The 55,000-nt window shown below is 66.3% G+C and carries 59 protein-coding genes (1 of these 59 cut by a window edge); 30 read left to right on the top strand and 29 right to left on the bottom strand.

From position 1 onward, the window contains the following. Positions 1–212: the 5' portion of a ribbon-helix-helix domain-containing protein gene (locus tag A9W99_RS20465; RefSeq protein WP_067382467.1), read on the bottom strand. Its footprint begins 46 nt before the window's first position; 212 of the gene's 258 nt are visible here — the first part of the coding sequence; it begins with the start codon at positions 210–212; its stop codon lies beyond the left edge, outside the window. A 103-nt stretch (positions 213–315) separates the two neighbouring features. Further along, positions 316–1,617: a competence/damage-inducible protein A gene (locus tag A9W99_RS20460; protein ID WP_067382385.1), complete on the bottom strand. Its 1,302-nt coding sequence runs from the start codon at positions 1,615–1,617 to the stop codon at positions 316–318. A gap of 65 nt (positions 1,618–1,682) precedes the next feature. Between A9W99_RS20460 and A9W99_RS20455 the strand changes: the two genes are divergently transcribed. Then, a complete protein-coding gene (locus A9W99_RS20455; protein ID WP_067382382.1) occupies positions 1,683–2,174 on the top strand; it encodes a macro domain-containing protein in 492 nt (163 codons plus the stop codon). A gap of 66 nt (positions 2,175–2,240) precedes the next feature. On the opposite strand, the gene A9W99_RS20450 is transcribed toward A9W99_RS20455, so the two are convergent. Further along, on the bottom strand, positions 2,241–2,540 hold the full coding sequence (locus tag A9W99_RS20450) for an MTH1187 family thiamine-binding protein (RefSeq protein WP_067382379.1): 300 nt from the start codon (positions 2,538–2,540) through the stop codon (positions 2,241–2,243). A 57-nt stretch (positions 2,541–2,597) separates the two neighbouring features. On the opposite strand from A9W99_RS20450, the gene dtd reads away from it, so the two are divergent. Together dtd and A9W99_RS20440 are read left to right on the top strand one after the other, a co-directional pair. After that, complete coding sequence (gene dtd / locus A9W99_RS20445) at positions 2,598–3,029, top strand: D-aminoacyl-tRNA deacylase (protein WP_067382377.1); 432 nt, start codon at positions 2,598–2,600, stop codon at positions 3,027–3,029. Positions 3,030–3,087: 58 nt separating this feature from the next. Next, positions 3,088–3,996, top strand: a complete 909-nt coding sequence (locus tag A9W99_RS20440) for a class I SAM-dependent methyltransferase (RefSeq protein ID WP_067382374.1) — start codon at positions 3,088–3,090, stop codon at positions 3,994–3,996. Here A9W99_RS20440 and A9W99_RS20435 read toward each other — a convergent pair. The 3 genes from A9W99_RS20435 to A9W99_RS20425 all read right to left on the bottom strand — a co-directional run bounded on the left by A9W99_RS20435 (position 3,993) and on the right by A9W99_RS20425 (position 8,145). Further along, positions 3,993–5,018, bottom strand: coding sequence for a zinc-binding dehydrogenase (locus tag A9W99_RS20435; protein ID WP_067382371.1), 1,026 nt, complete (start codon positions 5,016–5,018; stop codon positions 3,993–3,995). The two genes, A9W99_RS20440 and A9W99_RS20435, sit on opposite strands and share 4 nt — an antisense overlap. 9 nt (positions 5,019–5,027) lie before the next feature. Continuing rightward, positions 5,028–6,968: an NAD(P)/FAD-dependent oxidoreductase gene (locus A9W99_RS20430; protein WP_067382369.1), complete on the bottom strand. Its 1,941-nt coding sequence runs from the start codon at positions 6,966–6,968 to the stop codon at positions 5,028–5,030. 124 nt (positions 6,969–7,092) lie between these two features. Beyond that, entirely contained in the window at positions 7,093–8,145 is a 1,053-nt protein-coding gene (locus tag A9W99_RS20425; RefSeq protein WP_067382367.1) for an NAD(P)-dependent oxidoreductase, read from the bottom strand. A 123-nt stretch (positions 8,146–8,268) separates the two neighbouring features. Between A9W99_RS20425 and A9W99_RS20420 the strand changes: the two genes are divergently transcribed. Further along, positions 8,269–8,730, top strand: coding sequence for a hypothetical protein (locus A9W99_RS20420; RefSeq protein ID WP_067382464.1), 462 nt, complete (start codon positions 8,269–8,271; stop codon positions 8,728–8,730). Between the two features lie 114 nt (positions 8,731–8,844). After that, entirely contained in the window at positions 8,845–9,975 is a 1,131-nt protein-coding gene (locus tag A9W99_RS20415; RefSeq protein ID WP_067382364.1) for a nitronate monooxygenase, read from the top strand. Between the two features lie 36 nt (positions 9,976–10,011). Here the strand turns inward: A9W99_RS20415 and A9W99_RS20410 are convergent, their stop codons facing one another. Genes A9W99_RS20410 through A9W99_RS20400 form a run of 3 tightly spaced genes read right to left on the bottom strand, consistent with a single transcriptional unit; the run spans position 10,012 to position 10,980 of the window. Beyond that, a complete protein-coding gene (locus tag A9W99_RS20410; protein WP_067382361.1) occupies positions 10,012–10,242 on the bottom strand; it encodes a hypothetical protein in 231 nt (76 codons plus the stop codon). Between the two features lie 46 nt (positions 10,243–10,288). Continuing rightward, the gene (locus A9W99_RS20405; RefSeq protein ID WP_067382358.1) at positions 10,289–10,576 is read right to left on the bottom strand and encodes a hypothetical protein; all 288 of its coding nucleotides are present in this window, start codon (positions 10,574–10,576) and stop codon (positions 10,289–10,291) included. After that, positions 10,573–10,980 (bottom strand): hypothetical protein, encoded by a 408-nt coding sequence (locus tag A9W99_RS20400; RefSeq protein ID WP_067382355.1) that lies wholly within the window; start codon positions 10,978–10,980, stop codon positions 10,573–10,575. Before A9W99_RS20400 ends, A9W99_RS20405 begins: the two co-directional genes overlap by 4 nt. Before the next feature lie 350 nt (positions 10,981–11,330). Between A9W99_RS20400 and A9W99_RS20395 the strand changes: the two genes are divergently transcribed. Genes A9W99_RS20395 through A9W99_RS20385 form a run of 3 tightly spaced genes read left to right on the top strand, consistent with a single transcriptional unit; the run spans position 11,331 to position 14,195 of the window. Further along, complete coding sequence (locus tag A9W99_RS20395; RefSeq protein ID WP_067382352.1) at positions 11,331–12,605, top strand: cytochrome P450; 1,275 nt, start codon at positions 11,331–11,333, stop codon at positions 12,603–12,605. Between the two features lie 19 nt (positions 12,606–12,624). After that, the gene (locus A9W99_RS20390) at positions 12,625–13,638 is read left to right on the top strand and encodes an alcohol dehydrogenase catalytic domain-containing protein (RefSeq protein ID WP_067382349.1); all 1,014 of its coding nucleotides are present in this window, start codon (positions 12,625–12,627) and stop codon (positions 13,636–13,638) included. Next, a complete protein-coding gene (locus A9W99_RS20385) occupies positions 13,635–14,195 on the top strand; it encodes a YceI family protein (protein ID WP_067382346.1) in 561 nt (186 codons plus the stop codon). The genes A9W99_RS20390 and A9W99_RS20385 overlap by 4 nt, the downstream gene beginning before the upstream one ends. Here the strand turns inward: A9W99_RS20385 and A9W99_RS20380 are convergent. Then, on the bottom strand, positions 14,192–15,277 hold the full coding sequence (locus A9W99_RS20380; protein ID WP_082930128.1) for a hypothetical protein: 1,086 nt from the start codon (positions 15,275–15,277) through the stop codon (positions 14,192–14,194). The two genes, A9W99_RS20385 and A9W99_RS20380, sit on opposite strands and share 4 nt — an antisense overlap. Positions 15,278–15,866: 589 nt before the next feature. On the opposite strand from A9W99_RS20380, the gene ag85B reads away from it, so the two are divergent. Next, positions 15,867–16,847: a diacylglycerol acyltransferase/mycolyltransferase Ag85B gene (ag85B, locus tag A9W99_RS20375; protein WP_067382343.1), complete on the top strand. Its 981-nt coding sequence runs from the start codon at positions 15,867–15,869 to the stop codon at positions 16,845–16,847. 183 nt (positions 16,848–17,030) lie between these two features. Here the strand turns inward: ag85B and A9W99_RS20370 are convergent, their stop codons facing one another. Then, on the bottom strand, positions 17,031–17,615 hold the full coding sequence (locus A9W99_RS20370; protein ID WP_216639747.1) for a hypothetical protein: 585 nt from the start codon (positions 17,613–17,615) through the stop codon (positions 17,031–17,033). 258 nt (positions 17,616–17,873) lie between these two features. Between A9W99_RS20370 and rpfC the strand changes: the two genes are divergently transcribed. The 7 genes from rpfC to A9W99_RS20335 all read left to right on the top strand — a co-directional run bounded on the left by rpfC (position 17,874) and on the right by A9W99_RS20335 (position 23,481). After that, positions 17,874–18,287 (top strand): resuscitation-promoting factor RpfC, encoded by a 414-nt coding sequence (gene rpfC, locus A9W99_RS20365; protein WP_067382340.1) that lies wholly within the window; start codon positions 17,874–17,876, stop codon positions 18,285–18,287. Between the two features lie 45 nt (positions 18,288–18,332). Further along, on the top strand, positions 18,333–18,806 hold the full coding sequence (locus A9W99_RS20360; RefSeq protein ID WP_156623208.1) for an SRPBCC family protein: 474 nt from the start codon (positions 18,333–18,335) through the stop codon (positions 18,804–18,806). 32 nt (positions 18,807–18,838) lie between these two features. Further along, on the top strand, positions 18,839–19,678 hold the full coding sequence (locus A9W99_RS20355; protein ID WP_067382335.1) for an SDR family oxidoreductase: 840 nt from the start codon (positions 18,839–18,841) through the stop codon (positions 19,676–19,678). Positions 19,679–19,720: 42 nt separating this feature from the next. Next, a complete protein-coding gene (locus A9W99_RS20350) occupies positions 19,721–20,143 on the top strand; it encodes a lipoprotein LpqH (RefSeq protein ID WP_067382332.1) in 423 nt (140 codons plus the stop codon). 72 nt (positions 20,144–20,215) lie between these two features. After that, the gene (locus A9W99_RS20345) at positions 20,216–21,559 is read left to right on the top strand and encodes a cytochrome P450 (protein ID WP_067382329.1); all 1,344 of its coding nucleotides are present in this window, start codon (positions 20,216–20,218) and stop codon (positions 21,557–21,559) included. Between the two features lie 93 nt (positions 21,560–21,652). Continuing rightward, complete coding sequence (locus tag A9W99_RS20340) at positions 21,653–22,114, top strand: nuclear transport factor 2 family protein (RefSeq protein ID WP_067382326.1); 462 nt, start codon at positions 21,653–21,655, stop codon at positions 22,112–22,114. A gap of 41 nt (positions 22,115–22,155) precedes the next feature. Then, entirely contained in the window at positions 22,156–23,481 is a 1,326-nt protein-coding gene (locus A9W99_RS20335) for a phenylacetate--CoA ligase family protein (protein WP_253870111.1), read from the top strand. Here A9W99_RS20335 and A9W99_RS20330 read toward each other — a convergent pair. The 7 genes from A9W99_RS20330 to bfrA form a co-directional block, all read right to left on the bottom strand. Further along, positions 23,478–23,912 (bottom strand): SRPBCC family protein, encoded by a 435-nt coding sequence (locus A9W99_RS20330; protein WP_067382323.1) that lies wholly within the window; start codon positions 23,910–23,912, stop codon positions 23,478–23,480. The genes A9W99_RS20335 and A9W99_RS20330 overlap by 4 nt on opposite strands. Further along, complete coding sequence (locus tag A9W99_RS20325) at positions 23,912–24,745, bottom strand: lysophospholipid acyltransferase family protein (RefSeq protein ID WP_067382452.1); 834 nt, start codon at positions 24,743–24,745, stop codon at positions 23,912–23,914. The genes A9W99_RS20330 and A9W99_RS20325 overlap by 1 nt, the downstream gene beginning before the upstream one ends. A 30-nt stretch (positions 24,746–24,775) precedes the next feature. Beyond that, a complete protein-coding gene (locus tag A9W99_RS20320) occupies positions 24,776–25,870 on the bottom strand; it encodes an amidohydrolase family protein (protein ID WP_253870108.1) in 1,095 nt (364 codons plus the stop codon). Beyond that, the gene (locus tag A9W99_RS20315) at positions 25,867–27,231 is read right to left on the bottom strand and encodes a glutamine synthetase family protein (RefSeq protein ID WP_067382317.1); all 1,365 of its coding nucleotides are present in this window, start codon (positions 27,229–27,231) and stop codon (positions 25,867–25,869) included. Before A9W99_RS20315 ends, A9W99_RS20320 begins: the two co-directional genes overlap by 4 nt. 40 nt (positions 27,232–27,271) lie before the next feature. Continuing rightward, complete coding sequence (locus A9W99_RS20310; protein WP_067382314.1) at positions 27,272–27,766, bottom strand: carboxymuconolactone decarboxylase family protein; 495 nt, start codon at positions 27,764–27,766, stop codon at positions 27,272–27,274. Continuing rightward, a complete protein-coding gene (locus tag A9W99_RS20305; RefSeq protein ID WP_067382312.1) occupies positions 27,741–29,870 on the bottom strand; it encodes an MDR family MFS transporter in 2,130 nt (709 codons plus the stop codon). Before A9W99_RS20305 ends, A9W99_RS20310 begins: the two co-directional genes overlap by 26 nt. A gap of 67 nt (positions 29,871–29,937) precedes the next feature. Continuing rightward, entirely contained in the window at positions 29,938–30,417 is a 480-nt protein-coding gene (gene bfrA / locus A9W99_RS20300) for a bacterioferritin BfrA (RefSeq protein WP_067382450.1), read from the bottom strand. Positions 30,418–30,693: 276 nt separating this feature from the next. Here bfrA and A9W99_RS20295 point away from each other — a divergent pair, with 276 nt between their 5' ends. Further along, positions 30,694–30,873, top strand: coding sequence for a bacterioferritin-associated ferredoxin (locus A9W99_RS20295; RefSeq protein ID WP_067241322.1), 180 nt, complete (start codon positions 30,694–30,696; stop codon positions 30,871–30,873). A 50-nt stretch (positions 30,874–30,923) separates the two neighbouring features. Here A9W99_RS20295 and A9W99_RS20290 read toward each other — a convergent pair whose 3' ends face one another. Genes A9W99_RS20290 through A9W99_RS20280 form a run of 3 tightly spaced genes read right to left on the bottom strand, consistent with a single transcriptional unit; the run spans position 30,924 to position 32,895 of the window. Then, positions 30,924–31,709 carry an enoyl-CoA hydratase/isomerase family protein gene (locus A9W99_RS20290; protein ID WP_067382310.1) on the bottom strand — a complete coding sequence of 262 codons (786 nt, stop codon included), beginning with the start codon at positions 31,707–31,709 and terminating at the stop codon, positions 30,924–30,926. 31 nt (positions 31,710–31,740) lie between these two features. Next, positions 31,741–32,184 (bottom strand): PPOX class F420-dependent oxidoreductase, encoded by a 444-nt coding sequence (locus A9W99_RS20285; protein ID WP_067382308.1) that lies wholly within the window; start codon positions 32,182–32,184, stop codon positions 31,741–31,743. 9 nt (positions 32,185–32,193) lie between these two features. Beyond that, a complete protein-coding gene (locus tag A9W99_RS20280; RefSeq protein WP_067382305.1) occupies positions 32,194–32,895 on the bottom strand; it encodes an EthD domain-containing protein in 702 nt (233 codons plus the stop codon). A gap of 39 nt (positions 32,896–32,934) precedes the next feature. On the opposite strand from A9W99_RS20280, the gene A9W99_RS20275 reads away from it, so the two are divergent. Further along, positions 32,935–34,239: an alpha-amylase family protein gene (locus A9W99_RS20275; RefSeq protein WP_067382302.1), complete on the top strand. Its 1,305-nt coding sequence runs from the start codon at positions 32,935–32,937 to the stop codon at positions 34,237–34,239. Here the strand turns inward: A9W99_RS20275 and A9W99_RS20270 are convergent. Next, entirely contained in the window at positions 34,232–34,669 is a 438-nt protein-coding gene (locus tag A9W99_RS20270; RefSeq protein ID WP_067382299.1) for a DUF1810 domain-containing protein, read from the bottom strand. The genes A9W99_RS20275 and A9W99_RS20270 overlap by 8 nt on opposite strands. Before the next feature lie 19 nt (positions 34,670–34,688). Between A9W99_RS20270 and A9W99_RS20265 the strand changes: the two genes are divergently transcribed. Then, the gene (locus A9W99_RS20265; RefSeq protein ID WP_067382448.1) at positions 34,689–35,921 is read left to right on the top strand and encodes an alpha-hydroxy acid oxidase; all 1,233 of its coding nucleotides are present in this window, start codon (positions 34,689–34,691) and stop codon (positions 35,919–35,921) included. Positions 35,922–35,937: 16 nt separating this feature from the next. On the opposite strand, the gene A9W99_RS20260 is transcribed toward A9W99_RS20265, so the two are convergent. Continuing rightward, positions 35,938–36,660: a hypothetical protein gene (locus A9W99_RS20260; RefSeq protein WP_216639746.1), complete on the bottom strand. Its 723-nt coding sequence runs from the start codon at positions 36,658–36,660 to the stop codon at positions 35,938–35,940. 312 nt (positions 36,661–36,972) lie between these two features. On the opposite strand from A9W99_RS20260, the gene A9W99_RS20255 reads away from it, so the two are divergent. From A9W99_RS20255 to A9W99_RS20225, 7 genes are all read left to right on the top strand, one after another. Continuing rightward, a complete protein-coding gene (locus A9W99_RS20255; RefSeq protein ID WP_067382442.1) occupies positions 36,973–37,521 on the top strand; it encodes an ABATE domain-containing protein in 549 nt (182 codons plus the stop codon). A 137-nt stretch (positions 37,522–37,658) separates the two neighbouring features. Further along, positions 37,659–39,980, top strand: coding sequence for an endopeptidase La (gene lon / locus A9W99_RS20250; RefSeq protein WP_067382296.1), 2,322 nt, complete (start codon positions 37,659–37,661; stop codon positions 39,978–39,980). A 15-nt stretch (positions 39,981–39,995) separates the two neighbouring features. Further along, positions 39,996–40,382, top strand: a complete 387-nt coding sequence (locus A9W99_RS20245) for a nitroreductase/quinone reductase family protein (RefSeq protein ID WP_067382293.1) — start codon at positions 39,996–39,998, stop codon at positions 40,380–40,382. Further along, positions 40,382–40,714: a TfoX/Sxy family protein gene (locus A9W99_RS20240; RefSeq protein WP_067382291.1), complete on the top strand. Its 333-nt coding sequence runs from the start codon at positions 40,382–40,384 to the stop codon at positions 40,712–40,714. The genes A9W99_RS20245 and A9W99_RS20240 overlap by 1 nt, the downstream gene beginning before the upstream one ends. Before the next feature lie 123 nt (positions 40,715–40,837). Then, positions 40,838–41,464, top strand: a complete 627-nt coding sequence (locus A9W99_RS20235) for an endonuclease (RefSeq protein WP_067382289.1) — start codon at positions 40,838–40,840, stop codon at positions 41,462–41,464. A gap of 7 nt (positions 41,465–41,471) precedes the next feature. Further along, positions 41,472–42,197 carry a DUF72 domain-containing protein gene (locus tag A9W99_RS20230; protein WP_067382286.1) on the top strand — a complete coding sequence of 242 codons (726 nt, stop codon included), beginning with the start codon at positions 41,472–41,474 and terminating at the stop codon, positions 42,195–42,197. 49 nt (positions 42,198–42,246) lie between these two features. Then, complete coding sequence (locus tag A9W99_RS20225; protein ID WP_067382283.1) at positions 42,247–43,479, top strand: NAD(P)/FAD-dependent oxidoreductase; 1,233 nt, start codon at positions 42,247–42,249, stop codon at positions 43,477–43,479. Between the two features lies 1 nt (position 43,480). Here A9W99_RS20225 and A9W99_RS20220 read toward each other — a convergent pair whose 3' ends face one another. After that, entirely contained in the window at positions 43,481–45,586 is a 2,106-nt protein-coding gene (locus tag A9W99_RS20220; protein ID WP_067382280.1) for an NAD-dependent epimerase/dehydratase family protein, read from the bottom strand. Between the two features lie 142 nt (positions 45,587–45,728). Then, positions 45,729–47,210 carry an acetyl-CoA acetyltransferase gene (locus A9W99_RS20215; RefSeq protein ID WP_067382277.1) on the bottom strand — a complete coding sequence of 494 codons (1,482 nt, stop codon included), beginning with the start codon at positions 47,208–47,210 and terminating at the stop codon, positions 45,729–45,731. A gap of 196 nt (positions 47,211–47,406) precedes the next feature. Here A9W99_RS20215 and A9W99_RS20210 point away from each other — a divergent pair, with 196 nt between their 5' ends. The 4 genes from A9W99_RS20210 to A9W99_RS20195 are packed head-to-tail and all read left to right on the top strand — an operon-like array spanning position 47,407 to position 52,133. Continuing rightward, positions 47,407–48,255, top strand: coding sequence for an SDR family oxidoreductase (locus A9W99_RS20210; protein WP_067382269.1), 849 nt, complete (start codon positions 47,407–47,409; stop codon positions 48,253–48,255). A gap of 46 nt (positions 48,256–48,301) precedes the next feature. Then, positions 48,302–50,674, top strand: coding sequence for a phosphoketolase (locus A9W99_RS20205; protein ID WP_067382268.1), 2,373 nt, complete (start codon positions 48,302–48,304; stop codon positions 50,672–50,674). 11 nt (positions 50,675–50,685) lie between these two features. Then, the gene (locus A9W99_RS20200; RefSeq protein ID WP_067382440.1) at positions 50,686–51,351 is read left to right on the top strand and encodes an MOSC domain-containing protein; all 666 of its coding nucleotides are present in this window, start codon (positions 50,686–50,688) and stop codon (positions 51,349–51,351) included. Between the two features lie 32 nt (positions 51,352–51,383). Further along, on the top strand, positions 51,384–52,133 hold the full coding sequence (locus A9W99_RS20195) for a CPBP family intramembrane glutamic endopeptidase (RefSeq protein ID WP_067382266.1): 750 nt from the start codon (positions 51,384–51,386) through the stop codon (positions 52,131–52,133). A gap of 8 nt (positions 52,134–52,141) precedes the next feature. Here A9W99_RS20195 and A9W99_RS20190 read toward each other — a convergent pair whose 3' ends face one another. The 4 genes from A9W99_RS20190 to A9W99_RS20175 form a co-directional block, all read right to left on the bottom strand. Next, positions 52,142–53,143 carry a zinc-binding alcohol dehydrogenase family protein gene (locus A9W99_RS20190; RefSeq protein WP_067382436.1) on the bottom strand — a complete coding sequence of 334 codons (1,002 nt, stop codon included), beginning with the start codon at positions 53,141–53,143 and terminating at the stop codon, positions 52,142–52,144. 80 nt (positions 53,144–53,223) lie between these two features. Further along, entirely contained in the window at positions 53,224–53,523 is a 300-nt protein-coding gene (locus A9W99_RS20185; protein ID WP_067382263.1) for a GlsB/YeaQ/YmgE family stress response membrane protein, read from the bottom strand. A gap of 124 nt (positions 53,524–53,647) precedes the next feature. After that, positions 53,648–53,926, bottom strand: coding sequence for a GlsB/YeaQ/YmgE family stress response membrane protein (locus A9W99_RS20180; RefSeq protein WP_067382261.1), 279 nt, complete (start codon positions 53,924–53,926; stop codon positions 53,648–53,650). 131 nt (positions 53,927–54,057) lie between these two features. Then, positions 54,058–55,000 (bottom strand): APA family fibronectin-binding glycoprotein (locus tag A9W99_RS20175; protein WP_156623207.1); only part of this gene is annotated, 943 nt, incomplete at its 5' end.

Raw genomic sequence — 55,000 nt, 5'->3', positions numbered from 1 at the left:
ACAGCGGCGTTGGACGTGAGATCCACCCCCGGGCGAAGTCCTCCCTTGCCCGTCGATGGCACCACGTAACGGGCACCACTGCGCTCCCCTGGCGGGTTGAGACCACGCCGCACCGCGTCTTCGAGAACAGCTGCCACCGTGCGCCCCGAACGAGCCGCCTGCGTCTTCACCTTGCGGTAGAGCTCGTCGTCGATTCTGATCGTTGTCCGCATTTCTGACATCTTAGCATCTGTGTGAGGCATCAAGATGCCAGACAAACGGTCATCGTCGACCGCGCGCATTGAAGGGCTTATGCCACAACGTAACTCGGGTGATCTAGCCGGATTCGGTGCCTATGAGGGCCCGCCGCAGCAGGTGCATCGCCACCGTCGTCGAGCGCTCACGGACGTCGGAGCGGTTCCCAGGCAGCCTTAACGTTCGCGTGTCCGTCGTGCCCTCGGCCAGCGCCACGGTGAAACAGACCGTTCCGACCGGCTTTTCCGGCGTACCCCCGCCGGGTCCGGCGATTCCGGTGATCGCGACGGCGGTGTCGGCGCCGAAGTGGTGCAGCGCGCCGGTGGCCATCGCCTCGGCCACTGGCTCGGACACCGCACCATGCTCGGCGATCAGCGTCGGGTCCACCCCGAGCAGCTCGGCTTTCGCCTCGTTGGAGTAACTGACCACGCCGCCCATCACGTACTCCGACGAGCCGGCCCGGTCGGTGAGCCGCGCCGCCAGCAGCCCCGCCGTGCAGGATTCCGCGGTGGCGATCCGCCGGCCGACCAGCAATCGCGCCACCAGATCGTCGACGTGCGAACCATCTTCGGAGTAGAGCTGGTGTCCGTGCTTGTCCCGCAGCAGCTGCGTCAGCTGGGCGTACGTGTCGGCGGCGTCGGGTTCGTAGCGGGTCACCATCTCGATCTCCCCGCGCCGCAGACAAGTGGTGATCTCCAGCCGTCCGAACCCGGGGACGGCATGTTCGGCAGCGCGCAGTGTCTCAGCCAGGCCCGACTCGGGCAGCCCGAACATGCGCAGGGTTTCCTGCCGGTAGACGGTCCGGCCTTCGATGGCCTCCTGTGCGGCCGGTGTTTCGATGGCCTGGTGCCACATGGGCTGTAGCTCGCGCGGCGGCCCCGGCAGCACTATCACGGCGGGCTTTCCGGGCACCACCACACCGGGCGCGGTGCCCACCGGGTCAATGACCACCGCCCCGGCGGGGATCATGGCCTGCTTGCGGTTGGCGGCGCGGACCGACTCGAAAGTGCCGGGGTCCAAAGCGGATTGGAAGGCGGGGTTACGCGCCATCAGTCTCTTCAGAATATCGGCGATCTTGTTCTCAACCTCTTCGTCGAGCACCAGCTCGCGCCCACAAAAGCGGGTCACCACCTCGACAGTCATGTCGTCGGCCGTCGGGCCCAGACCGCCGCTGGTGACGATCAGGTCCACGCCCTGGTCGGCCATGAACCGCAGCTGCGCCTCGATGTCGGTAGGGCGGTCGCCGCAGATGGTGATGTGCGCCAGTTCGACGCCGAGCTCCAGCAGTCGATCGGCGATCCAGGGACCATTTCTGTCTTGGACCCGTCCGGTGAGGACTTCGGTTCCGGTGACCACGATGCCCGCGCGTGCACTCACCGGCATGAGCCTACGCATCGACCATCTCCCACGTTCGGCCAGTCAGGCGAGCCCTGCGCCACAATGTGTAGATGATCGAGTTAGAGGTATTGCAGGCTGACGTGACCAAACTCGAGGTCGACGCGATCGCCAACGCGGCCAATACCCAGTTACGGCACGGCGGTGGTGTGGCTGCGGCGATCGCTCGGGCCGGTGGTCCCGACCTGCAGCGTGAATCGAACGAGAAGGCGCCTATCGGGTTGGGTAAGGCGGTCGAGACCACCGCCGGCGACATGCCGGCGCGTTACGTGATCCACGCGGCGACGATGGAACTCGGCGGCCCGACTTCGGCGGAGATCATCAGCAGCGCCACCGCGGCCACCCTGCGCAAGGCCGACGATCTCGGTTGCCGGTCCCTCGCGCTGGTTGCTTTCGGCACCGGCGTCGGCGGCTTCCCGCTCGAGGAGGCGGCGTCGCTGATGGTCGACGCCGTACGGCGGCATCAGGCAAGTTCGCTGGAGCGGGTCGTCTTCGCCGTGCACGGCGATGAGGCCGAGCAAGCGTTCCGGGCGGCCGTGCAGTAGTTGTGGCGAGCAGACGCAAAATTACCCGACACGCCGAGAATCCAGGCGATTTTGCGTCTGCTCGCGCTATTGAAGGTGACGCTCGACGGATTCCACCTTGTGCGTCATCGCGTCGACGGCCCCGGCTCGCCAGTCCGCCTTGATCACCGTGCTGACCCGGGGTGCACGAGCGGCGACCGCCTCCACCGCGCGCTGCACGACCGCCATCACCTCTGACCAGGTATCACCTTCGATGACCGTGAACATCGAATCCGTCTTGTTGGGCAGCCCCGAATTGCGAACCACCCGAACCGCTTCGGCGACTATCTCCCCTACGCCTTCGCCCACGCCCATCGGCGTGACGGAAAACGCGACCAGCACAGACATCCACGCAGCTTACCCAGAACGAGACAGTTCAAGGCCGGCCTGGCAGCATCGAGCCCCATGCGGGTTCTGGTGCAACGGGTCTGCTCCGCGTCGGTGTCGGTGGACGGCGAGGTGGTCGGCGCCATCCGGCCCGACCGTCAGGGCTTGCTGGCATTCGTCGGTGTCACGCACAGCGACGACACCGATAAGGCCCGTCGTCTTGCCGAAAAGCTCTGGCAGTTAAGGATTCTCGCCGAAGAACAGTCTGCGGCCACGGTCAGCGCCCCGATTCTGGTGATCAGCCAGTTCACGCTCTACGCCGACACCGCGAAGGGTCGCCGGCCGTCGTGGAATGCCGCGGCTCCGGCGGCCGTCGCCGAGCCGCTGGTGACGGCGTTCGCCGAGGCGTTGCGTGCGTTGGGCGCGCAGGTGGAAACCGGTGTGTTCGGCGCGAACATGCAGGTCGAACTGGTCAATGACGGGCCGGTAACGGTGCTGCTCGAGCTTTGAGGATGCTGCTGCGGGTAGTTTGGCGCCATGGCCGTGACGGAAGAAGGTGCCCTGCCCGATGACGCCTGAATTCGGATCGCTTCGATCCGACGACGACAACTGGGACATTGTCAGTGGCGTGGGCTACACCGCGTTACTGGTGGCGGGGTGGCGCGCATTGCACGCGGTGAGTAATCAACCGCTGGTGCGCGACGAGTACGCGAGGTATTTCATCGAGGCTTCGCACGACCCATTCTTGTTGGGCGTTCTTGCCAATCCCGGATCCTCTGAAGACGAGACCGCCTTCCCCCGTCTGTACGGTGTGCAAACCAGGTTCTTCGACGACTTCTTCTCCGCCGCGGGCACGGCGGGTATTCGACAGGCGGTGATCGTCGCCGCCGGACTTGACTCTCGCGCTTACCGGCTTGAATGGCCGGAGGCGACAACGGTTTTCGAAATCGACCTGCCGAAAGTCCTGGAATTCAAAGCCCGGGTGCTGGACGAGCAGGGCGCCACTCCCAAAGCTCGCAGGCGAGAGGTCGCGGCCGATTTGCGCGCCGACTGGCCAACGACGTTGAAAGCCGCAGGGTTCGACCCGCACCAACCGAGCGCCTGGTCGGTGGAGGGAGTGCTGCCGTACCTGACCGACGAGGCGCAGACATCGCTGTTCACTCGGATAGGCGAACTGTGCGCGCCGGGCAGCCGAATCGCTTTGGGGGCGTTGGGATCACGGTTGGACCGCGATCAGCTTGCCGCGCTGGAGACCGACCATCCCGGGGTCAACATGTCGGGCGACGTGGATTTCTCTGCGCTGACCTACGAGCCGAAGATCGACCCGGCGGAATGGCTGGCCGCGCACGGATGGACGGTTGAACCCGTAAGAAACACGCTGGATTTGCAGGCCGGCTATGGAATGACGCCGCCGGACGTCGACGTGAAGATCGACAGTTTCATGCGGTCGCAGTACATCACCGCAACCCGGCTTTAGGGTTTCAAAAGTACCTTCACGCTGTCGCCCGATCGTGACCCCGCCGTCGCGTATCCCTTAGCCGCCTCGTCCAACGGCAGCGTGGTGGTGAAGACGCCATCGACGTCCAGTCGCCCGGACTGCAGTAGCGGTATCAACTCAGGCCAGGTACGCGGCACGGGCGCCAGTGTCATGCGCAGGGTGATACTGCGCAGCAGGCTTGCCAGCGCCGGGAATGGGAATGGGTGCAGATCGTGCACACCGACAACCGAGACGGTTCCGCCGGGCCGCACCGCGTTGAGCGCATCGGTCATCGAGGCATCGGTACCGACGGCGTCAATCACCGAGTCGGCGCCCCGGCCGCCCGTTGCGGCCAGAATGGCCTCCGCGGCAGGCGTTTTGACCGGCGTGGCACCCCACTGAGCGGCCCGCTCCAAGCGTCCGGTGACCCGGTCGACGGCGAAAACCTGTGCGGCGCCTTGCGCAAATGCGCTGCGCAGCGCGCACAGGCCCACCGCTCCCAGGCCGATCACCGCGGCCGTGCCGCCAAACGGCAGGTCGGCGCGCTTGGCCGCGCTCCAGCCCGTGGCGAGGTTGTCGGTCAAAAGCAGCGCTTGTTCGGTACTGATCCCCTCGGGGATCTTGAGCACCAGGAAGTCCGCGGCGGGCACGGCGAGCAGGTCGGCCTGCGCGCCGCCCAGCACCCCGCCGCCGAAGATCTGCACGCCCGAAGAGCACATGACCGGGTCACGGGTGGCGCAGCCTGGACAAGCGCCGCAGCCAGCCACGGCCGACACCATGACCAGGTCGCCGACCCGGACGCTGCGCACCCGCGGGCCGGCGTCGACGACGGTCCCGATCGCTTCATGTCCGAGCGCCACCGGCTCGCCGAAGGGATACTCGCCTTCGTAGAAGTGCAGATCGGAGCCGCAGATCGCGGATGCGGTGACCGCGACGATCACCCCGTCGGGACCGGGAAGTTGGGGGTCGGGCCGCGTTTCGACCCGAACCGCGCCGGGCCCATCGATGACAACCGTGCGCATACGGCGTGCTCACTTCCTTTGTCGCGCAATGAATTGTGACCAGTCAGGCTCGCGGACGGCGGCCCAGTACTCGTTGAGGCGCCATGGGCTGACGGTGTGGATCTCCCCGTCGGCGTTCTTGAAGTAGGAGTGTTTGACGGCGGGATGTGACCACACCATCTTCTTGATTTCGGTCTGGGTCCGTTGATGCCACGCGGTTGCGGCCTCTGCGGTGGGGTCCAGCGAATGCAGATTTTCGTTCGCGAGACGCTTGAGACACTGGTCGATGTAGCGCATCTGGAGTTCGGACTGGAAGATCAGGCTGCCGCCATGCGCGAGATGCGTTCCGGGCCCGTAGATGAGGAAGAGGTTGGGGAATCCAGGGACGGTGATGCCCAGATAAGCGTACGGACGCGATCCCCAACTGCTCCGCAGGTCGATTCCGTTGCGGCCGACGACTCTCAGCGGCCACAGCACATCGGTGTGTCGGAATCCGGTGGCGTACACGATGACATCGACGTCGTGTGTCATGCCGTCTTCGGTCACGATGCTGCCGGGCGTTATCCGCTGGATCGGTGTGCGCACCAGTTCGACGTTGTCCCGCTGCAGGGTTCGCAGCCAGCTGCCGTTGTCCTGCAGTGTGCGTTTGCCGGTGGCGGGATAGTCGGGCATCACCTTGGCCAACAGCTCATCTGAGTCCGGGCCGTCGGTCACCTGGCTGCTGATCCACTGGGTGAACATCATTCGCGCGGCGGCGTTGATGTCGCTGACCGCGTATTGCTGGTCGGTGTAGTCCGGGTCGGCGCGCGCGGCGTCCAGCCCTTTGTCGGCTCCGGGCCAGAGCAACAAGAATCGGTACCACCTGCCGTAGTACGGCAGATGGCGCATCGCCCAGCGCACGCCGTCGCCGACTTCGTCGTGATACATCGGATTCGGGAACATCCACTGGGCGGTGCGCTGGAACACCGTCAGTTGCGCGACGTCCTCGGCAATCGCGGGCGCGATCTGGAAGCCGCTGGCTCCGGCTCCGACGAGGGCTACCCGCTTGCCGGCCAAGTCCACGGAGTGATCCCACGCGGCGGAGTGAAACGACGGACCCTGGAACGTGTCCGCGCCCTCGAATTCGGGTATGTGCGGGCGGTTCAGCTGACCGACCGCGGTGATGACCGCCCGCGCGCGCAGCGTGCTCGTCTTACCGTCGGCGCGGCGCACGGACACACTCCAGATGCCTTCGCGGTCGTCCCACTCGGCCGCAAGCACCTCGGTGTTCCACTGCACCCGCTCGAGCAGGTCGTGCTTGTTCATCACCGCGGTGAAGTAGTCCTGTAGCTCACGCTGCTCGGCGAAGAAATGCGTCCAGTCGTTGTTGGGTTCGAAGCTGTAGCAATAGAAATGGTTTGCCACGTCGACCCGGGCACCGGGATAGCTGTTCTCCCACCACGTTCCGCCGGGGCCGGCGTTCTTCTCCACGATGGTGAACGGGATGTTGGCTTGTTTGAGCCGGATTCCGGCCAAGATGCCGGATTCGCCGCACCCGATCACGACCACCGGGATATCCGCCGCTAGGTCGACGGGCAGGGCGACCGGTCGGCGGGGGTCGGCCCCGGCGAGGTCCATCTCCTCGATGACCATTGGTAGGTAGTCGTCGGCGACGTGCTCACACGCGGCCCAGTCCAGCATTTCCCTGATGAGTTCGGTGCTCAGCGGTGCTGGTTCGGGGCAGCCACGGTCGCGGTAATCCGCGAGTACCGGGAGGGCCTCGGCGCGCGCACGGGCCTTGTCCTCCTCGGACATGAATCCCTGGACTTCGTTGAGGAACAGACCCATTTGCTTGAAGTCACGGATGAAGCGGGGATCGCCGGTGATGTGCACCAGGGACAGCAGCAGGGTCGGGATGCTGACGTCTTCCAGCGCGGCGGCGATCTTTGGTGTGGACGTGGTGAAGGGCAGGCCGGCGTACAGGCTGCGCATCGAACCGAATCCTTATCCGTCGGGGAAGGCAATTACGCTACCCATCGTTTCGTAATTGCCGACACAACGCTACTCGCGGGACCGCCCTCGATCAAGGGTTCCTGTGCGGCCACTCCCATGTCGGCTAGGCGATATCAAGCGTTGTCTCGCCGAATCTGACCCGAAGGGCTGTCCGCACGTCGGCGTACTGGCCGGGAGCGTTGCGATACGCTGCTTGGCGTTTGATGAACTGACGCGCCAATGGTGCGACGAGCCGCAGCGGGTGGCGCTTCCAGCCGCTCTGAGCGCGCACCTCTGCCAGCATGTCGGGCCACGAGTGATGCTGGAATTTCAGTAGCTGCTGCGCGCGGCTGACGTTCATCCAGTCGTTGAGATACCAATCCTCGTCGTCGGCGTCCGGGTTGCCGGGGCGACCCTCCGGAATCAGGCCGGGCAGGCCCTGAGCGGCGGCCATGGCGGGTCCAATCTCCCCCAAGCGGAGCAGGAGCGAGTCGTCGCCGGCGACCAACAGGATCTCTCCGACGACGTCCGCCTTGGCCGCCGCCGCGAAAGCCGTTGCGACGTCCCGGGTATCGATGCAGTGCACTCGGATGTCTCTCGGCTGCGCACTGCTGAAGTACAACATGTCGGAGTTGAACGACGCGGCCGATGGGTCGACGCTGAGCACGCCGCCGAGGCGCAAGACCACCCAGTCCAGACTCGAAGCCCGTACAAGTTCCTCCGCTTCGAGTTTGAGGGCACCGTAGAGTTCGGTTGGCCGGGGTGGCGTGTCCACCGAGAGCCGCTCGGGGTAGCGATGTGGATTGCGCCCGCCGTACACGGCCGCGCTCGACGCATGGACGAAGCGTGGTGGATTCGGTTGGGCCTCGGCGGCACGGACCAACGCGGCCGTCGCGTCGACGTTTACCCTGCGCGCGAGTTTGGCGTCACGGTAGACCAAGGGCGGGATGACGGCGGCCAGGTGGACGATCGCCACGGGTGACACCTCGGACACCAAGCGGTCGACCTGAGCGGGGTCTGTCAGGTCAGCCCACCGGGTTTCGACACCAGCGGGAAATTCTTCGTCGGCATTGCGGTGAGCCGTGGCAACCACATGCCAACCGTCGGCGGCGAATCGCCGAACCGTCTCCGGTCCGACCAAACCGAAAGCGCCAGTCACCAGCACAGTCTTCGACATCGCTGTCCCCGATCCAGCAAACATCACCCTGCTTCAGCGACCGTAGCCCAGTCGCTGAAGATTGGTGCACGTTTGGTGTGCAATCAGGGTGTCGCAAGTGACTTCGGAACCGGAGGTGAAAGGTTGGCTCCGCTACTCACCGCCTGCAGCGGATTCCTACTGGCCGTCCTGTGGTTGGACCTCATCTTCGATGTCCAGGTCTGGAAGCACCGAGAAGCCGCCGAATTGCCCGAGCCGGTGCTGGCATCGGTCGCGAACTACTACCACCGCGCCACCACCACGTCGCGCCCCATGGGCCGCCTGATTGCTCTGGTGATGGTTATCCTGTTGGGCACCTTGGCTTTTCAGGCCGCCCGAGGCAATTGCGCCGGCTGGCTGCTGTTTGCCTCGGCGGTTCTCGCCGGTGTCCCGGTGCTGCTGGCCCTGACACACACCGTCCCCTATGCGGTACGGCTGGGAAAGCGGGGCGACAATACATCGCACCAGAGCCGGCTGGCGCGGTCGATCTTGCGGGATCACCTGATCTGCGCCGCCTGCATGCTTGCGCTTCTGGTCGTGTGGCTTACCCAAAGCCTGGTGATCTGAGCGGCGCATGCGACGGGTCGTAGTTTCGGCTTGCGATACCTGGCTGGCCACAGCCGCGGCCTCCGTACTAAACTAGAACACGTTTCAATTCGGCGGACGGTCCCAGGAGTAGGCATGCACACCGCGTTATGCGACCAACTCGGCATCGAGTTTCCCATCTTCGCCTTCACCCACTGCCGCGATGTCGTGGTCGCCGTCAGCAAGGCGGGCGGCTTCGGGGTACTGGGCGCGGTCGGCTTCACGCCTGAGCAGCTCGAGGTCGAACTCAACTGGATCGACGAGCACATCGGTGACCACCCGTACGGCGTCGACATCGTCATCCCGAACAAGTACGAAGGCATGGACTCGCATCTGTCGGCGGAGGAGCTCGCCGAGACGCTGCGCAAGATGGTGCCCCAGGAGCACCTGGACTTCGCCAAGAAGATCCTGGCCGACCACGGAGTCCCGGTCGAGAACGCCGACGAGGACACTTTGCAGCTGCTCGGGTGGACCGAGGCGACCGCTACGCCGCAGGTCGAACTGGCGCTGCAGCACCCGAAGGTGACCATGATCGCCAACGCGCTCGGCACCCCGCCGGCCGACATGATCAAGCACATTCACGACGCCGGACGCAAGGTAGCAGCGTTGTGCGGTTCGCCCTCGCAGGCCCGCAAGCACGCCGACGCGGGCGTCGACATCATCATCGCCCAGGGCGGCGAGGCCGGCGGGCACTGCGGCGAGGTGGGCTCAATTGTGTTGTGGCCCCAGGTCGTCAGGGAGGTGGCGCCGGTGCCGGTCCTTGCCGCCGGCGGTATCGGCAGCGGCCAGCAGATCGCGGCGGCGCTGGCGCTGGGAGCGCAGGGTGCCTGGACCGGTTCGCAGTGGCTGATGGTCGAAGAGGCCTCGAACACCCCCGTTCAGCAAGCCGCATACGCCAAGGCGAGCAGCCGCGACACGGTCCGCAGCCGCTCGTTCACCGGCAAGCCGGCCCGGATGCTGCGCAACGACTGGACCGAGGCGTGGGAGCAGCCCGACAACCCGAAGCCGCTCGGAATGCCGCTGCAGTACATGGTCTCCGGCATGGCGGTGCGCGCCACCAACAAGTACCCGAACGAGACCGTCGACGTCGCGTTCAACCCGGTCGGGCAGGTCGTCGGCCAATTCACCAAGGTGGAGAAGACGTCTGCGGTCATCGAGCGCTGGGTGCAGGAGTACCTGGAGGCGACGACCCGGCTGGACGAACTGAACGCCGCCGCCAGCGTCTGACGGCTCCAGCCTTCCGAAGACGCCGAACTAGCCGAATTAATCGAGGTCCAGGTCGTCTTCGCCCCGACGGCCCTTGATGACGTCGATCGCCGTTTCCGCCGCGTAAGTGGCGATATCGATCGAGTCGCGGACGATACCGCTGACGCCGCCGGCGACGTCACCGCGGATCACGTGGCTGGCGTTATCGACTATGTCCGACGCTTTTTCGACGGCGTGGGTAGCCACGTCCCGGACCGCGTCGACTGCATCTCTGGGAGTGATGGCCATGGAAGTCTCCTATCGTTGCCCGAAACCTGGGTATGAATCTAGACCGTCAGTAGTTGACCAGCGTGCGCCAGTAATCCTCGGGTATCTCGGTGCCAGAGCGCAAAACCCGCGCCAGGCCGGCGGCCATCGCGATTCCCAGCAGTCCAAGCCACAAGCCCGCCAGCGCGATCACCCACCAGAGCACGGTGGTGACCAGCGGCCACGGTGACAACACGGCCAGCACGGGTGCGAAGAAGAAGCCGACACCGACGTACCACGCCGAGCCGGCCCGATCGGATGCCATCACGCAACGCAGCCAGCGCGGGACCGGTGAGGTGGCTTGGGGGCCGGTCATGGCTCCGGCGGGAAGAACCCTGCCCCGGTGAACCATCCCTCTTGCCATCCCTGAGCACCCAGGCAAAGCATCGGCAGCCCCGCCGCCGACTGTGCCGCGGCCTGCGGGCCCGGGCACTTCGCGCCGGCCTGCTGTACCCCGTACAGCGGGTAGGAGATCACCCAGTACCCGGTGGTGGCCGCCGGGAACTGGTTCGGCGGCGGGAAGTGGCAGGCTTCGGCCTGCCCACTGGGTCCGCGCCCGAAGATGAACCGCTCGTAGTTGTCGCACGGCGCACCCAACGATGCGTCGTAGTTCATGCCGGGCACGTCGCCGGGCCAGCGCCCATTGTCGGCGACGGCGCACGGCGCCAAGCCGATAGTGGCACCCGTGATCGCCGCGGCGGCAAGTAGTTCGCGAATCATGTTCCACCCTCGGTGTCTCTCGTTCCCGGGCCCCCAAAGTACCGCCGGTGACCTGCACCAAAGCATAACGATTGTGCCCAGCGTCACAAGATCGTTTTCCCGACTTGGCCAGGGTCGGCCTGAGAGACCGCACCACCCGTAGAGAGTTTTTTCGATTACTCGGTTGCCCCGTTGAGCCTGTTCGGGAGTGCGTGTCGAGGGCATCTCCGAAACTCATCGGCACTGAACACGTTGCAGTTCTCCTCCCGGATCGGGCGTTAGTCCTTCACAACCGTGGTGTGGCAGTGGTTTATTTGGCTCTAGAAAACTAGAAGACTTCGTGTCGTTTCGTCTTGGAGGAGCGGGTCCCCATGCCATCCCAGCCAACACCCAATCTGCCTCCCGGGTTCGACTTCACCGACCCAGACATCCACGCCGAGCGGCTGCCGGTAGAAGAGCTGGCCGAATTGCGCCGAACCGCACCGATCTGGTGGAACGAACAGCCGATCGGGGTTGGCGGGTTCGACGACGGCGGTTTCTGGGTGGTGTCGAAGCATAAGGACGTCAAGGAGATATCGCTGCGCAGCGACGTGTTCTCCAGCCTGCAAAAGACCGCCCTGCCCCGCTACAAAGACGGCACTGTCGGCGAACAGATCGAAAGGGGCAAATTCGTCCTACTCAACCAGGACGCCCCACACCACACTCGTCTGCGCAAGATCATCTCCCGTGGCTTCACCCCGCGGGCCGTCGAGCGCCTGCGCGACGACCTCAACGAGCGGGCCCGCCGGATCGTCGAAACCGCTGCGGGGCAAGGTTCCGGCGACTTCGTCGAACAGGTGTCCTGCGAGCTGCCGCTGCAGGCCATCGCCGGTCTGCTCGGTGTGCCTCAGGAAGACCGCATGAAGTTATTCCACTGGTCCAACCAGATGGTCGGGGATCAGGATCCCGAATTCGCCGCCAATGACGCCATCGCCGCCTCGGTCGAACTCATCATGTATGCCATGCAGATGGCGGCCGACCGGGCCAAGAACCCCGGCGACGACATCGTCACCAAGCTGATCGAGGCCGACGTCGACGGCCACAAGCTCTCCGAGGACGAGTTCGGCTTCTTCGTCATCCTGCTGGCGGTCGCGGGCAACGAGACCACCCGCAACTCCATCACGCAGGGCATGATGGCTTTCACCGACTTCCCCGACCAGTGGGAGTTGTACAAGCGCGAGCGCCCCCCCACCACCGCCGACGAGATCGTCCGCTGGGCCACCCCCGTCACTTCGTTCCAGCGCACCGCGCTGGAGGATTACGAGCTGTCCGGTGTGCAGATCAAGAAAGGACAGCGGGTGGTGATGGTCTACCGCTCGGCCAATTTCGACGAGGACGTTTTCGACGATCCGTTCACCTTCAACATCCTGCGTAATCCCAACCCGCACGTGGGTTTTGGTGGCACCGGGGCGCACTACTGCATCGGAGCGAACCTGGCGCGGATGACCATCGACCTGATGTTCAACGCGATCGCCGACGCCGTGCCCGACCTGGAGCCGATCGGCAAGCCCGAGCGGCTACGATCGGGCTGGCTCAACGGCATCAAGCACTGGCAGGTCGACTATCACGCCGCCAACGGCGCTGCTAAATGCCCTGTCGCGCACTGACACACCTGGGGGGAAGCGCATGTCAACGCATAAAGCTGTCCACGTACAGTCCGCGGGCGCGCCCCTGGAGCTAGTCGAAGTCGAGACGACGCCGCCGGGTCCGGGCGAGGTACGCCTCACGGTCACCGCCTGCGGCGTGTGCGGCACTGACCGCCACTTCGTCAACGGCGGCTTCCCGGGCATGTCGTGGCCGCTGACCCCGGGACACGAAATTGCCGGCAGCATAGCCGAACTCGGCTCCGGCGTCGACGAATTCGCCGTCGGCGATCGCGTCGCAGTCGGCTGGTTCGGCGGATGCTGTTATCACTGCGACCCCTGCCGCAAAGGCATCTTCATCCACTGCGCGAACGGGAAGATCCCGAGTTGGCACTACCCCGGCGGGTATGCGCAATCGGTCACGGTGCCGGCCAGTGCGCTGGCCCGGATCCCGTCCGGGCTGTCCGACGTCGAAGCCGCCCCGATGGGTTGCGCGGGCGTCACGACCTACAACGCGCTGCGCCACACCAAGGCCTTACCCGGTGACCGGGTGGCGGTCCTCGGTGTTGGCGGCCTCGGCCACCTCGGGGTGCAGTTCGCCCGGGCGATGGGTTTCGAGACCATTGCGATCGCCCGCGGCACTGCAAAAGCCGATGACGCCCGGAAGTTGGGCGCCCATCACTACGTCGACTCCACCAGCGGTGACGTCGCCGAAGCGCTGCGAGTACTCGGTGGCGCGGCGGTCGTGCTGGCCACAGCGGGCAACTCCGCAGCCATGGCTGACACCGTCGGAGGCTTATTACCCCAGGGTGAACTGATCACCATAGGGGTGACTCCGGACCCGCTGCCGATCAGCCCCGTGCAGTTGATAAACCCCGGGCTCAGCATTGTCGGCCATCCATCCGGCACGGCGAAAGACGTTGAAGAGACAATGCATTTCGCCATACTGTCGGGCGTGCGAGCATGGATCGAGGAGCTTCCGCTGGCGCAGGCTGCCGACGGGTACGCAGCGATGGAACAGGGACGGTCGCACTACCGCACCGTCTTGACCATGTGACCGACACGGTATGGGCCCTCGACGCATCCGAGGGTGAATTGTCAATACACACAGGCGTTTGCGGCCGGGCCGCGCGAATGGGTCATCGCCTCACCATCGCGATGAAGCGCTGGCAAGCCGCGGTGCACTGGGACGATGCCGAGCCCGTCGCCGTCGAGCTGGGCATCGAGGTCGATTCCTTCGAGGTGGTGCGCGGCGAGGGCGGGGTGAAGGCACTTTCCGGGCCGGAGCGGGCCCTGGTCAAGTCGAACGCGTTGAAGTCGTTGGGCGCCAACCGCTATCCGCAGATCCGTTTCGAAGCCGACAGGATCGAGCGGACCGAAGACGGGTACCGCCTCAACGGGACTCTGCGGATCCGGGGAAGGTCGCGCCCGCACGTAATCGAGCTGCGCACGGAGGATCTCGGTGACTCGTGGCGAATGTCTACCGAATCCGTGGTGCGCCAATCCGATTACGGCGTCAAGCCGTACTCGATGCTGCTGGGCTCGATGCAGGTGAGCGACGAGGTGACGGTGACCTTCAGCGCCGTGCACCTAAAAGAGGACTTGAGCTGTTAAGGCTGAGGTGGGTGCTGTATCGGCGCGTCGTAAGCACCGGGTATGTGCTCGAGCACTCTCCGAGAGGGGGGCCGCCCATCCGGGTCACTGGCGCCCGGTTGGCCCGCCGTGATGCGCTGGGGACGGGAGGCCTGCGGTTCAACCTCGGGCGGCGGCGGCAATGTCGGCGTGACGGCCTCGGCGACCTGCGGCGTCGACGTGCGCATGACCGGTCCCGAGGTTCCGGCGTGCTGGTCGGGCGCCAGCTGCAGGCCCACCGCGAGCGACAGCGACGCGACGAAGGTCACCGCGCCCGCGGCCAGGGCGGTGGCGGCTCCGGCGTAGGACAGCCGCCGCGAACGAGATGGGTCGGCTGCAACCGGGTCAGTGGCGACGCTGACGCTGTCCACCAGCTGGTCGTCGGTGAACTCGGTGCTTTGCGCCGCCGCCAGCGCCGCGCCCCGCGCGATCGTCACCTGGGCCATGCTTTGCCCGAAAACCGGTACCGGCAAAGCCTTTTCGAGCTGGCACGAGAACGCATCGATGCCACCGCCGGACCCGACGACCACTACTCCGGCGGGGCGCCATGCGTTGCGGTCGAACATTCCGGTCAGCCACGAAGTCAGCCCGTCCAAGCCGCCGCGCACATTCTTCACGGCGGTCTGGGTCTGGCCGTCGTGGGTGTCGACCATGACGACGGTGGCCCATTCCTGTTCCAGGATGCACACGGCGGTCTGTTCATAGCCGATGACCGGAGCGATTGCCTGCGCGAGTGTCTCGACGGCCTCGAGCATGCGGATCGGCACAACGTTGTCGAAACCCGCGTCCGTCAATGATTCCAACAGCAGCGCAGCCTGAGCCGAAGCGTCGTCGTTCCACGTCACGCCGATGACACGCAGCCGGTGATCGCTGGCGGCCGCGGCCGCATTCACCCGCAAGACCTCTTCAGTCACCTGCTCTGCGGTACCGACCGCGCGCACGCCCGGACCGCCCCGAAGTGTCAGCTCTCGATGGTCCAAGATGGTGCCGTCGGCGCCATGCCCCTCGGCGAGGACCCACCCAACGGTCGTCGGTGTCACTGACAGCCCAAGTACCGCGTCCAAAGTCTGCATCCTCAATCATCCCTGGGCCTCCGACGCCCCCAAGCCGCCCTATCGTCGCGCACCATCGATACGTGGGTCCTTGAGAGCCGGAATGGACCGGGACAGTGGTCTCCATCGGCTTGCTCCGAGAGAGCCTACGCGCTCGACGCAAGTCGGATCGCCTGGGTGCCGAACCACTAGCGGCGTCCCCGCTCTCGCCAATGGTCCGGCGCGTCATTATTTGTCGGACTTGTGCGGCCTGACCGCCTGCGTCCGTCTCGCGCCACCGACAGACACATTGCGTCACACGCGGCGACTTGTCGAAAACGGCCCCGCCATTTTGATTAGATCAGCTTTGTACAGTGCGCCCAGCCGCGTTCGGCTCGTCCGTCGTCGGCGTGTGCTACCGCTATTTCGGCTGGTGGTGTGGTTCTATAACCGTCATGCGGAAGCAGCGGTGGCCTTTGCCGCACGTATATCACAGTTGCTGTATTGGTGGCGGTAATCGATACAAAACTGAGATTGCTTCGCATCCAGATCGACATTCGGGCTATACGCACGGTAAATTCTGCCGGGAACGCGCGGCGACAGAAGGATAAGGGGCGCAGGTATGACAGATGTGAGCGAGAAGATCCGGGCCTGGGGGCGCCGGCTTTTGGTCGGTGCGGCGGCGGCGGTGACGCTGCCGGGTCTGATCGGTCTTGCCGGCGGAGCGGCGACCGCGGGGGCGTTCTCGCGGCCGGGTCTGCCCGTCGAGTACCTGCAGGTGCCGTCGGCGGCCATGGGCCGCAATATCAAGGTCCAGTTCCAGAGCGGCGGTAACGGCTCTCCGGCTTTGTACCTGCTGGACGGCCTGCGCGCGCAGGACGACTACAACGGTTGGGACATCAACACCCCTGCCTTCGAGTGGTACTACCAGTCGGGCTTGTCGGTCGTCATGCCCGTCGGTGGGCAGTCCAGCTTCTACAGCGACTGGTACAACCCGGCCTGCGGTAAGGCCGGCTGCAGCACGTACAAGTGGGAGACGTTCCTGACCAGTGAGCTGCCGCAATACCTGTCGTCTCAAAAGAGCGTCAAGCCCACGGGTAGCGCGGCGGTCGGCATCTCGATGGCCGGATCGTCGGCGCTGATTCTGGCCGCCTACCATCCGGACCAGTTCATCTATGCCGGTTCGTTGTCGGCCCTGATGGACCCGTCGCAGGGCATGGGCCCGTCACTGATCGGCCTGGCGATGGGTGACGCCGGTGGCTACAAGGCCTCGGACATGTGGGGCCCCTCCAGCGACCCCGCCTGGCAGCGCAACGATCCGACTATTCAAATCCCGCGGCTGGTCTCCAACAACACCCGGCTGTGGATCTACTGCGGTAACGGCAAGCCCACGGAACTCGGTGGCGCCAACATGCCCGCCGAATTCCTGGAGAACTTCGTGCGCAGCAGCAACATCAAGTTCCAGGACGCCTACAACGCGGCCGGCGGACACAACGCGGTCTTCAACTTCCAGGCCGACGGCACGCACAGCTGGGAGTACTGGGGAGCGCAGCTCAACGCCATGAAGGGTGACCTGCAGGGCGCGCTGGGCGCTCACGGATAACCGAACCGGCATCACGACAACGCCTACTGCGCCTGACGAGAAATGCGTCAGGCGCAGTACGCGTTTCGTGGCGATCGCAAGCGCGGCGTAGCCGGGCGCGGCGGGTCGCCACCGTCTGGTTTCGTGGCGATCGCAAGCGCGGCGTAGCCGGGCGCGGCGGGTCGCCACCATCCCCGTCTAGGCCTATCGCTGCGCGGTGAGTTGGGCGGCGACATCGGTCCACCCGTCGTGGCGATGGTCATTCATGTTCCGGCACTCGCCATACAGACGCAGGACTCCCAGGCGCGGGTCGTCGCTGTCGCGATAGACGATCGCGGTGACGGCGTCCTTCGACACCATCCTGCCGTCGGTGCGGCCGTTGGGCTGCGGGCCTTCGAGCCAGCCGTGGCTCACCAGCGTCGTGGCGATAGCCGGAAAGTACTTCTCGGGTGCGACGTCGGCGGGTACCGCGAAGGTCAGATAGATCGCGCCCTGATAGGGCGGGTCCTTGCGGTCCTTGCATGACATCGGCAGGTAACCCGCCGACGTCGTCCGCAGCCCGGCGAGGGTGACGATTTGGTGGGCCGCGTCGAGCACCTGGGCCCTGCTCTGATCATCGGTGACCGGATTGGCCGGATGCTCGAGAACCTCGGCGGGCGACGGCCGCAACTGGCTCACCACCACAAACGCCCCACCCAGCGTGAGGGAGACCACGAGCGCGGCCCAGAGCAGCGCCCGCGCCCGCCCCGAGCGCAGCCATTCTCCGGATGTGCCGTCACGCTTGTTCATAGAGGTACCTACAGCAGCCAGGCTAACGCGAAACTCAGCGGGGCCGCCGCAATGTCTCGCCCACACGACTCGATGGCCTTTGTCGAAGAATTCTCTTAATGGATTCTCAGCGATTTCTCCTGAATCCTTAGAGCCCGTTTTACCCGACCCGCCGGGTTTATTTCTTCCTCTGACCTGCCAATCTCGATGCGATAGATCTCTATCTCGTGTGTTATTCGGATCGGTAACGCTTTAGACACATCGGGCGAAATGCCTGACATGACAAAAATCGGCATTCCTCTCACGACGTCCGCCGCATTCGGCGCGTTGGCTGCGGCGTCGATGATCTTGTCCTGCGGTGTTGCCAACGCCGCCCCCACCCCCAACTGGGACGCTGTCGCGCAGTGCGAGTCGGGCGGCAACTGGCAGGCCAATACCGGCAACGGCATGTACGGGGGCCTGCAGTTCAAGCCGGCGACCTGGGCCAGGTACGGCGGTGTCGGCAATCCGGCGGCGGCTTCCAGGGAACAGCAGATCGCGGTGGCCAACCGGGTGCTGGCCGACCAGGGGCTGGACGCATGGCCGAAGTGCGGCACCGCATCTGGCCTCCCCACAGCGGTGTGGTCGACGCCGGGACGCGGCGTGACATCGATCATCAACCAGATCATTCAGGCAGCGGTGCCGCGTCCGTGACCAGCCGGCACCGGGTCCGGACGAGGTCTATGACCACGAGCGAAGCTGTGTTTGGATCAGGCCATGGAAGGTTCGGCGACAGTTCACATGGCGGCACCTGCGGACAAGATCTGGGAGTTGATTGCAGACGTCCGTAACACCGGGCGGTTCTCCCCCGAAGTAATAGAAGCGGAGTGGTTGGGCGATGCGACGGGCCCGTCGCTCGGAGCCCGATTTCGCGGGCATGTTCGGCGAAACGAGATAGGACCCGTCTATTGGACGACATGCGAGGTGACCGCCTGCGAACCCGGTCGTGAATTCGGCTTTGCGGTATTACTGGGCGACCGACCCGTGAACAATTGGCATTATCGGTTGGCGCCGGCCGGCGAGGGAACCGATGTGACGGAGTCATTTCGGCTTTCTCCGTCACCGCTTAATGCCGTGTATTGGGTATTCGGGGGCTTTCTGCGCAGACGGCGCAATATCCGGGATATGACGAAAACGCTCCAGCGCATCAAAGAAGTGGTCGAGGCCGCCTGAAGGCCCGCTCGGCCAATCAACGGAGGGTTCTCATGCCGGACCGGGTCAAATCGATCTTCATCACCGGAGCCGCCAGCGGCATGGGCCGTGAGGGAGCCAAGCTCTTCCATGCCAAGGGCTGGCGCGTCGGCGCGGTGGACCGCAGCCGGGACGGCCTCGAAGCGCTGACCGCGGAACTGGGAGCCGGGCTGTGGACGCGTGCGGTCGACGTGACCGACAGGGCCGCATTCGAGTCCGCATTGGCCGACTTCTGCGCCGGCAACGCGGACGGCGGGCTCGACATGATGTGGAACAACGCCGGCATCGGTGCCAGCGGCTGGTTCGAGGACGTGCCGTATGACGAGGCCATGCGCGTGGTCGACGTCAACTTCAAGGCGGTGCTGACCGGCGCGTATGGCGCGCTCCCCTACCTCAAGAAGACGCCGGGCAGCATGATGTTCTCGACGTCGTCATCCGCGGGCACGTACGGCATACCGCGCCTGGCCGTCTATGCGGCGACCAAGCACGCGGTCAAAGGGTTGACCGAGGCGCTGAGCCTGGAGTGGCGCCGGCACGACGTGCGAGTTGCCGACGTGCTGCCGGGTCTGATCGACACCGCCATCCTCACCTCGACGCCCAATCACTCTGACCACGGCGCCACGATGTCCGCCCAAGACATTCGGGCGAGCGCACCAAAGAAGGGCATGTTTCGGCTGATCCCCGCGAGCAGCGTGGCGGAGGTGGCCTGGCAGGCCTACCAGCACCCGACGCGGCTGCACTGGTACGTGCCCAACGGCATTCGCTGGATTGACCGGATCAAGGGCCTCAGCCCGGAGTTGGTTCGCAGTCGGATTGCCAAAGAACTGCCCAGACAGATGCCGAAACGGCAGTAAAGTTTCGTGCTGGCGAATTGCCGCGACGGATGGAGGTGCCTGGTGCTGAACCGTTTGGTCAAGGTGGCGGGCGTTGCTTTGGTTCTCACCGCCGGCGTCGCCGGGTGCGCGCACGCCCAGACGGTGCCCCGCAAGGCTGCGCGCGTGACCCTCGACGGCACCACGCACGTCGCGAGCCCGCCCGCGTGCAGTCAAACCCAGCAGTACCGGACCATAGACATCCGCGACCGCGGCGGCCAAGTCGAAGCGGTGGTGCTGATCAGCGGTGACAGGGCGATCCCCCAGTGGGTGAAGATCCGCAACGTCGACGGGTTCAATGGCAGCGCGTGGGAAGGCGGAGTGGGCCAAGCCCACGTCGACCTGGTCAAAAGCACCTACACGTTCACCGGCAGCGCATACGGCATCGACAGCCGCAATCCCAACAAGGTCGTGACGACAGATTTCAAGATCGTCGCCGACTGCTGAGGCACGTCTCCCGGGGTCCCTGGGTCCTAGGCTGTTGAAAGAACCTGCGACCGGCCAATCATTGGAGGATCCGTGAAGCAGAGACTGCACTGGCTGGTGCTGCACGGGTTCATCCGCGGCGTCGCAAAGATTGGAGTCCGACGAGGGGATTTGCCGGCCAGGCTCGTCGCCGATCCGAACGTGGTCGTCGACCCGGTGTCGTTCTACGACGAGCTGCAGCCGCAGGGCCCGCTGCTGAAGGGCCCCGCCACTTGCCTGGCTGTCGGCCATAGCCTCGCTCATGACGTGCTGCGCTCCGACGACTTTCGGGTGCTGATGGTCGGATCGAATCTGCCGGCGCCGATGCGGTGGCTGGAAGCTCGCTTTCGCGACGATCTGCTGCACCCGCTGCGACCACCGTCGCTGCTGGCCGTCGAACCGCCCGACCACACGCGCTACCGCAAGACAGTGTCGGCGGTGTTCACGACCAGGGCTGTCGCGGCCTTACGTGACCGCGTCGAGCACACGGCGGCCGGGCTCCTGGACCAGCTGGCCGCTGAGTCCGCCGGCTCCGGGGTTGTCGACATCGTCGCCCGGTATTGCTCGCAACTTCCGGTCGCGATCATCAGCGACATCCTGGGCGTGCCCGACACGGACCGGCCTCGCGTCCTGGAGTTCGGTGAGATGGCTGCGCCGAGCCTGGATTTCGGACTGCCGTGGCGGCAATACCGGCGCGTCCAGGAGGGAATCGCCGGATTCGATCTGTGGCTCGCCGAGCACCTGCGGCAGCTGCGCCGCAATCCCGGCGACGACTTGATGAGCCAGTTGATTCAGCAATCCGAAAACGGCCCCGCCGATGCGCACCTCTCGGAGACCGAACTTCAGGCGGTCGCCGGACTGGTGTTGGCCGCCGGTTTCGAAACGACGGTGAACCTGTTGGGCAACGGTATCCGGATGTTGCTGGACACGCCGGAGCACCTGGACACGCTGCGCCGGCGCCCGGAGTTGTGGCCGAACGCCGTAGAAGAGATCCTGCGGCTGGACTCACCGGTTCAGCTCACCGCGCGGCTGGCGTGCAACGACGCGGAGCTGGACGGGATCACCGTTGGCGGCGGCGATTTGGTGCTGGTATACCTAGCCGCCGCCAACCGCGATCCCGAGGTATTTCCCGATCCGCACCGCTTCGACATCGAACGACCCAATGCGGGGCGGCATCTCGCTTTCTCCGGCGGCCGGCATTTCTGCCTTGGAGCTGCGCTGGCGCGCGCCGAAGGTGAAGTCGGGCTGCGCACGTTCTTCGAGCGCTTTCCCGACGTGCGGTCAGCGGGCATGGGAAGCCGGCGGGATACCCGGGTGCTGCGCGGTTGGTCGTCGCTGCCGGTCACCCTCGGGCCTGCGCGAGCAGACGCAAAAGCACGCGTTTCGGCCGGGAATTAGGTGCTTTTGCGATTGCTCGCGCAGGCAGTCACTGTGCGGGGTATGCGCCGGAGCCGTTGACACTCGTGCTGGGGCCGGGTGTTATTGGCGACTATGACAGAGGTTTCTACGAATTCGGTCGAGACGGCGGCGGTAACCGGGTTGTGGCAGGCGCTTTCGCAGCGGGACTGGGCGGCGGTCAAGACGTTCCTGTCGCCGGATTGTCTGTATGTCGACATGCCCGTCCCGGCCGTGTCGGCGCGCGGTCCCGAGGACATCCTGAAGCGGCTCAAGATAGGACTCGCGCCGCTGGCCGGCTATGAGAACCACAGTGGCCTGCTGCTGTCCAACGGCCGCGACGTGATGTACGAGCATTCTGAGACATGGACATTCGAGACCGGCGAGCGCGGCGTGCTCAGGTTCGTCACCGTCCACCAGGTGATAGACGGCAAAATCACGGTCTGGAAAGACTATTGGGACATGAACAGCCTGGTCAGCTTCGCGCCGCCCAGCCACTTCGAGAACCTCGCGACCGGAGACACCAGCTGGGTGTTCGACGCGACGAGCCTGGTCTGACGCCGGCCTACCGGCGCATCCGCGCAGCGCATCTCGGCGCGGTGCAGGCCAGTCTGATAGATCACGTCGCGCGCCTGAATTGGTCGCGCCGGCAGATCGAGGCCTACCGCGATCACCGGCTGCAGGCGCTGCTGACCTACGCGCAGGAGCGGTCGCCGTTTCACGCGGAGCGCCTGCGCGGGATTGATCCGTCACGTGCCACGGTCGCCGACCTGGCGTCGCTCCCGATGATGACGAAGCAGGACGCCCAGCTGCAGTGGGATGACATCGTCACCGCGCCCGGGCTGGACCGTGCCGGCGCGGAAAGGATTCTTGTTGAGCAGCAATGGTTTTCGTACACCGCTGACGATCAGCAGATCTTCAGCTCCGGTGGCTCCAGCGGGGTGCGCGGTGTCTATGTGTGGGATTGGCAGTTCTTTGTCTCGGCGGCCTGCCTGGCCTGGCGTATGCAGGCGCGAGAAGAGCTACGCGCGCCTGCGCTTTCCGGCCCGGCTCGGCTTGCCGTGCTGGAAGCCGGCATCCCGCCGCACGCCAGCACGCCGCTGTTCGACATCCCCACCGCCGCAGGCATGCAGACGGTGGTGATCGCCGCGGGCGCCCCGTTCGGCGACGTGCTGGCCGCGGTCGCCGCCGCGCGTCCCACCCACCTGGTCGGCTATCCGTCAGTGATCGGGCGCCTGGCCCGTGCCACGCTGGCCGGTGACCTGGACATCAGACCGGTGCGGGTGAGCACCAACTCAGAGCCGCTGCTCGACGAGGACCGCGACGCCATCGTCGAAGCCTGGGGTCCCGCGATTCACAACGTGTGGGGCTCCACCGAGATCGGTGTGCAGGCGGTGGGCTGCGGGCATGGTCCAGGACTGCACGTGTGCGAGGACGAGGTCATCCTGGAACGTGTCGACGACGGCGGGACGCCGGTCGGGCCCGACCAACCGGCGGCACGGACGCTGGCGACCGGCCTGGCCAACCGGACTTTTCCGTTCATCCGCTACGACCTGGGCGATCAGGTGGTAGCGCTGGCCGGCGAGTGCGCATGCGGTAGCGCGTTTACGCGTGTCGCCGCTGTCGGCGGCCGCCGCGACGACGACTTTCGGTACGGTCCAATCCTGGTGCCGCCCATCGCATTTCGCCACGTATTGGGCACCGACCCGCGCGTGACGGAGTACCAGGTCAGCCAAACCCCGACGGGCGCCGACATTGTGGTCGTGGGTAGGCCCGATCCCGAAACATTGACCACGGCTCTGATCACCGCACTACGCGCATACGGATTGCCCGACCCGAGGATCCAGATCGCGATCGTCGACAGCCTGCAGCGTCAGCAGGCCAGTGGGAAGCTGCGGCGGTTCATCCCGCTACCCACGTCTTAGGACTCGACAAGCCGCTTGAGGGATTTCAGCGTCTCGGCCACATTGCGGCCCACTTGACGCACCGCGATCCGGTCGGCGATATAGCCGAGAAGGCCCCCGGGCGCCTGATACGACAGCCGGAACGTCACCTTCGTCTGGCCCTCGCCGCCGTCGCGCAACCGGATCCGTCCCCGCAGGCTGACGCCGGTGATCCCGACCCAGGCCACGTCCCGGTTCTCGTCGAATTCGACCACCTCGACCAGCCCGCCCACCGGTACCGAGCCGACTTTCCAATGCACGGTGTAGCGCGCGCCGACGCCGGGTGGGTGGTCGTTCGCGGCTTCCCACCGTTCCAGGCTCGTCATGAACGACGGGTAGCGGTCCGGGTCGCTGACTACCTTCCAGACCGCGTCGCGGTCGGCGTTGATCACGCAGCGGCGTTCGACGCGCATCAGCCGATCACCGGGAATCTGCGCTTGGCGGCCAGCCGGTCTACGGCGCCCTGCAGGCTGGACATCACCTTGTCGTGCACCGCCTGGTCGTCACCGTCGACGTCGATCGGTTCCTGCACCTCGATCACGATCTTGGAGGGCAATGGAATGTGCCCCGCAAGGTCGCTGATGTTCAGGCCCCATGGCAGCGCCAGCGATATCGGGATGCTCTTGAGCCGCAGCAACCGGTCCGCCATCAGCAGTTTGGCCAGCCACTGCCCGCGGTCGAGGAAAAGGGCGCTCTCCTGGCCGCCGACGCTGGCGACCGGCACGATGGGCACCCCGGCCTCTCGGGCCAGTCGCACATAACCCGTGCGCCCGCCGAAGTCGACCTTGTGCCGCTCCCACGACGGTCGGAAGACCTCGTAGTCGCCGCCGGGATAGACCAGCAGCGCGGCCCCAGACTCCAATGCGAGGCGCGCGTTTTCATGGTTGGCCGCGACGGTGCCGAACTTGCGCAGCCAGCCCAGCGGCGGCGCCGAGACGACGAGGTTGTGGGCCAGCTGGTAGAACGGCCGTTCCACCCCGAAGTAGGAGCAGAACGCGAGCGTGAAGACGAACGTGTCAGGCGGCACGTTGCCGCCGCTGTGGTTGCCGACCAAGAGCACCGGCCCTTCGGCGGGGATCCGGTCCAGGCCGTCGACATCAGCGCGGAAGTACAGCGACGCCAGCAGCCAGGTACCCGGCAACTGGTCTCGGATGTAGTCGGGGTCGCGCTGGTCGAGGTCGGCCTTGGGCACCCGGGACACAACTTGCTTGCGGGCCCAGTCCAAGACATCCCCCACGGTTGCCATAACGGCCTTCATACCCCGAGGCGCTCGGTGTCAAACGCGGTAGGTGCGCGCGGCGTTCTCGTGGGCGATCAGGTCCACCACCCGGATCGCGTCGGCCGCACTCCAATCGCCGTCTGCGACGAATCCGCTCAGGACACGGTGAATACCGTTGCGCCACAACAGTGCACCGAGGTAGTGCAACTCCGCGGGGCCGAAACCGTCGGACGAGTACACGATTTTGCGGAACGGCGCCAGCTCCAGCAGGCGGGCGATGAATGCAGGGGCCCGCGCGCCCAGATAGTTCACGCTCAGTCCGCCGTCGAGATAAACGTTGTTGAAGGCCTGCGCCAGGTAGCCGGCTTCGCGCTCGTAGGGATAGCAGTGCAGCAAAACGATGGGCGTGTCACCGGACTGTCGCAGAAAGTCCAGCAGGTACAGCGGATTGGCCTTGTGCAGATCGCAGTCGCGGTCGCCGAAGCCGACGTGGAATTGCAGCGGCTTGTCCAGTCGCAGTGCCTGGTGCAAGCCGAACCGCAGCAGAATCCGATCGGATAGCCTGCCACCGCGATCGCGCCACCGCGCGGCGGCCTCGGCGACCTGCGCGGCCGACGGCTCGGTCAGGTCGCCGTCGAATCCCCCGCGATAGGCCAGGATTGATTTGGTGCCGACCGCCCTGGCCGCGCGTTGGTGCAGTATCTCGCCGAAGGCCGACGCGTAGTCGCCCGCTGCCCGCGCCGCCTCTTCGGCCACCTGCTCGAGACGAACCAGCTCGTGGGCACGGCCCCCGGACAACTGCGCCAGATCGGTGACACCGGCTACGTCGGTGTTGATTCCGGTGTCGACCAGCCAGTCGGTCACACCTGCGGCCGGCAGAAACAGGCGGGCCAGCTCGGCTTCGCCAAGCCTGCTGCGGTGGTCCCAATATACTTGTGGGTCAACATGTCTGGGCAGCCCCAGCAGCGGGCTGCAGTGGTTGCGCACGGCGAAGCCGAGTTGCGAGTCGAAACCCGAGTCGGCGATCGGCTCCGTGTTCGCCTCGTTGAGGGCGTTCTCGAAACGCGTCCGGTCCCCCGCCGCCAGCCAGCACCCGTGCACGTGCTGATCGATCAGCCCGACCGCGGCGATGTGTTCGGCCAGCTCGGTCACAGGCTCCAGGCCATCCGGAACTTGTCCGCCAGTGGCTCAGGGCGCAGCTTCCCGTAACGCTCCTGCTCCAGCCGTCGCACCGCGACCACCAGGTCGATGGTGGGATCGCCGAGTATCCCGCGAATCAGCCGCGAACTATCAAGTGCGGCAATGGCTTCACCTTGAGCCTCGGGTAGGCGCACAATACCGGCCCGATCGCGTTCGGCGTCGGAGAGCTCAGCCGGATCCATCGTCGTTTCCGGCGGCAGCTTCGATCCGTTGTTGATTCCCTCCAGTGCCAGGCCGAGTATCACCGCCGACGCCAGGTATGGGTTGGCCGACGGATCGACGACCTTCACCTCGACGTTCCCGCCGTGCGGACTGCCGGGGCCACCCTTGACGAATCGCACTGCGGCTTCCCGGTTCTCGATTCCCCAGCACACATACACGCCCGCCCAGTTACCCGGGCACAAACGCAAACCCGAGACGATCGATCCGCATAGGATGCCCTGCGCCTCCCGCAACCCCCGCAGCACACCCATCACCGCGCTCTCCCCCGCCGGGGTCATGCCGCCAACCCCGCTTCCGTCGGAGAACAGTGGGCCGTTCGAGTTTCGCAGTGAAAAGTGCTGGTGCGCACCGGATCCGACGCTGCCGGCAAACGGCGCCGGCGACAGGCTGATGCGTAGCCCATGCCGGCGGGCAGCCCGACCGATGATCAGGCGAGTCAACACCAATTGGTCCGCGGCAGCCACCGGAGGTAACGGCGACAACGAGATCTCGAACTGGTTGGCCCCGTATTCCGGGTGGAACTGTTCGATACCCACACCGGCCGCCGCGGTCGCGGCCGTGACATCGCGGACGAAGTCCTCGTGCTCGAGTATCCCCGCCAGACCGTACTGCGCCCACAACGTCGACGGCAGCTGCCCGCCGTCCGGATCCACCAGCAGGAATTCGATTTCGTGACCGACCACCGCCTCGATTCCCGCTTCGGCGAGCGAGGTCTCGACGCGCTGCAGTGTCCCGCGGCTGCAGGACATTACCGGGGTGCCGTCCTGCTCGAAGAACGCGCCGGGCGCCCACGCCAGCCCGTCGCCGATCATTCGCAGTGCCGACAGGTCGATGCGGATGCGCTGATCCCCGACGACGCCGACGTGCTCGGTGAAGGCGATGCCGGTCTGGTCGATCGCGAAGGCATGCCAGGAGGGGCTGGCACCCAGGCCGGGATCGGCGAACGTGTTGGTGCGGCGAATCGGCACCGTCTTGGCTTGCGTGAGCCCGGCCGGGTTCACCACTGTGCCGATCACGGTGTCGACGTCCTCGGCCTCCAATTGGGCGATCGCCGCGGCGGCAAGGGGGGTGGCGGCCGTCATGGCAGCCATTCTGCAGCGTGGCCGGGGCGGGCCAAGACAGCCGCGCTCGCTAGGCGCGGCTGGGCAAGGTCAGCTTGCAGGCCTGGCCGATGTCCAGGGTCCGCAGCATCCGCCCCATGCCCACCCACAGCGCGCAGGACATGGCGAGGTCGGCGAGCAGTTCTTCGGAGAAATGCTGGCCGGCCCGGTCCCAGAAGTCTTCGTCGTCGCGCAGTTTGGTGTGTTCGGTGGCGAAGCGGTGGGCGAATTCGGCGGCCAGCCGCTCCTGTTCGCTATAGCCCGGCCAGGTGCGCCACTCGGTGGCGTGCTCGTAGAGCTCCTCGTCCACCCCGGCGGCCGGCCCGTCGGCGTCGCGGGTATTGAGGCAGACGACACATTCGTTGTCGTGGGCTATCACCGCCCGGGCGAGCTCGCGGGTACGCAACGGCAGCCGGTTCTTGGTGTAGACGGCCTGACTGAAGTTGGCGATGGCGCCGCCGAGGTCGGGTGATTTGGTGGCCCAGCTGTAGACGTCGTCGTCAGCGAATTGTCCGATTCGGCTCATGGCGTGATGGTACGCCCGAGGCGTCTGAGCGCCGGCGCCTGCTGCCGGGCAGTGCCACCGTCGGCGCGTCGTCGTGCCAATCACGTTGGGCCAGAACACGATGCGCGATGCGCTGCAGCGCGGCTTCGACCTTGCGCCGATCGGGGCGGCCTTGGAAGCCGGGCGACCGGGACAGCTTGTCGACGATCCACGCCAGCAGCAGCGAGTACACGTAGTCGACCTGCTGGCGTCCGGCGCCGGTCAGCCACATCTCGTCGCCGTCGCGTCGCAGGTATCCGCCGGCGGCCAGGCGCGCGAAGGTGGGTTCCAGCACCTCGAAGGGAAGCCGCTGATGTTCGGCGATGTCGGTGAGCCGCGCGGTCCCATAGATCTCCCCGAAGCGGTAGCAGCGCAAAACGCCCCACAATCCGGCTACGTCGAGCCGGCAGTCCGGGCGCAGGGCGATACTGCGCAGCCGCACCCCGGGCTCGCCGCGCAACATCCGGGCGATCGCGTTCTCCAGCATCCGTTCGGGCGTCTCGGGGTTGGGCATGCCGAAGCCGTCACCCAGATCGACTGCGCTGTTGTGAATGTCGCGCAGCGGCACCTCGCGCAGGAACAGCGCCAGCACAAAGCCGACGGCGGCGACTGGGGCCGCGCACAGGAATACCTGGGTGAGCGATTCGGAGTAGGCCGCCACGATCGGCGCGGCCACGCTGTGCGGCTGCCGGTGCAGGGCCGCCGGGGAACTGACCGCAGCGGCGGGTGCGCCGCTGGCCGCGAGCGCCCCGGACATCCGGTGATTGAGAAAGTTCACGAACAGGGTGCCGAATATCGCTGCGCCGAACGAGCTCCCGATGGTACGGAAGAACGTCACACCCGACGTGGCCACGCCGAGGTCCTCGAAATTCGACGTGTTCTGCACGATGAGGACCAGCACCTGCATGGACAGCCCGATACCGGCGCCGAGGACGAGCAGGTAAAGCGATTGCACCAAAGCCGGCGTCGAGGCCTCCATCCGCGACATCAGCAGGAACGCGACGGCCATCAGCGCGGTGCCGGCCACCGGGAAGATCTTGTAGCGCCCGGTCCGGCCGACCAGGGTGCCGCTGCCGGTCGAGGTGATCAGCATGCCGACCACCATCGGCAGTGTGCGCAGCCCCGAGGTGGTGGCCGAAACCCCGTTCACGTACTGCATATAGGTCGGCAGAAAGGTCAGTGCCCCAAGCATCGCGAAGCCGACCACGAAGGCCAGCACACAGCAGACCGTGAACACCGGGCTGCCGAACAGCCGGATCGGCAGGATCGGCTCGGGGACCCGGTTTTCCAGCCACCCGAAGACGCACAGGGCCGCCACGGCCCCGGCGAAGAGGCCGATGATCGTCGTCGACCCCCACGGGTAGCGGGTGCCGCCCCAGCTGGTCGCCAGCGTCAGGCCCGTGGCGCCCAGCCCGATGAACACGATGCCCGCGTAGTCGATCAACGGTTTGGAGGCCGCTGCCAGCTCGGGAATAGCGGCGGCCGCCACCATGATGACCACCACCGAGAGCGGCACATTGATCCAGAACGCCCACCGCCAGGTCAGATAGTCGGTGAAGTAACCGCCCAGCAGCGGCCCGATCACCGTTGTCACACCGAAAACCGCGCCCAATATGCCCTGGTAGCGGCCGCGCTCCCGAAGCGGGACCACCTCACCGATCAACGCGCTGGCGGTCACGGTGATCGCGCCGCCGCCGATGCCCTGCAACGCCCTAGACCCGACCAGCATGGTCATCGACTGCGCCAGCCCGCACAGCACCGACCCGGCCATGAAGCACACCACGGCGGCCTGGAATACCCGCTTACGGCCGAACAGGTCGCCGAGTTTTCCGACCAGCGCGGTGACAACCGTCGAGGCCAGCAGGTAGCTGGTCACCACCCAGGATTGATGTCCGGCGTCGCCCAGATCGGCGACGATGGTGGGCAGCGCGGTGGCGACGATGGTCTGATCCAGCGCCGCCAGCAGCATGCCCAGCACGATCGCCAAGAAGATGAAGTTGCGCCGCCGGGGGGTGATCAGCGCGCTGCTGGGGGCGGAATCCGCGGCCTGCGTCTCGGCGACCGCTGCTGCTCTCGGGGCCGTCATCCCTGCCTTCCCGTCGGCGTTCGATGCTAACGGGTACCCAGCAACCGCCCATCTGGACGGGCGCGGCTCAGCTCGGCGGCCGGGAGACGCACTGGGCCGAGTAGAGCTCCTCGCCCAGCTTGTCCATCAACTCCAGCTGTGTCTCCAGATAGTCGACGTGGACCTCTTCGTCGGCGACGATCTTCTCCAGCAATGTGGCACTGGTGCTGTCCTGCTTCTCGCGGCACATGATGATCCCGGGCTTGAGCCGGTTCAACACGTCGTATTCGATGGCCAGGTCTGCCTCGAACTGCTCGCGCAATGTCTGGCCGACCCGCAGCGACCCGATCCGCTGGTAGTTCGGCAGGCCGTCCAGCAACAGGATGCGGTCGGTGATCGCCTCCGCGTGCCGCATCTCGTCGAAGGATTCGGCGCGGGTGTGCTCCGCCAACTCGGTGAAACCCCAGTTGTCCTGCATCTTCGAGTGCAGGAAATATTGGTTGATAGCGGTGAGCTCGCTGGTCAGTTGTTCGTTCAGCAGGCGCAAAACATCCGGATCACCTTGCATGACCACTCCTAGGCTGTGAGGGCTGTCGATGTCGAACCGCGGCAGATGGGCTGGGCTGGAGCGCCATCTCGCCGGCCTGTGGCTAACCGGCGTGCCGATCTCAATCTAGTCCAGCGGGACTGCGTCGGCGCACGCAATCACCCGCCTTCGGCGCGTCATGCGAAGGCGACGATTCGGTCACGTGTCGTTACTTAGGTTAGACTCCGCTAACCTACTTAGGATAGACTTCACTAATATGCGGCCTGTTCCAATCGGCAGTTTCGCCTAGGGGATTCGATGTACGTGTGCCTGTGTGTCGGGGCCACCAATCAGACGGTGTCCGACTGCGTGGCGCGGGGTGCGTCGACATCGAAAGAGGTTGCCGCCGCCTGCGGTGCGGGCGCGGACTGCGGGCGCTGCCGTCGCACGCTGCGGGCGATCATCGCCGCCGCGGCCCAGCTGGAGCGGGCGGGCTAGTTCGTCTCTAACTTCACTTGCCGAACGTGGGCCCTAGGGACGAAAAACACTCAAAACGCGTGCGTATCCCCCACGTTCGACGCGTAGCGGCCCTTGTTGAAATCCGCCAGAGCGGCGGCGTTGGCCTGGGCGCCCATCAGCTCGGCGAAGTGAGCGTTTTCCCGCGCGGTCGCTGCCAGGATCTCCGGGCGAACGGGTTCCACGATCGTGTGCTTGACCGCCATCAGGCTCGAAATCGGCCGGGCGGCAAGCACTTCGGCATGCCGACGGGCTTCGGGCAGCAGCTCGTCGGGCTCGCAGACCCGCCATACCAGGCCCATCCGCAACGCCTCGTGCGCGTCGACCCATTCCGAGGACATCAACAACCATGCGGCGTTCTGCCGGCCCACCAGCTGCGGCAGTAGATACGACGACGCCGCCTCCGGGGCTACACCGAGGCTGGTGAACGGGCATTTCAGCCGCGCCGTCGACGACATGAACGCCAGGTCGGCGTAGCCGAGGATAGTGGCGCCGATCCCCACTCCCACGCCGTTGACCCCGCAGATCAACGGCTTGGGGAAGTTGCTGAGCGCTTCGATCAGACCGGGGAAGCCGTATCTGCCGGGGGTGAAGTCGGGATCGGTGATGCGGGCCTGCATCTCGGCGAGGTCGGTCCCGGCGGAGAAGCCGCGGCCGGTACCGGTCAGCAGCACCACCGCGACCTCCGCGTCTTCGGCCGCATCCAGCAACGCCTGCGTGGTGGCGTCGTAAAGGGCTTCGTTGAAGGCGTTGAGGGCCTCGGGCCGGTTCAGTGTGAGGGTGCGTACCCGGTTTTGGTCGTCGATCTGCAGCATCACGAGTTGCCAACCTACCGTCTGCCCGGCGGGCTCAGCCGTTGCTGTACACGCGGGTCGGCTCGATCAGCACAACGGCACGCCGCTCCTGGGCCATCACCCGGTCGTACTCCGGCCAGTCATCGTGGGTGCCGCCGGCGGCGGTGAACACCTCGCGAAGCAGCAGCCGCAACTGATCGGGCTCGGCCAGCCACGGTTGCGGATCGTCCGGGCCGACCAGCTCCGCGCGGCCCTCGACGGTCGCCCACTGCCAACCGTTGCGGAAGGTGACGGCGAGCCGAGGCCGCGCGCGTAGATTGGCGAGCTTGACCTTGCCGTACGTGGTGAAGCCCAGCGCCGGCTGACCGCTGCGCGGGTGCGCCAGCAGGCCGACGTTGACCAGCGACGCCTGCACCGTCCCGTCGGCCCGAACCGTGGACACCACCGCCAAACCGCTCTCTCCGGCCGCCAACGAAACCGCGTCGTCGAGTGTTGTCATGTGCTGACCTCAGCTTTCGAATGGTGTCTTGAACACGTAGCGGCTGGTGGGCACCGTGTCGATGTTCTCGTTGGCGCCGAATGCAGTTGTGCTGGCGATCATCCGGCCCAGCCGGTGCTGCAGGTCGTCGTCATCGGCTGCGCCGAAGAACGCCTTCAGGTCGGTGATCGCTTCTTCGGGAAACAACTCTTCGACGATGCCGGCGATTCCCGGTGCCTCTGGCGTAAGTGCTCGCACCACCCAGTTCTGGGTGTAGCCGAAGATCGACTGCGTCTCGATCGCCACGGACGTGTGGTCGCCCTGCCAGCGGGCCAGCCAGGTATCCGGGGCCATTCCGGCGGGCCGGCGCAGCAGCGCGACGTTGGCTAAACCCGGTGTGCGCGAGCCGGTTTCAGCTTGAGGGACAGGCATCGGGACGGACTCGGTCACCAGGTAGGCGCTGAGGGTTTCGCATTCGGCGGCCAACAGGGCCAGCGCCGCCCGCACCTGGTCGCCGTAGCACTGCTGGGTCCACAGGCTGACCAGCGCGGCCACCGGGGGGTCCAACGTCGTCAGCGTCATCAGCGAGTGGCGCACCGCGCCGTCGCGGACATTCACGGACAGCCCGCGAACGCCCAGGCTCAACAGCTCGTCGGCGACCGGACCCCGTTGGCGGGCGCACCAGTCGTCGTCCGGGTCGGCTCGCCTGAGCACGGCGATTACCTTCTCCATAGGGCCGAACCTACATTCGCGGCGTGGAGGGGACGACGGTTGAGCACAACGTGGACCGAGCACGTGATCTGGTGGCAGGTCTATCCCCTGGGTTTCGTCGGCGCGTTTCCCGCGGTTGAGCCGCCCGTCCCGGAGGAACATCGGCTGCGGCGGCTGGCGGGCTGGTTCGACCACGCGATCGAATTGGGCGCGTCGGGGATTGCGTTGGGGCCGATCTTCGCTTCCCGTACCCACGGCTACGACACCACCGACCACTACCGCATCGATCCCCGGCTCGGCGACGACGCCGACTTCGACCACCTCATCGAGGAGGCTCGCCGTCGCGGTCTGCGGGTCCTGCTCGACGGCGTGTTCAACCACGTCGGCCAGGACTTCCCGCGCTACCGTGAGGCGTCGCACAGTGCCGCAGCGGCACGCTGGTTTCGCGGGCGTCCGGGTCGTTTTCATACCTTCGAAGGCCACTCCGAGCTCGTCACCCTCAACCACGACAACGCCGAGGTTGTCGACTACACCGTGGACGCGATGTCGCACTGGCTCGACCGTGGCGCCGACGGCTGGCGATTGGATGCGGCTTACGCTGTGCCGCAATCGTTTTGGGCAGCCGTCCTGCCGCGGGTACGCGAACGGCATCCCGATGCCTGGTTCGTCGGCGAGCTCATCCACGGCGACTACGCCGCGGCGGTCGAAGGCGCCGGGTTCGACTCGGCCACCCAATACGAGCTGTGGAAGGCGATTTGGAGCGGCCTCAACGACGGGAACTTTTTCGAGCTGGACTGGGCGCTGCAGCGGCACAATGAGTTTCTGGCCACGTTCGCACCGCTGACATTCATCGGCAATCACGATGTCACGCGGATCGCCAGCCGCCTGGAGCGTCCCGAGCATCTGGCCCATGCGCTGGTCATCCTGCTGACCGTCGGCGGTGTGCCCAGCGTGTACGCCGGCGATGAGCTCGGTCTGCTGGGCGTCAAGGAAGAGCGGTATGGCGGAGACGACGCGGTTCGCCCGGAATTCGGTTCTCCCCCAATGCCATTGGACGAAGACGGCGCCAAAGTTTGGGCATTGCACCAGTATCTCGTCGGGCTGCGCCGCCGGCATCCGTGGCTGCATAATGCTTCGACCACCGCTTTGCGGCTGGACAACCGGCATTACGTTTACCGGGCAAGCGGCGGCCAGGACGCGCTGCTGGTTGCGCTGAACATCGATGACGAGCCGATGCGCCTGGTGCTGAACGAGCTGGGTGTCGCGCACGCAGAGGTCCTCGCCGGATCAGCCGCCCCGCCGCAAGAGGTTGTCGACGCGGTGGCCGTTGAGCCGCACGGTTGGCGGATCCTGCGGCCTAGCTGATGCCCAGCCGTTTCAGGGTCAGCGGGTCCTGCTCGCCGCCGTAGTACTTGTCGAGCAGTTCGGCGAAGGCCTGGTTGTCGTCGGTCGCGTGAACGAACAGGGTCATCGACGAGCACAGCTTGAGGTCGTCGGGCGTGCCGAAGATTTCGCTGACAGAGCGGCCTTGTACCCGGTTGACCAGCTGCGTGCACTCGAGCAGGCGCGGCCCGAGCAGTTCATGGCGCAGGTATTCCCGGGCTTCCTCCACTGAGGAGATGCCGAAGCGCGCCGCCATCGGGCTGCTGCCGAGCCCGCGCAGCTGCGGAAAGATGAACCACATCCAGTGGCTGCGTTTTCGTCCGCTACGAAGCTCGTCGAGGACGCTGGGGTAGACGCGATCCTGCGCCTCGACGAAGCGCTTCAAATCGAAGCGGTCGGTTGCCGTTCCCATAGTGATTACGGTTGCACACATGGCGGTCAAACGACGAGTGCCCCGGATCAATGATCTGGCGCCGCTCATCCAGTTCAAACGACCCGAGTTCAACGGCACCAAGCGCCGCCTCGACGCCGCACTGACCATCGAGGATCTGCGCCGCATCGCCAAACGGCGCACCCCCAGAGCGGCATTCGACTACACCGACGGCGCCGCCGAAGACGAGCTGTCGCTGCAACGTGCCCGACAAGCCTTCCGGGACATCGAGTTTCACCCGACCATCCTGCGGGACGTCACCAACGTGTGCACCGGGTGGCACGTCCTGGGACAGCCGGTCGGGTGGCCGTTCGGCATCGCGCCAACCGGCTTCACCCGGTTGATGCACACCGAAGGTGAGATCGCCGGCGCCAGCGCGGCAGCGGCGGCCGGGATCCCATTCGCGATGTCCACCCTGGCCACCTGCGCGATCGAAGATGTGGTGACCGCGGTTCCGCGGGGCCGCAAATGGTTTCAGCTCTACATGTGGCGTGACCGCGACCGCTCGATGGCGTTGGTCAAGCGCGCCGCCGACGCGGGCTTCGACACCATGCTGGTCACCGTCGACGTTCCGGTTGCCGGTGCACGCTGGCGCGACGTCCGCAACGGGATGTCGATCCCGCCGGCGTTGACACTGCGCACCGTTCTCGACACGCTGCCGCACCCGCAGTGGTGGTTCGACCTGTTCACCACCGAGCCGCTGGCCTTCGCCTCGCTGGACCGCTGGTCAGGAACCGTCGGCGAATACCTCAACACCATGTTCGACGCCAGCGTCACCTTCGACGACCTGGCCTGGATCAAAGACCAGTGGCCCGGAAAGCTCGTGGTGAAAGGGATTCAGACGCTCGACGACGCCCGTGCCGTCGTCGAGCGCGGCGTCGACGGCATCGTGTTGTCCAATCATGGCGGCCGTCAACTCGACCGGGCGCCGGTGCCCTTCCATCTGTTGCCGACGGTTGCGCGCGAATTGGGCAAGGACACCGAGGTTTTGCTGGATACCGGCATCATGTCGGGTGCGGACATCGTTGCTGCGGTCGCGCTTGGAGCGCGGTGCACGCTGGTGGGACGGGCCTACCTCTACGGACTGATGGCCGGCGGGGAGGCCGGCGTGCGGCGTGCGATCGAGATCCTGCAAAGCGGCGTCACCCGGACGATGGCGTTGCTCGGGGCCACCGGCCTCGAGGAGCTTTCGCCCAAACACGTGACGCAGCTGCGCCGGCTGGTACCCCGCTGACTTAGGCGAGCACACCTCACGCCACGAGTTGCAGTTCGCGCTCCGGCCGTGACGGGGTGTCCGCGCCGGCGCTGTCCAGGCCGGCCAGCTCGCGCCACGAGCGGATGGCGTGGCGGGTGAACTCCACTATCCGGCTGGCAGTAGTGCCTTCGGCTGCTAGCGCGTAGGCGTTCATGGCGTAGAGCGCCACCTGATCCGCCGTCAACCAAACGGCTCCCGCGGCAGTGGTCGACTCAGATGCGGCCCGCAGGGCATACCCGCCGGCGGTGATCGGATCCGTGTTGACCGCGCGGGAGGCGCGATCGGCGGCGTCCCAGGCGGCGATTGAAGGAATATCCCCCGACGCTGCGGCGCGGTGCAACTCGGCGACGTCGAAGATCGCTTTCACTGCGGTGATTCTGGCGAACTTGACTACTCCCCAGGCCGGGTTGGTCAGCATTTCGGCCAACCAGGCGTGCGCGACGGCGTCGGCGACATCGGCGGTTCCCACCGTCTGCCACGCGAGTTCGAGAGCCAGCACGGCGTTTTCTGGCGACAGATAACCATCGGGCCCGGCCAGCAGGTCGTTGCAGGCCTGGACGAGAACGCTCAACGGGTGGGCCGAACACGCCGGAAAGTCCGTGACATGGGCATCGCCGTTGATGTAGGAGATCACATTCATCGCGCAGCCTTTGCCCGACCCTGGCTGGTGAGATCCTTTGGCCAACCTCAGCGGGTGGGTGATGCGGCTGAGATCCATTTCGATTGGCTCCTCTCGCCTCTCGCTACTGAAGTACGAGGGTTGGTTACTCGGTAAGACGTCCGCGAAGCCCGTGTCGTTCACACTGCTTCCAGATGCCCAGTGCGACGAGTTTGCGAGATCGCTGGTGCCCCAGCTGTTTCAAGCGTCGGCCCAGCATCCACGCGAGCGCTTGACGGATTCTCAAAGGATCCTTGGCGGATTCTTGGAGCGCCTTGCGTCAGAGCCAATGCCGTAGCCATCCTATGTAACCGTCTCATACGGTTACAAGGTTGCAGTAGCTGGTGAAACCTGTCAAGGTGGTTACTTGTGATGTTCGTCTACGTGAGCGGCCGCCGGTGTCTGGACTTCGCCGGCACGCTGAAACAGCGCGACTCCGGCCGCGAGGAACTGCTGACGCAGCCGGAATGTCTGTCGGACTGGGGGGTTCAGGCGGGGCTGCTGGACACACCGATCGATGTGACCGACAACGACCTGACCGCCGCGATCGCGCTGCGTGAAGCTACCTACCGGACCGTCATCTCCCGCCTCGACGGGCGCGGTTTGAGACCCGCCGACGTCGCACTGATCAACGAGTGGGGGGCGCAGCCCCGCCTCACGCCGCGGCTGCACCGGAGCGGATCGGTCAGTCGCGAGGGCAGCGCTGCGCAGCTGCTCGCGAGCCTGGTCGCGGATCTGCTCGATCTGCTGGGCGACGCCGAGATGGATAACGTCAAACGGTGCGCCCATGCGGGATGCACACGGCTCTACCTGGACTCTTCGCGAGCCAAGAACAGGCATTGGTGCGGAATGAGCACCTGCGGCAACCGCGCCAAGGTCCAGGCCTTCAGGGCCCGTCAGCGCGCGGCTGACCAGAAGTAGGCCGAGCAGACGCAACCTCGCGCAGTAAGGGCACGTTTTAGGCGATTCTGCGTCTGCTCGCCACCAGTGAAAGCCCGTCGGGAACAATCCAGCCGCCGACAAGGTTGAGCGCATCAGACTCAAACTTTGGAGGATTGATGGCTGAAGCCAAATCGGTGCCGGTGCTGTTCGTGACCGACACCATCGTGCTGCCCGGAATGGTGGTCCCGATCGCGCTGGACGACGCCGCGCGCGCCGCTATCGACGCCGCTCAGGCGACCGAAGCACGGCAATTACTGATAGCGCCGCGACTGGACGACCGTTACCCCTCGCACGGCGTGATCGCGAAGATCCTGCAGGTCGGGCGTATCGCGGGCGGTGGCACCGCGGCCGTCGTGCGCGGTGAGCGCCGCGCGCACATCGGCGCGGGCGCATCCGGGCCCGGCGCGGCGTTGTGGGTCGAGGTGACCGAGGTTGCCGACCAGGAGGTGACCGACGAAATCAGGGCCCTGGCGGCCGAGTACAAGAAGCTGTTGCTGGCGATGCTGCAACGCCGCGAAGCCTGGCAGATCGTCGACTACGTGAACAGCCTGACGGACCCGTCGGCGCTGGCGGACACCTCGGGCTACGCCTCCTACCTGACCGATGTGCAGAAGCGCCAGCTGCTGGAGACAGCCGATGTCGCCGAGCGGCTGCGGGTGCTGATCGACTGGACCAGCTCGCACCTCGCGGAAGTCGAGGTCAATGACAAGATCGCCGAAGACGTGCGCGAGGGCATGGAGAAGACGCAAAAGGAGTTCCTGCTGCGCCAGCAGCTCGCCGCCATCCGCAAGGAACTGGGCGAGGGCGAGCCCGACGGATCAGACGATTACCGTGCCCGCGTCGAAGCGGCCGACCTACCCGCCAAGGTCCGCGAGGCCGCACTGCGGGAGGTCGGCAAGCTGGAACGCGCCAGCGACCAGAGCCCGGAAAGCGGCTGGATCCGGACCTGGCTGGACACCGTGCTGGACCTGCCCTGGAATGTGCGCACCGAAGACTCGACGGATCTCAAGGCGGCGCGGGCGATCCTGGACGCCGACCACCACGGGCTGGAAGACGTCAAGGACCGCATTGTCGAATACCTGGCCGTGCGTACCCGCCGGGCGCAGCGGGGGCTGCAGGTCGTCGGCGGCCGCGGCTCCGGCGCGGTGATGGTGCTGGCCGGCCCGCCCGGCGTCGGAAAGACGTCGCTGGGTGAGAGCGTGGCACGGGCGCTGGGCCGTAAGTTCGTGCGTGTCGCCCTGGGCGGCGTGCGCGACGAGGCCGAGATCCGCGGGCACCGTCGCACCTACGTCGGCGCGCTGCCGGGCCGCATCGTGCGCGCGATCGGCGAGGCGGGTTCGATGAATCCCGTCGTGCTGCTTGACGAGGTCGACAAGGTCGGCTCCGACTACCGGGGTGACCCCGGTGCGGCGTTGCTGGAGGTGCTCGACCCGGCGCAGAATCACACCTTCCGCGACCACTACCTGGATCTGGACCTGGACCTGTCTGACGTGGTGTTCCTGGCCACTGCCAACGTGATCGAGAACATCCCGTCGGCGTTGCTGGACCGCATGGAGCTGGTGCAGATCGACGGCTACACCGAGGACGACAAGGTGGCGATCGCCCGCGACTACCTGCTGCCCCGGCAGCGCGAGCGCGCGGCGCTGAGCGACGACGAGGTCACGGTGACGGAGGCCGCCCTGCGCAAGATCGCCGCCGACTACACCCGTGAGCCGGGTGTGCGGCAGTTCGAGCGGCTGCTGGCCAAGGCGCTGCGCAAGGTGGCCACCAAGCTCGCCGAGGACAGCGGGCCGGTCACGGTCGACGAGCCCGACCTGGTCGGCTACCTGGGCCGCCCGCGGTTCACGCCCGAGTCGGCCGAACGCACGGCGGTGCCCGGCGTGGCCACCGGCCTGGCCGTCACCGGACTCGGCGGCGACGTGCTCTACATCGAGGCCGGCGGCACCGACGGCGAACCGGGTTTGCAGCTGACCGGGCAACTGGGCGACGTGATGAAGGAGTCGGCGCAGATCGCCTTGTCCTACGTGCGTTCGCACGCTGCGGAGTTGGGTGTCGACCCGACGACGCTCGACCGGCGCATACACGTGCACGTGCCGGCGGGGGCGGTGCCCAAGGACGGGCCGTCGGCCGGGGTCACGATGGTGACCGCATTGGTGTCGATGGCCACCGGACGTCAGGTGCGCTCCGATGTCGGGATGACCGGCGAGGTCACGCTGAACGGCCGCGTGTTGCCGATCGGCGGTGTGAAGCAGAAGCTGCTGGCCGCCCAGCGTGCCGGATTGTCAACGGTTTTCATTCCTCAGCGCAACGAGCCGGATCTGGACGACGTTCCGGCTGAAGTGCTCGAGGCCCTGACGGTCAAGCCGATGACCGACGTCGCCGAGATCGTCGCATTGGCATTGGAGCCGGCGGGTGAACCCGCGTCGGTAGCGGCCTGACCCCTGCGGCGTTTAATGGACCCCGTGAGTCTCAAACGGCAAGTGGTTCATCGCGTACAACGGCTCGTGGTCAATCCGATCGGTCGGCAATTGCCGGTGACGATGATCGAAACGATCGGCCGCAAGTCCGGAAAGCCGCGGCTCACCGCGGTCGGCGGCAGAGTGATCGACAACCAATTCTGGATGGTCTCCGAGCACGGCGAGCATTCCGACTACGTGCGCAATATGGAGGCCAACCCGGCGGTGCGGGTGCGCGTCGGCGGAAAGTGGCGCAACGGAACCGCGCACCTAATGCCCGACGACGATCCAGTGCGGCGGCTGGGAAACCTGCCTCGGCTGAACAGTGCCGTTGTCCGCTTGATGGGCAGCGACCTGCTCACCATCCGTGTCGACCTGGACTGATGGCCTACGACGAGGACCTGGCCAACCGGATCCGCGAACTGGTGGCTCCGCAGCGCGGGGTCGAAGAGAAGCGGATGTTCGGCGGGTTGGCCTTCCTGATCAACGGCAACATGTCCGTGGCGGCCAGCGGACAGGGCGGGCTGTTGGTGCGGGTGCCGCCGGAGGACACCGACAAACTGCTGACACGCGCACACGTCAGTCTTATGGTGATGGGCGGCCGCGAGATGCGGGGCTGGCTACGCGTCGACATCGAGGGCGTCAAAACCAAACGGCAGCTTCAGGGTTGGGTCAGCCGGGGCGTGGACTACGCGCGAACGCTGCCGTCCAAGTAAGCGTTTAGCCGACGCCGAACGTGGACTTGTTGTACGCGAAATGGCAAGCAAGCGTGCGACAACTCCAACCGGCGTCCCAGAAAAGGCAGTTTGCAGCCGCGCGGTGCGGGTAAGCCGCGGGGTATGGACCAGGCCGAACGAGTGCGACGGCTGCTCAAAATCGCCGGTACCACGTATGCGGCTGAGGCCGGAATCCGGCTCAACGACAAGCCGATGCCGCTTTTTCAGTTGCTGGTGCTGTGCATGCTCGCGAGCAAGCCGATCGACGCCGCGATCGCCACGAGCGCGGCCCGGGAGTTGTTCCGCACCGGTCTGCGCACGCCGAAAGCCGTACTGGCGTCCGACAGGCGCACCATGATCAGCGCGTTCGGCCGCGCTCACTACGTGCGCTACGACGAGAGCTCGGCCACCCGACTTACGGACATGGCCGAGCGAGTTCGCGACGAGTACGGCGGCGACCTGCGCGCACTCGGTAGTGAGCGGGACGTGGGTGCGGCGAAACGTATGCTCAAGCAGTTCAAGGGAATCGGCGACACCGGCGCCGACATCTACCTGCGGGAAGTGCAAGACGTCTGGACGTGGGTGCGCCCATACTTCGACGACCGGGCCGTCGGCGCCGCCAAACAGCTTGGCCTGCCTACTAACCTAACGAAGTTGGCATCGCTGGCTCCGCGTGCCAACGCCCGTCTGGCGGCCGCTCTGGTGCGGGTGTCGCTGGACGAGGGCGTGCGACGGCAGGTGACCGATTGAGAAACCTGTGACGGTGCGGATCGGCACGTCGGGCTGGTCCTACGACCATTGGACCGACGTGCTCTACCCGCCAAAATTGCCTTCCGCCAAGCGGTTTGCGCGGTTTCTCGAGACGTTCGACACGGTCGAGCTCAATGCGAGTTTCTACCGATGGCCGAAGGAGTCGACGTTCGCGGCGTGGCGCGATCAGATGCCGCGCGGCTGCACCATGTCTGTCAAAGCGCATCGCGGATTGACACACTACCGTCGGCTGGCCTCGCCCGAACCGTGGATCGAGCGGTTCGAACGGTGTTGGCAGATTTTGGGTGATCGCCGTGGAGTGCTGCTGGTGCAATTGCATCCGGAGCAGAAGCGCGACGACGCTCGCCTGGATTCGTTTCTGGCTGCGGTGCCTCCGTCAATCCGGGTCGCCATCGAGTTGCGTCACCCGTCGTGGAATGACGAGGCCGTCTACGAGCTGCTGGAACGCCATGCCGCTGCGTACGTAGTGATGAGCGGCGCCGGACTGGCGTGCGTCCCGCGGGCCACCACCGATTTCGTATACATCCGGATGCACGGCCCGCCTCAGGACTCGATCTATGCCGGCAACTACACCGACGACGAATTGCACCGCTGGGCCGACCGGATCGCGCAATGGGGCGACGACGGCCGCGACGTATGGATGTACTTCAACAATGACCTCGGTGGTCACGCCGTCCGCAATGCGCTGAAGCTGCGCGAACTTTTGAGCTGATCGGCCGCGGGTAGGCTGGCGGCGTCGACAACAGAATGGAGCAGCAACCATGGCCAGCTCGAGCACATTCGTCATCGTCGGCGGTGGGCTTGCCGGCGCTAAGGCAGTAGAAGCATTGCGCGACAACGACTTTGATGGCACCGCCGTTCTCCTGTGCGAAGAGGATCTTTTGCCCTACGAACGCCCCCCGCTGTCCAAGGAGTACCTGGCCGGTAAGAAGTCGCTGAACGACTTCACCGTGCACAACTCCGATTGGTACCGCGAACACGACGTCGACTTGAGGCTGGGTGTGCGGGTCTCGTCACTGGATCCCGCCGCGCACACCGTCGGCCTGCCCGACGGCACAACGCTCGGCTACGACAAACTGCTACTGGCGACCGGATCGGCGTCGCGGCATGCGCCGATACCAGGATCCGATGCCGCCGGAGTCCACTATCTGCGGACGTTCGGCGACGCTGCCGCACTGAATTCTGTTCTGGCCGATGGGAGTTCGCTGGCGGTGGTGGGTGCCGGGTGGATCGGGCTGGAGGTGGCCGCGGCCGCCCGTCAGCGCGGTGCCAACGTGACCGTCGTCGAAACCGCCAAGCAACCGCTGATGGCAGCGCTCGGTGAAACCGTCGGCGAAGTGTTTGCCAACCTCCACCGCGACCACGGGGTGGACCTGCGGCTGGAGGCACAGGTCGAGGAGATCCCGACGGAGCAGGGCAAAGCAACCGGGCTCAAGTTGGCCGACGGGTCGACGGTAAAGGCCGACACCGTGTTGGTGGCCGTCGGCGCAAAGCCGAACATCGAACTCGCTGAGCAGGCCGGGCTTTCCATGAGTGACGGCGGCGTGGCGGTGGACCCGTCGCTGCGCACCAGCGATGCCGACATCTATGCGGTCGGCGACATCGCCGCCGCCGAGCACCCGCTGTTCGGTGTCCGGATTCGCACCGAGCACTGGGCCAACGCGCTCAAGCAGCCCGCGGTAGCGGTGGCCGGAATGCTGGGCAAGCCAGGCGAATACGACGAGCTGCCCTACTTCTTCACCGACCAGTACGACCTCGGCATGGAATATGCCGGTCACGCCCCCAGCTTCGATCGGGTGGTGTTTCGCGGCGATGTCGTCGGCCGGGAATTCGTCGCCTTTTGGCTCGACGGCAACAGCCGTGTGCTGGCGGGAATGAACGTCAATGTCTGGGACGTGCTCGACGACGTCAAAGCCCTGATCCGGTCCAAGGCTCCGGTTGACGCCGGCAAGCTGGCCGACCCGCAGTCGCCGCTGGCTGACCTGCTCGGTTGATCTAGTCCGGCTCTTCGTCGACCGGCGTCCAACCCCCGTGGATGACATCGGGCGGGGGCTGTACCTGCAGACGCTCCCGCTCGGCGCGCCGGCGTTTGATCCGCAGCCGGGCATCGGCCGGCATAGTGACCACCTCGTCGCAGGTCAAGTAATACACGTCGTCGACGACGTCGATCACGTCGGCCGCCACGCGCCGAGATCCCAGCTCGCGCAGGGCCATTCGAAAAGCATGCGTATAGCGGAGAGTGGTGTCGTGGGCGAGTTCCCGTGCGTCGCGGGCGCTGTCGGCCCGCCGCCGGGCCAAAGTTGCCGGCGGTGTCGGCTCGGCGGGTCGTTCAGCGGCTTCGGCGGCGGCCATCAGCAGCATCGCCGGGTCGTCCTCGAACGCGGGTTGCGCAAGTTCGGCTTCTCCGGGCCCTCGGTGCCCGATCCGGGTGAGCGCCGCATCGAGGGCGCGCGCCGCATGCGGGAACAACACCCGCACGCCGTCTACGTCGCCGCTGCAAGCGAGCGCCATCAGCTGCGGATTGGCCCTCAACGTCGCGGCAAACGCCGCGGTTTCGGTAGCGATACGGCCGCTCTCCATGATCGTGCTCACGCCGGACAGATGGCCGCGGGCGCTGGTGTGCTGTAGCGCCGCCGCGGTCATACCGCTGTCGATGACCCACAGTGCGGTGAGGATCCAGCCCTGGTGAATCCGATCCCGCAACAGCGGAAGCCGCACTTGCAGGCCGGCGTCGGGCAGCGAAGACAGCCTTCGCGCATCCAGGTGCTCGGCCGTCGCCGCAGCGTTATAGGCCACCGTATCGGCCCATACGTGGCGCAACAGGGCCAGCGACCGCCCCGCGACGATCGCTTTGGCCACCGAGCCGAGCGGCCCACCCGCGAGGCGCGGGCGGCCGAACGGCAACAATTGGGTGTTTTGCTGCTGCTCGCCCAGGGTGCGCTGGATGACGGTTTGCTGGTCCCAGCCAGGCAGCTGGGTGGCCGCGACGACGTTGGCCGAGACACCGACATACGGGCGATGGCCGAACACCGCGATGGCTCTGCTTGCCCATTCGTCGCCGACAACGCCGCCCAGCGCCAGTACCTGTCCCATCACCCGGCTCGCCGCGCGCAGTCCGCTCATCTGCACATCCAGCGTGATCGGGGTCAGCGGTCCCGGCAGCGCCTCGGCCAGGCTGGTGGCGCTGAACACCGGGAATCGCGGATCGATGCGGTCGTCGAACTCACCTTCCAGCGCCTCGGGCACCGCGGGTTTCAGCCCGTCGGGCGGCGCAAGCCGCGGTAGCGGTTCCACCGGAAGCGCCAGATGGCCGGCTTGGTGGGTTGCGCCGGCGGCATCGAGGTGACGGCCCACCAGTCCGCGCGCGGTGTCGGCGACGGCCTCACTCGCGTGCCAGCCGAACTCGAATCGCCAATCCTCTTGCACGGCAGCAAGATCCATCGTGGGAAAGAGCTCCGCCCAGTTGCGAACCCGCGGCACCCGAGACCGGGGATCGACGGATCGCAGCAGCCGCCACGCGGTGACCATGTTGACTGTGTCCGGGGTGGCCAGGTCGACGACGCCGGAGCGGTCGGTGCTCAGCGCCGCAACCAGGAACCGGGCCAGATCGTCGAGGTGCAGAACCCGCATCGGCTGTTCGGACACCCGGGCGCGCAGCATGGTGGCCACCGTTCTGCACACCATCCAGTCGAGCTGGCGGCCGACCGGCGGCGCGATGCGGACGACCAGGCTCGGCGTCCAACTCGTGGACACCAGTGCCTCGGCCGGCCGGTACAGGTCGGGTTGTCCGGCGGCCTGGGAGACGAAAAGCATGCGGGCACCGGCACGGGCGGCCGCGTGCGTGACGTGGGCGACGCCGTTGATGCCTTCGCCACCCGGTGCGGTGCTGTCCACCGGCGCCAGATGGATCACCGCGTCGGCGTCCGAGGCCAGGTCGTGCAGGACGGGGCTACTCAGCCGGGCGCAGACAAGGTCGACCTGTGGGGGCAAATATGCGTGCGGGCGCTGCGAGATGCCGCTGACGGTGTGCCCCGCCGCCACCAGGTGTCGCGCCACGAGTCGGCCGACTGCCCCGGTGGCACCGGTTAGCAGGATCCGCACCCCGACTCACCTCCCAACATCCTCGACAATAGGCACCCTGCGTGAATTCGGGTCGCTTTTGCTGTCGCGTCAAAATTCGCTCACGCTGGCCGGGTCGGATCTGACCAGCCTGAGCCGGTAGATCGACGGTAGCCATGGATGCTCACAGCGTCGCGGTGCCGTCGGCGTGGACGGTGACCTCGGTGCCGGCGATATCCTCGCGAACGGACTTTTCGGCCGTCGCGGGATCGGGGATCACCGCGAGCGCGCGTGCGTCGTCAGGTGTGCGGACCGCCAAGAAGACCTTCTCGGGATGTCCGTCTCGGTCGAACGGTGTGGTCCAGGCCTCGACGGTGCCCACGCCTTCCCATTCGGTGAGCCTCTTCCGGACTGGTTCCTGGTCCACTGCGGATTGCGCGTCCTCCCAACGGAATTCGTCCGGCGGTTCGGTGCTGTAGACGCCGAAGCTGTGCTTGGTCAGGTAGCCACCGTTGGCCGTGATCAGGCCACGCCGTCCGGGATTGGCAACCAGCAGCTCGGCCATGGTGGCGATGGAATGCATCACGTAGTTGCTCCACGGGCCGCCTGCGAAGGTCAGGCCGCCGGTGACGGTCAGCGGCCGCGCGGGATCGACGATGCTGAGGCCAAGTTCGTTGGCTGCGACTTGAACGGCAGACGGAAAGCAGGAGTACAGGTCGACGTAGTCGATATCGTCGATCCCCAGGCCGGCCAGCTCGAGGGCTCGCTCGCCGGCTATCCGGATGGCCGGCGAGCGGTGCAGCTCGGCGCGCTCGGCGACGGCCGAGGTGTCGTGCGCGTCGGTGCCCGCCTGCGGGAAAATCCAGCGATCAGTCGGGATCTGCAGCCGTTGTGCCTGTTCAGCCGACGTCAGGATGAGCGCGGCGCCCTGGTCGACCATGTTGTTGGAGTTCATCAACTTGGTGTAGGGCCAGCTGATCATCCGGTTCTGTGGGCCGGGTTGCGCGATCTCCTCGGCAGTAACCGGCTTTTGGATCCAGGCGTTCGGATTGTCTACGGCAACTCCGTTGAAACGTGCCCAGAGCTCGCTGATGCGGCGCAGATGACCGTCGACCGACTCGCCGTTGGCGATTCGCAGCGCCTGTTCGAACAGCGGGTACACGTAGGCCGGGCGGTCCAGCTTGATGCGGATCTCGGCGTCACCGGCCATCGGCACGTCGTCCCCGGCCACTTCGGCCATCGGCACCGATTGGTCCTGAGCTGTCCACACCAGCTTGCCGCCTCTGGCCCGCAGCCCCCGGCGGGTACGCCAGGTTTCGGCGCCGGCCAGCAGCACCACGCCGGCGCGTCCCTGCTGGATGTCCAGGCACGCCTGGTTGACAAGCGACTGCGGTACGTTGCCGCCGACGGGGCTGTACAGGGTGGTGAAGTCGCGGGCGCCGATCCGTTCGCCGAGCAACAGCCCGGCGTCCCGGTACTGCGCCGACAGGATGTTGACCACGCGGATGGCGTCCACAGCACGCAGAACGTGAGGGTCGCCAGCTTGCCGGGCCGCCGTTGCCATCAGGTCGACCGGCTCCACAGACCGTGTCTCGGGGTCGATCGGGTCTCGGTGGTTGACCTGGCCGTAGCCGATCAGTACCGGCGTCCTGGGGTCAACTGGCATGGGTCGAACCTATCGCAGGGTCTGATCGACCCCCCGAGCGTCACGCCGGAGTGGCGGTCGCCGTCCATTGCCACTGTGGTGTGACGGTCGGCGATTCAGCAGCGCGACGGACGACCGTGGACGGCTCCGGATATTGCGCAGCCCGGGCTCGCGTGCTGTGCTAGTTGACACCCGTCAAGACTTCGAAGGGACGAAAATGGCTGATACCGCATCCGTCGGTCTCAAGGTCCGCGACAAGGTGGTCGTCATCACAGGCGGAGCCCGGGGCATCGGATTGGCCACCGCGACCGCACTGCACAAGCTGGGCGCCAAGGTTGCGATCGGCGACATCGACGAGGCGACGGTGAAGGAGTCCGGCGCCGAGCTCGGCCTCGATGTGTACGGCAAACTCGATGTCAGCGACAGGGATTCGTTCTCCGACTTCCTGGACCAGGTAGAGCGTCAACTCGGCCCGATCGACGTGCTGGTCAACAACGCGGGCATCATGCCCGTCGGCCGGATCATCGACGAGCCGGACGCCGTGACCCGCCGCATCCTCGACATCAACGTCTACGGCGTGATCCTGGGCAGCAAGCTGGCGGTGCAGCGCATGATCCCGCGTGGACGAGGGCACGTCATCAACGTCGCTTCGCTGGCCGGGGAGATCTACGCTGCCGGGCTGGCCACGTATTGCGCCAGCAAGCACGCCGTCGTCGCGTTCACCGACTCGGCGCGGCTGGAGTACCGCAAGGCCGGAATCAAGTTCTCGATGGTGTCGCCGTCGTTCGTCAACACCGAGCTCATCTCGGGCACCCACGGCGCCAGGGGGTTCAGGAACGCCGAGCCCGCAGAAATCGCCGACGCGATCATCGGGCTCATCGCCCGGCCCAAGCCGCGGGTGCGGGTCACCCGTGCGGCCGGCGCCATGGTCGCGTCGCAGTACTTCATGCCGCGGGTGTTCCGCGAGGGATTGAACCGCATCCTCGGCGGCGAGCATGTGTTCACCGACGACGTCGACGTCGAGCAGCGCAAGGCCTACGAAGCCCGGGCTCGCGGCGAAGCGTGAGCACCGCTGACCGAGCCGTTCACCGACGACCGGGACAATCGGGCAGATGAGCCCGGAAAGCGCGACCACCCCGACTGTCCTTCCCGACGACGAGCTGGCCCTGATCGACGCGTATTGGCGTGCGGCGAACTATCTCTCCGTCGGCCAGATCTATCTGCTGGACAACCCGCTGCTCGCCGAGCCGCTAGCCGCTGAGCACGTCAAACCGCGGCTGCTCGGGCACTGGGGCACCACGCCGGGGCTCAATCTCATCTATGCGCACCTGAACCGGATCATTCGCAACCGCGACGCCAACGTCATCTATGTCACCGGGCCCGGTCACGGCGGCCCGGGGCTGGTCGCCAACGCCTATCTCGAAGGCACCTACAGCGAGGTGTACACCGGCATCGGCGAAAACACCGACGGCATGCGGCGGCTGTTCCGTCAGTTCTCCTTCCCCGGCGGCATTCCGAGCCACGTGGCCGCCCAGACGCCGGGGTCGATCCACGAGGGCGGCGAGCTCGGTTACGCGCTGGTGCATGCCTACGGCGCGGCTTTCGACAACCCCGATCTGGTCGTCGCCTGCGTGGTCGGTGACGGCGAGGCCGAGACCGGCCCGCTGGCAGCGGGCTGGCATTCGAACAAGTTCCTCAACCCGGCCGTCGACGGCGCGGTGCTGCCGATCCTGCACCTCAACGGATACAAGATCGCCAATCCGACTGTGCTGGCACGCATCCCGCACGCCGAGCTCGAAGCGCTGCTGCGCGGCTACGGCTATCGGCCGATCGTGGTCGCCGGCGACGAGCCGGCCTCGGTGCATCAGCAGCTGGCCGCCGCGTTGGACGATGCGTTCGACGAGATCGCGGCGATTCAGCGGGCGGCGCGCGACTCTGGCCAGACCGAGCGGCCGGTGTGGCCGATGATCGTGCTGCGCACACCGAAGGGCTGGACGGGGCCGAAAGTGGTGGACGGCCATCAGGTGGAGGGCACCTGGCGCTCCCACCAGGTGCCGCTGGCCGAGACGCACCAAAACCCAACGCACCGTGCGCAACTGGAAGAATGGCTGCGCGATTACCGCCCCGAGGAGCTGTTCGACGAGAGCGGCGCGCTGCGTCCCGAGCTGAAGGCGGCCGCGCCGAGCGGTGGTCGGCGGATGAGCGCCAACCCGCACGCCAACGGCGGCCTGTTGCTGCGCGACCTGGACCTCCCGGACTTCCGCGACTACGCGGTGAAGGTCACCGAACCTGCCGTCACGACCCATGAGGCCACCCGCGTGCTGGGGGCTTTCCTGCGGGACGTGATCAGCCGCAACCTGGACAACTTCCGGCTGATGGGTCCCGACGAGACCGCTTCTAACCGGCTGTCGGCGGTGTTCGAGGCGACCGGCAAGGTCTGGCTGTCCGAGACCGGTCCCGAAGACGATCATCTGTCCGCCGACGGCCGGGTGATGGAGGTGTTGTCCGAGCACCTGTGCCAGGGCTGGCTGGAGGGATATCTGCTGACCGGCCGCCACGGCCTGTTCAACTGCTACGAGGCGTTCGTGCACATCGTCGACTCGATGTTCAATCAGCACGCGAAATGGCTGTCCACCTGCCTCGAGCTGCCTTGGCGGCGACCGATCGCGTCGCTGAACTACCTGCTGAGCTCGCACGTGTGGCGTCAGGACCACAACGGCGCGTCTCATCAGGATCCCGGCTTCATCGACCTGGTCGCCAACAAGCGGGCCGAGGTGGTACGGGTCTACCTGCCGCCGGACGGCAACACCTTGCTGTCGGTCGCGGACCACTGCCTGCGCAGCCGCGACTACGTGAACGTGATCGTTGCCGGCAAGCAACCCGCGTTGGCCTACCTGTCGATGGACGAGGCGATCGCGCACTGCACCCGCGGGCTGGGCATCTGGCAGTGGGCGAGCACCGCTGCCGGCGAGCCCGACGTGGTGCTGGCCTGCGCCGGTGACATCCCGACGCTGGAGACCCTCGCGGCCGCCGACATCCTGCGACACGAACTGCCCGAACTTCAGGTGCGGGTGATCAACGTCGTCGACCTGATGCGTCTGCAACCTAACTCCGAGCACCCACATGGGTTGCCGGACAAGGAATTCGATGCGCTGTTCAGTACCGGCAAGCCGGTGATATTCGCCTACCACGGCTACCCTTGGCTGATTCACCGGCTCACGTATCGCCGCAGCAACCATGCGCACATTCATGTGCGCGGATTCAAGGAGCGCGGTACCACGACGACGCCGTTCGACATGGTGATGCTGAACGACCTCGACCGGTTCCATCTGGTGATGGACGTCATCGACCGAGTGGAGGGCCTGGGCAGCCGGGCCGCCGTGCTGCGCCAGCGGATGGCCGACGCCCGGCTCGCGGCGCGTCGTTACACGCGTGAGCATGGTGAAGACGACCCGCAAATCGCGGGCTGGACTCTAAGCGGGTGACGGTGGCAAAAGTGTTGTCGGTCAACGTGGCCCATGCTCGGGAGAACCCAGACCCGCGCGGGATGTCGAAGGTCACCGGCATATACAAGCTGCCCGTAACCGAACCGGTCATGGTCCGCGATCCGGGTCCGATGCACGGCGGTCTGGGCAGCGGCCTCGTCGGCGACACCATCGGCAACCCGAAATACCACGGCGGCGACGACCAGGCCGTCTACGCATACGCGCGCGAAGATCTGGATGTCTGGGAGACCGAGCTCCAGCGCACGCTCGCCCACGGAAACTTCGGCGAGAACTTGACCACCGTGGGCGTCGACGTGACCGGCGCGCGGATCGGCGAACGATGGCGCGTCGGCACTGACGGCTTGCTGCTCGAAGTCTCCGCACCCAGGACGCCGTGCCGGACATTTGTGGCATTCCTGAAGCTGGACCACTGGATCAAAACCTTCACCCAGGCCGGCAAGCCCGGCGCCTACCTGAGGGTGATCGAGCCCGGAACGGTGCGCGCCGGCGACGAGATCACCGTCGTTTCCCGGCCCGACCACGACGTGACCATCGGGCTGGTGTTCCGCGCCCGAATGACGGAACCCGAGCTGCTTCCGCGGCTGCTGCGGGCCGACGCACTGTCCGCCGAGCTCACGGCCTATGCGCGCCGCCGGCTTGCACCGAACCAAGGCTGACCCCGCGTCGTCCGCAGGTAAACTTCACGACAATGCCCGACCACGTTCTGCAACCTTCTGCGCCGCCCGCTGCGGCGTTGAACCGGTTCCGGCTGCACGTGGACATCGGCATCGTCGTGGTGGTGCTGGTGCTGACAAACTTGATCGCGCACTTCACCACACCGTGGGCCAGCATCGCTACCGTCCCGGCCGCCGCCGTCGCCTTGGTGGCGCTGGTCCGTTGGCGCGGTCTGGGGTGGGCCGAACTCGGCCTGGGACGCGAGCATTGGAGATCAGGGCTGGGCTACGCGCTGGCCGCGGTGACCGTCGTGCTCTCGGTGATCGTGGTCGGAGTGCTGTTGCCGATGACCCGGCCGATGTTCATGAACCATCACTACGCGACCATCTCCGGCGCACTGATCGCGTCGATGGTCATGATTCCGCTGCAAACGGTGATCCCCGAGGAGCTGGCATTTCGTGGTGTGCTGCACGGCGCACTGAACCGGGCCTGGGGATTCCGCGGTGTGGCATTGATGGGGTCGCTGCTGTTCGGTCTGTGGCATGTCGCGACGTCCCTGGGTCTGACGAGCGGCAACGTCGGCTTCAGCCGGCTGTTCGGCGGGGGCAGCATGGGGATGCTGGCCGGGGTGACGCTGGCGGTGCTGGCCACCGGGGCGGCCGGGTTCGTCTTCAGCTGGTTGCGTCGGCGCAGCGGCAGCCTGCTCGCGCCGATCGCGCTGCACTGGTCGCTCAACGGAATGGGCGCCCTGGCCGCTGCGCTGGTCTGGCACCTCTCCACCTGAGCCGGCCGTTACACGAGCAAAACCGCGGCGCCGGCGACGCGCCCGGAGCTGAGGTCGGTCAGCGCCTGATCCGCTTGTCCGAGCGGGTATTCCGGCGTGGTCACCTCGATGTGATGCTGTCCGGCGAAGTCGAGGAACGCTCGCGCATCGGCCCGGGTGTTGGACGTGACCGACCGGATCTGACGTTCCTGGAACAGGTGACGCTGATAGTTCAGCGCCGGAATGTCGGACAGGTAGATCCCCGCGATCGCCAACGTGCCGCCTCGGTCGAGAGCCTGCATTGCGGGCAGCACCAGATCGCCGACCGGAGCAAACAGGATCGCGGCATCCAGCGGCACCGGCGGCGCGTCGGCGGCGCCTTGAGCCGAGGTGGCGCCAAGGTTCAACGCGAGCTCGCGCGCGGCGGCTCCCCGGGTCATCACGTGGACCTCGGCGCCTTGTGCCAATGCGACCTGTGCGGTGATGTGAGCGCTGCCGCCGAAGCCGTAGAGGCCCAGCCGGCCGCCGGGCGGCAGTTCGGCGCGCAGCAACGAGCGGTATCCGATGATGCCGGCGCACAACAGCGGCGCCAGCTCGCTGTCGGTGTAGCCGCTCGGTAGGTGGTGCGCGAAAGATGCTGGGACCGTCGCGAATTCGGCGTATCCGCCGTTAGCGTCCCACCCGGTGTAGCGGGACTCGGGGCACAGGTTTTCGTCGCCCCGGCTGCAGTATTTGCACACCCCGCAGGTGTGTCGCAGCCAGGCGATGCCGACCCGGTCCCCCACGCTGAACTCGTCGCCGGCCTCAGCGCCCACCTCGACGACCTCTCCCACCACTTCATGGCCGGGCGTCACCCGCTCACGATGCACCGGTAGATCGCCCTCGGTGACGTGCAGGTCGGTACGGCACACCCCGCATGCGCGAATCGCCACCAGCAGCTCGGACGGTGCCGGACGCGGTAGTGGAGTGGTCACTCGCTCGAGAGGGCGGGTCTCCATCGGACCGGGCCGACGCACCTGCCACGCGCTCATCGTCGTCGTGGTCACCTAAATCATCATGCAGCCCGGTGGTCGTTTAGTCGATCTACCACGGCCGCAACGTATTAGGCGACTTAACGCCTGCGAACCATGGCGACGATCGAGAGCAGGATGACCGAGCCCAGGAGCGCGGTGAAGAAGGTGAACCACTTGTGTCCGTGTTCGACGTCGACGTGCAGCCAGTTGAGCAGCATCCCTCCGATGAATCCGCCGACTACGCCGATGACGATGTTCAACAGGATGCCCGCGCCACCGCCTTTGACTATCTTGCCCGCGATCCACCCAGCGATTCCGCCGATGATGATGTAGGCGACCCAACTGACAGCCGTCGGCGGGGAGAAGGCCAAGTATTGGGTCGTTGCCGTGACATCCATACGAGGTCTCCTTTTAATCGCCGGCTAACTTAGCAAGTCCGCCCGCGCGAAGGTGCGCATTTGTACCGCGACTCGCCGAATTGGGTGCGCATTTGCGCACCCTCGCGACCGCCTGCGCTGAGGCCTACAAGGTTCTGGTGCGGGAAGTGACGGCCTTGTAGATGAGCAATAGGATCACCGCGCCGACCAGCGCGCCCCAGAACGAATGGTGGATCGGTGGGGTGATGGTGAACTTGTGCGGTGGGAAGACCACGCTTCCCAGGGTGCCGCCGACATACCCCCCCACGATGCCGAGCAACGCCGTTGCGATCCAGCCCATCGACTGCCTGCCGGGCACGATGGCTCGCGCAATCAGGCCGACGATAAGCCCCAGGACGATCATCCAAATGACGTGCCAGACCACGACGAGCTCCTTCGGGTTGACTGACGGGAAAGACTCCGAAGGTATACCCGTTGCAGGTCAAGTCAATCGCGCGAACGATCGGCGCCCTGACGCTGCGGCACGGCCGCGCGCCAGCGGTCGGCCGGCCCCGGTCAGGCCGGAAGTGTCCGCTGAGCGGGTGCGGGAGCAGGGCTGATTTCGCCGGCGGGAGCGCCGGCGGGTGGCTGCGGCGACGCCGGTGCACCTGCGGGCGGCGTCGGCGATTCACCGGGCGGAGCCGCCGGAGCAGGCGCCGCGGGAGCTGCCGGAGCAGGAGCTGCGGGAGCCGGCGCTGCGGGGGCAGGCGCAGCTGGTGCGGGTGCTGCGGGAGCCGGTGCTGCTGGAGCCGGTGCTGCCGGGGCGGGAGCCGCAGGCGGCGCTCCCGGAGGGGGTGCTGCCGGAGCCGGTGACGCCGGCGCGGGCGCACCGGGAGCCGCCGCAGGGGCCGGCGGCGCGCCAATCGGCCGGATCGACTCGGTCAGCGTCTTGGCCGCGTTCTTGTCGACCGGGTCGTTCGCGGTCCCGAGCCACACCACGAACCATCGCTGCGGCGGGCCGGCATTAGCCGTGTTGGCTGCCGGCGAACCGATCACACCGGTCCAGATCTGGCCATTCGGTTTCGCCGGGTCGGAGAACTTGACCTCGTAGTACGACGCACTGCCGGGCACCCCATTTGCATTGAGCGGAACGGTTTCCTGATTGATCCGGGTGCCGGGGTACGGCATGAAGAACTCGCCCATGTCGGAGCCCAGCCGGACCGCGGCCTTGGGATTGGTGGCTTCGGCGCTGGCGTACAGCTTTTGATCCAGCCGGCCGAGCACGATGCGGGTGTCGTTGGCGACAGGTGGCGGCTGCCCGGCCGCGGGCGGCTGTCCGGTCGTCTTGCTCAGCAGTGCCGAACCGTAGTCGAGGTGGGAGGCGTCGGACTCGACCCAGCCCGGCGGCAGAGCAAAGCTGAAGCCGCCGACGGGGTTGTCGATGCGGCCGGCATTCGGGTCGACCGGGTTGGGCTCGGTCGGGGCGGGTTGTCCCTCCGGCGCCGGCGGGGTGCCGGGA

The sequence above is a fragment of the Mycobacterium sp. 1164966.3 genome (assembly GCF_001665395.1).
Taxonomy (GTDB): Bacteria; Actinomycetota; Actinomycetes; order Mycobacteriales; family Mycobacteriaceae; genus Mycobacterium.
Note: the sequence above shows the minus strand (reverse complement) of the source record. Positions and strands in the feature narration are given on the sequence as shown.

Bases quoted from the DNA above. Each gene is read 5' to 3' on its own strand.
- A9W99_RS20460 (WP_067382385.1), bottom strand. From the start codon at position 1,617: ATGCCGGTGAGTGCACGCGCGGGCATCGTGGTCACCGGAACCGAAGTC.
- A9W99_RS20455 (WP_067382382.1), top strand. From the start codon at position 1,683: ATGATCGAGTTAGAGGTATTGCAGGCTGACGTGACCAAACTCGAGGTC.
- A9W99_RS20450 (WP_067382379.1), bottom strand. From the start codon at position 2,540: ATGTCTGTGCTGGTCGCGTTTTCCGTCACGCCGATGGGCGTGGGCGAA.
- dtd (WP_067382377.1), top strand. From the start codon at position 2,598: ATGCGGGTTCTGGTGCAACGGGTCTGCTCCGCGTCGGTGTCGGTGGAC.
- A9W99_RS20440 (WP_067382374.1), top strand. From the start codon at position 3,088: ATGACGCCTGAATTCGGATCGCTTCGATCCGACGACGACAACTGGGAC.
- A9W99_RS20435 (WP_067382371.1), bottom strand. From the start codon at position 5,018: ATGCGCACGGTTGTCATCGATGGGCCCGGCGCGGTTCGGGTCGAAACG.
- A9W99_RS20430 (WP_067382369.1), bottom strand. From the start codon at position 6,968: ATGCGCAGCCTGTACGCCGGCCTGCCCTTCACCACGTCCACACCAAAG.
- A9W99_RS20425 (WP_067382367.1), bottom strand. From the start codon at position 8,145: ATGTCGAAGACTGTGCTGGTGACTGGCGCTTTCGGTTTGGTCGGACCG.
- A9W99_RS20415 (WP_067382364.1), top strand. From the start codon at position 8,845: ATGCACACCGCGTTATGCGACCAACTCGGCATCGAGTTTCCCATCTTC.
- A9W99_RS20410 (WP_067382361.1), bottom strand. From the start codon at position 10,242: ATGGCCATCACTCCCAGAGATGCAGTCGACGCGGTCCGGGACGTGGCT.
- A9W99_RS20405 (WP_067382358.1), bottom strand. From the start codon at position 10,576: ATGACCGGCCCCCAAGCCACCTCACCGGTCCCGCGCTGGCTGCGTTGC.
- A9W99_RS20400 (WP_067382355.1), bottom strand. From the start codon at position 10,980: ATGATTCGCGAACTACTTGCCGCCGCGGCGATCACGGGTGCCACTATC.
- A9W99_RS20395 (WP_067382352.1), top strand. From the start codon at position 11,331: ATGCCATCCCAGCCAACACCCAATCTGCCTCCCGGGTTCGACTTCACC.
- A9W99_RS20390 (WP_067382349.1), top strand. From the start codon at position 12,625: ATGTCAACGCATAAAGCTGTCCACGTACAGTCCGCGGGCGCGCCCCTG.
- ag85B (WP_067382343.1), top strand. From the start codon at position 15,867: ATGACAGATGTGAGCGAGAAGATCCGGGCCTGGGGGCGCCGGCTTTTG.
- A9W99_RS20370 (WP_216639747.1), bottom strand. From the start codon at position 17,615: ATGAACAAGCGTGACGGCACATCCGGAGAATGGCTGCGCTCGGGGCGG.
- rpfC (WP_067382340.1), top strand. From the start codon at position 17,874: ATGACAAAAATCGGCATTCCTCTCACGACGTCCGCCGCATTCGGCGCG.
- A9W99_RS20355 (WP_067382335.1), top strand. From the start codon at position 18,839: ATGCCGGACCGGGTCAAATCGATCTTCATCACCGGAGCCGCCAGCGGC.
- A9W99_RS20340 (WP_067382326.1), top strand. From the start codon at position 21,653: ATGACAGAGGTTTCTACGAATTCGGTCGAGACGGCGGCGGTAACCGGG.
- A9W99_RS20330 (WP_067382323.1), bottom strand. From the start codon at position 23,912: ATGCGCGTCGAACGCCGCTGCGTGATCAACGCCGACCGCGACGCGGTC.
- A9W99_RS20325 (WP_067382452.1), bottom strand. From the start codon at position 24,745: ATGGCAACCGTGGGGGATGTCTTGGACTGGGCCCGCAAGCAAGTTGTG.
- A9W99_RS20315 (WP_067382317.1), bottom strand. From the start codon at position 27,231: ATGGCTGCCATGACGGCCGCCACCCCCCTTGCCGCCGCGGCGATCGCC.
- A9W99_RS20310 (WP_067382314.1), bottom strand. From the start codon at position 27,766: ATGAGCCGAATCGGACAATTCGCTGACGACGACGTCTACAGCTGGGCC.
- A9W99_RS20305 (WP_067382312.1), bottom strand. From the start codon at position 29,870: ATGACGGCCCCGAGAGCAGCAGCGGTCGCCGAGACGCAGGCCGCGGAT.
- bfrA (WP_067382450.1), bottom strand. From the start codon at position 30,417: ATGCAAGGTGATCCGGATGTTTTGCGCCTGCTGAACGAACAACTGACC.
- A9W99_RS20295 (WP_067241322.1), top strand. From the start codon at position 30,694: ATGTACGTGTGCCTGTGTGTCGGGGCCACCAATCAGACGGTGTCCGAC.
- A9W99_RS20285 (WP_067382308.1), bottom strand. From the start codon at position 32,184: ATGACAACACTCGACGACGCGGTTTCGTTGGCGGCCGGAGAGAGCGGT.
- A9W99_RS20280 (WP_067382305.1), bottom strand. From the start codon at position 32,895: ATGGAGAAGGTAATCGCCGTGCTCAGGCGAGCCGACCCGGACGACGAC.
- A9W99_RS20270 (WP_067382299.1), bottom strand. From the start codon at position 34,669: ATGGGAACGGCAACCGACCGCTTCGATTTGAAGCGCTTCGTCGAGGCG.
- A9W99_RS20265 (WP_067382448.1), top strand. From the start codon at position 34,689: ATGGCGGTCAAACGACGAGTGCCCCGGATCAATGATCTGGCGCCGCTC.
- A9W99_RS20260 (WP_216639746.1), bottom strand. From the start codon at position 36,660: ATGGATCTCAGCCGCATCACCCACCCGCTGAGGTTGGCCAAAGGATCT.
- A9W99_RS20255 (WP_067382442.1), top strand. From the start codon at position 36,973: ATGTTCGTCTACGTGAGCGGCCGCCGGTGTCTGGACTTCGCCGGCACG.
- lon (WP_067382296.1), top strand. From the start codon at position 37,659: ATGGCTGAAGCCAAATCGGTGCCGGTGCTGTTCGTGACCGACACCATC.
- A9W99_RS20245 (WP_067382293.1), top strand. From the start codon at position 39,996: ATGGACCCCGTGAGTCTCAAACGGCAAGTGGTTCATCGCGTACAACGG.
- A9W99_RS20240 (WP_067382291.1), top strand. From the start codon at position 40,382: ATGGCCTACGACGAGGACCTGGCCAACCGGATCCGCGAACTGGTGGCT.
- A9W99_RS20235 (WP_067382289.1), top strand. From the start codon at position 40,838: ATGGACCAGGCCGAACGAGTGCGACGGCTGCTCAAAATCGCCGGTACC.
- A9W99_RS20225 (WP_067382283.1), top strand. From the start codon at position 42,247: ATGGCCAGCTCGAGCACATTCGTCATCGTCGGCGGTGGGCTTGCCGGC.
- A9W99_RS20215 (WP_067382277.1), bottom strand. From the start codon at position 47,210: ATGCCAGTTGACCCCAGGACGCCGGTACTGATCGGCTACGGCCAGGTC.
- A9W99_RS20210 (WP_067382269.1), top strand. From the start codon at position 47,407: ATGGCTGATACCGCATCCGTCGGTCTCAAGGTCCGCGACAAGGTGGTC.
- A9W99_RS20205 (WP_067382268.1), top strand. From the start codon at position 48,302: ATGAGCCCGGAAAGCGCGACCACCCCGACTGTCCTTCCCGACGACGAG.
- A9W99_RS20195 (WP_067382266.1), top strand. From the start codon at position 51,384: ATGCCCGACCACGTTCTGCAACCTTCTGCGCCGCCCGCTGCGGCGTTG.
- A9W99_RS20190 (WP_067382436.1), bottom strand. From the start codon at position 53,143: ATGAGCGCGTGGCAGGTGCGTCGGCCCGGTCCGATGGAGACCCGCCCT.
- A9W99_RS20185 (WP_067382263.1), bottom strand. From the start codon at position 53,523: ATGGATGTCACGGCAACGACCCAATACTTGGCCTTCTCCCCGCCGACG.